The organism is Stutzerimonas zhaodongensis (genome assembly GCF_003696365.1).
GTDB classification, from domain to species: Bacteria; Pseudomonadota; Gammaproteobacteria; order Pseudomonadales; family Pseudomonadaceae; genus Stutzerimonas; species Stutzerimonas zhaodongensis.
On sequence record NZ_RFFM01000006.1, the window covers coordinates 113248 to 168815 of the forward strand.

The window sequence follows — 55568 nt, forward strand, 5'->3', positions numbered from 1 at the left end:
GGCGGACTGGCCGATCACCACCATGCAACCGCAGCAGCATCTGGGCTACGCCGTGCAGTGGTTCGCGCTGGCTGCAGCGCTGCTGGCGTTGTTCATCTACTTCGGCGTGCATCAGGCACGGGGGAGCAAGCAGTGACGGCGATGAATCCGACTTTCGAACCTACTCAACCTCAACGGCGTAAGGGCAGGCTTCAGCTCCTTCTGATCCTGGCGGTGGTCATCGCGCCGATGTTGTTGGCAGGCGCGATGTACCGCTTCGGTTTCTGGGTGCCTGAAACCCGCAGTTTCGACGGCGTACTGGTCGCCAACGGCCAGGGACGCGATGCGCTCGGCATCGCCGTACCTTCGGAGGCAGAGGCCCGCTGGGAGTTGCTGGTGACCGCGCCTCAAGGCTGCACCGAAGCCTGCCAGGAACTGGTCTACCTGGCGCGGCAGATCAACATTGGCCTGGCCCGCGAAGCAGGCCGCGCCGGGCACGCGCTGGCCAGCGGCACGACGCTCGCTCCGGTATACGAGCAGCAGCTTCAACGCGAATATCCTCAGCTCAAGCGCTATGCCCTGGAGCCGTCGGTATACGCCGAGAACCCTGACGCGCCCGCTGGCGCTCAGCTGTGGATCGTCGACCCGCACGGCAATCTTGTCCTGCGCTACGACGAGAAAATCAAAGGAAAGGCAATCCTCGACGATCTGAAATACCTGCTGAAAATCTCCCAGATCGGTTGATCCAAGGCACTCAGCCGCCTCGCTGAAGTCCCAGAGAGGTTGCCCAAGGAGTAGACGATGGCTAAACCTGGATACCGCCTCGCTGTAATCGCCACGCTACTGGCCGTGGTGGTGGTGTTGCTGGGTGCCTATACGCGACTGACCCACGCCGGTCTTGGCTGTCCGGATTGGCCGGGGTGCTACGGTTTTCTTGCAGTACCGATGAGCGAGCAGGCGCAAAGTCTGGCCGCGCTTCGCTTCCCGGATGCTCCGGTAGAGGTGCGCAAGGGCTGGAACGAAATGGTGCACCGTTATTTCGCCGGTGCGCTGGGGCTGGTGATTCTAGGGCTGGCGGTGCAAGCGGTGCGACGGCGTTCGCTACCGGGTCAGCCATTGAAACTTCCTCTTTTGCTGCTGGCGGTGGTAATCGCCCAGGCCGCGTTCGGCATGTGGACGGTGACCCTGCAGCTCTGGCCGCAGGTTGTCACCGCGCATCTGCTCGGCGGTTTTGCCACCTTGAGCCTGCTGTTTCTGTTGAGCCTGCGCTTATCCGGACGCCAACTCAGCGTGGCACCCATGCCTGGGCGGCTCAGAACGCTGGCGATGGTCAGCATGCTCGCCGTGGTCCTTCAGGTCGCACTCGGGGGCTGGGTCAGCAGTAACTATGCGGCGGTTGCTTGCACCGACTTCCCCACCTGCCACGGCGAATGGTGGCCGGACATGGATTTCGCCAATGCCTTCAACCTTACCCATCATGACATTGGCCCGAATTACCTGGGGGGCTTGCTCTACGGCGAAGCCCGCACTGCGATCCACCTGACTCATCGGCTTGGCGCATTGGCTGTGACGCTGATCCTGCTCACGCTGGCCTGGCAGTTGTGGCGCAACGGGCTGCCGCGTCTGGCTGCGCTGCTGCTGGCGGCGCTGGCCCTGCAGGTCAGCCTCGGCATCAGCAACGTCCTGCTCAACCTGCCATTGGCCGTTGCGGTCGCTCACAACGGCGGCGGCGCGCTGCTGCTGCTGGTGACCGTACTTATCAATCATCGCCTGCGTCTGACCCCGATAGTTGCCACCGCAGCGGCGCCTCAGCCGCATCTGAATTCGAACACGACGGGCAGGCTCGACCTGCCTCGCGCATAAGGAGAATCCCATGGCCACTCTCATCAGCGAACGCGGCGCCCAGGCCACCTGGCGCGACTATCTTGAGCTGACCAAACCAAAGGTGGTGCTGCTGATGCTCATCACCTCGCTGGTCGGGATGTTTCTCGCCACCCGGGCGGGTGTGCCCTGGACGGTCCTGGTATTTGGCAACCTGGGCATCGCCCTGTGTGCCGGCGGTGCGGCGGCGATCAACCATGTGGTGGATCGGCGTATCGACCTGGAAATGGCGCGCACCCACAAGCGGCCGCTGGCGCAAGGACGGGTCGCCCCGGCCGCTGCATTGTTCTTCGCCCTGGCCCTGAGCGTTGCCGGAATGGCGCTGCTACTGACCTTCACCAACGCCCTGGCCGCCTGGCTGACGCTGGCCTCGCTGATCGGTTACGCGGTCATCTACACCGGCTTTCTCAAACGTGCCACGCCGCAGAACATCGTCATCGGCGGGCTGGCGGGCGCCGCGCCACCGCTGCTCGGTTGGGTCGCGGTAACCGGTCAGATCACTGCTGAGCCCTTGCTGCTGGTGCTGATCATCTTTGCATGGACACCGCCGCACTTCTGGGCGCTGGCGATCCATCGCAAGGACGAGTACGCCAAGGTCAATGTGCCGATGCTGCCGGTCACGCATGGCGAGCACTACACCAAGGTGCATATCCTGCTCTACACCGCGATGCTTCTGGCGGTGAGCGTCATGCCCTTCGCCATCCACATGAGCGGCCCTCTGTACCTGGCCGCGGCAGTCTTGCTGGGTGCGCGGTTCCTGTTCTGGACAGTTGTGCTGTATCGCGACAGCCGTCCGCATGCCGCCATCAAGACCTTCAAATTCAGCATCTGGTATCTGTTCGCGCTGTTCATCGCCCTGCTGGTTGATCATTATCTGCCGCTGACCTTCTAAGCCGGCCGCCAAGGACCTTCATGACCCGCATCCAGAAAACCGTATTCATCCTCGTCGCCCTGGTTGCGCTGGTCATTGGCCTGACGGTCTACAAGGTGCTCAACACCGGGCAACAGCTCGATACCGCCGATCTGCTGGATGCCGGCATCGTAATTTTGCCCCAAGGGCGTGACGTGCCGGATCTGACGCTGACCAATCAGGATGGTGAGGCAGTCTCCATGGAGCAGCTGGAAGGGCGCTGGAACCTGCTGTTCTTCGGCTACACCTTCTGCCCGGACATCTGTCCCGCAACGCTCGCTGAGCTGCGTCAGCTGCGCGGCAAACTGCCGGAAGACATCAATCAGCGGCTCCAGCCGGTACTCGTCAGTGTCGACCCCGAGCGCGACACGCCAGAGCAATTGAAGAAGTATCTGGACTACTTCGGAGCCGGCTTCATCGGCCTCACCGGCCCGCTGAACGATATCCAGACCTTGGCCAACGCGGTGGGCGTGCCCTTCATCCCAGCCGACACCTCGAAAGAAAACTACACCGTCGACCACGGCGGCAACCTCGCCCTGATCGGGCCGGATGGCCGACTGCGCGGCTTCGTCCGTGGCCCGCTGCGCACAGAGAAACTTGCCGAGCAGCTGCCGGTGCTGATCAGAAGCGAGGGCTGAGCGCCAGGACAAATGATCCGGCGGGTTGGAATCAGATCGGACTCGTTACGCTAGCCGTGTGCGCTAGCTGGCGCGTTTCCATGATCCTGGCCAGCGCGTTCATTTCCTGGCGGGCATGGGCCGCCCATATCGCCTCGGTGAAAAACAGGCGGGCCAGCAGGTGCCGCAAGTGATTGGCAAAGACGATGCGGATGGTCAGGCCCAGTGTCGTTGCCTCGGGGGCGTGATCGTCAAAGCGGAACTCCACCTCCGAACGTGAGTGCCCCCTGAACAGCCCCAGCACGCGCACTTCGCTGTGCTCGGAGAGCAGGCGCATGCGTTGGTTGGGTATCAGCTCAACCACCCTGTAACGATGTTTGACGTACTGGAAACCGGCCGTTTCCCATATCTCGATCACCGTATCCCTGGTCAGGTGCGTGCCGTTCATTACGTATCGGCGATGCCCATCGCTGAGCTGCAGGTAGTACTCACGCACCTTCATATACGTCTGGAAGGCGAAAGGTCTGGGGCAGCGGGTCACCACCTGCGCCCCAACTTCCACCGCATTGCGTGGCTCCGTCAGGACCCGATACAGGTTGTAGGCCAACCAGCCCAGACCGGCGCACCCCAGAATGATCTCTAGGCCGAACATACATATTCCTTTACGGTGCGCGACGGCCTGGATGGCGAGTCGACCAGCCGCGGGCACGCTCGCGCCGCAGCTATGCCCAGCATAGCCTTGTTCGGGCGCGACGGCTAAGCGTCACGCCCGGGGCCAGCCTATCAGATCGACCAGACGATGTTCACCGAGGCATTGCGGCCCGGCTGGGTCAGGCGGTCGAGATTGGCTGGGGCGAGGAAGCCCGCTTCGCCGGTGCTGTCATAACCGCGCACGTCATCCCATAGCCAGTAGGTCTTATCGGCCAGGTTGTAGAGGCCGGCATTCAGCGTGACGTCTGGCGTGATGCGGTAGTAGCCGGTCAGGTCGACTACGCCGAAACCGGGCGTGCCGAACTGGGTGCTGCCATCGGCGGCGTTGTAGGTGTCGTCATCGACACGGGTCTTACGGCGTACCAGCGTCCAGTTGAGCAGGGCACCGTAATTCCCGCCGGCCTCATCGTAACCAAGCCCGAACACACCGGTCAGCGGGTTGACGCTGTTGAGCGGTTTGCCGGTGTCCTGATTCTCGCCCCAGGCATAGGCAATCGAGCCCTGGGTGTAGAGACCAGAGGGTAAGCCGTAGCCGCCCAGCTCCAGGCGTCCCTGGGCTTCGATACCACGGATCACTGCCTTGTCGATGTTAGTGGACTGGAAAGTGGTGTAGTTGCCACCGCCGCCGAGTGCGTCCTCCTCGATGAAGTCGCGGTAGCGGTTGTAGAAGGCTGCCAGGCCGAAACGGCCGCGTTCGAACTGGCCGCGCAGACCTGCTTCGATGCCTTTGCTGGTTTCCGGGTCGAGCTTCGAATTGCCGATCACCTGATAGCCGCCCGACTCATTGGTGAAGTTACCGTACAGGGCCTTGGCGGTTGGGGTGCGGAAGCCTTCGGCGTACTGACCGTAAGCGGTGTACTGGTCGCTCAGCTCATAGGTGACGCCAAACTTGGGCGAGACGCGGTGCCAGGTCTTTTCGTCGAGGTCGATCGCATCGGCGCGGACCGTGGACAGGTAGGCCGCGGTGCCTTTCGGGTCGAGCGTTTCATGGTCGTAGCGCAGCCCGGGCAGGAAGGCCCAACGGCGATACTCGATGCTGTCCTGCACGTACAGGCCCCAGGTCTGTACGGTTGGGTCAGGGAAGTCGCTGGCATACAGGGGGTTCGCACTGCCGGTGCGCAGGCCGGTCACGTCGCTGTGCCCGTAGCTCAGGCCGTAGGTGAGGTGGTGGGCGGTCTGGCCGAGGGCGACGTGCTTGTCGAGTTGGTTGTCCAGCGTCCAGTTCTGCTCCTGATACGTCGTTTTGCGGTATTTACTTGTGGCGCTGTTGGGCTGGTAGGTGCGCTCATCAGTGCCTGCGTTCTGATAGCTCAGCCGAGCGGTCCAGCTGTCTGCGAAACGTGTGTCCAACGCCAGCCGGTTCTCCAGGCTGTAGCGCTCGCGTTCGATTTCGTTGACCACGTTGCGGCCGAGGTAGGCTTGGGTTGGCCGGCCGAACAAGGCGGCCGGGGCGCTCAGGATGTCGCCGTCCATGCGCGAGCGATAGTGCTCGTAGGTGAGCTTCAGCTGGTTGGCCTCTCCGTAGTGATAACCGAGCTTCGCCAGCACGTTGTAGGCCTCGTTTTCTTCCGGGTTGGCTTTGCTGCGATTGGTGCCAATGCCGCCGACGTTGCCCTGGGTTTCGGTCTCGTCGCCGCTGCGTTTGCTGTAGTGCACCATGCCCTCGAGCGAGTCTCGGCGTGCGGCGAGGGTAGCTGAGCCCAGCCAGCTTCGGTCCGCCGAGCTGTATCCGGTCTTCAAGCGCGCACCAACGTCCTCGCCCGGTTTGATGATGTCGTCGGGGTTCAGTGTGTAGTAGCTGACGGCGCCACCTATGGCATTACTGCTGTAGAGCGCCGAGGCCGGGCCATGAAGTATCTCGACCGCGCGGATGATCTCCGGGTCGACGTAGTTGCGCCGCGTATTGGCATAAGGGCCGAAGACATAGGCGTCCGGCACTTCGACCCCATCGATCCGGGTTAGAACGCGGTTGCCGTCGATACCGCGGATGTTGTAGCCGCCGATGCCCGATGCATGTCCGGTACCGCCGACCGAGATTCCAGGCTGATTACGGACCAGGTCCTGGATGTCGTTGACGTTCTGCTGATCCAGCGCCTCGCGTTCGATCACCGTCACGCTGGCAGGCACTTCGTTTACGGGCGTCTGCGAGCGGGTGGCACTGACGGTGGTGCTTGGCAGCTGCATGGGCTGCGCAGCAAGCGCAAAGGTCGGCGCTAAAGCCAGCAGCGCAAGGCCGGAACCAAGGGATGAGAGGCAAGGCTTGTGCTTCATGGGATGCATTCCTGTGCAGTTTTGGCGGGGCAGATCCTAGGCCTCAATCATCATGATGTAAATCATTCGCATTTGATAATTAGTTTGATTTGACTGTAAGCTCGGTCGCCTCGGGCCCGTCAGCGGGCCGTCCTTCTCTCTTTTCAAGGAAGCTTTGGAGATGCCGCTTACCGCTACTTCTTCCACGCTGTACCAGAACTGGCAGGCATTGCGTCAGACCCAGCCGATGCTGCGCGCACGCGATGCCGCAGCGGCACTGGACGTCAGCGAGGCCGAGCTGGTGGCCAGCAGGCTGGGCCTTGACGCCATCCGCCTGCAGCCGGACTGGCGCGAGTTGCTGCCTGCTCTCGAGTCACTTGGCCGGATCATGGCGCTGACGCGAAACGAGCATTGCGTTCATGAGCGCAAGGGTATCTACCGAGAGACGACCATTGGTGGCAGCGGTCAGGTGGGACTGGTGGTCTCGCCGGACATCGACCTGCGCCTGTTTCTCGCTGGCTGGGCCAGCGCATTTGCGATCAATGAGCAGACCCCAGAGGGCATGCAGCGCAGCCTGCAGATCTTCGATCACCAGGGTGTGGCGGTGCACAAGGTCTACCTGACTGAGAACAGCGATCTGGACGCCTGGGCAACGCTGATCGAGCGTTTCGCCACGCCGCTACAGAACGCGGCATTGGCCCTGCGACCACGCGTGCCTGCACCGGTGGTTCTGGCCGATACGGAGATCGATGGCGTGTCTCTGCGCCAGGGCTGGGCCGAGCTGAAAGACACGCACCATTTCTTAGCCCTGCTGAAGAAGCACGGCGCGCAGCGCACCCAGGCGCTGCGGCTGGCAGGGCGCGAGTGGGCCGAGCGGTTGCCGCTGAACGAACTGTCGGTACTGTTCGAGGGCGCAGCCGCTGCGCAGATGCCGATCATGGTGTTCGTTGGCAACCGTCACTGCATCCAGATCCACACCGGGCTGGTCAACAACCTGCGCTGGATGCACCACTGGTTCAACGTGCTGGATCCGGATTTCAATCTGCATCTCGACACACGCGGCATCACCGAGCTGTGGCGGGTGCGCAAGCCGAGCAGCGATGGCGTGATCACCAGCCTGGAGGCGATCGATGCCGACGGCGAGCTGGTGGTCCAGCTGTTCGGTGCCCGCAAGCCTGGCATCCCCGAGCGTGACGACTGGCGAGCGCTGGCCGAGGCGCCGGCAGCCTTGGAGGCGTGAGCATGCACAAGCTATTGGCGTCACTGTTGGTGCTGGTCAGCGCTGCGGCTCAGGGCGAATCGGTGCCGCAACGCTGGGTCAGCGCCGGCGGCTCGTTGACCGAATGGGTGGTTGCTCTGGGCGGCGAGTCCCGGCTGGTCGGGGTCGATACCACCAGCCAGCATCCAGACTCGGTGCAAGCGCTGCCAAGCATCGGCTATCAGCGTCAGCTGGCGGCCGAAGGCATCCTCGCATTGGCTCCCGAGATACTGATCGGTACGGAAGAGATGGGCCCGCCGACCGTGCTGGAGCAATTGCGCGGCGCCGGCGTCGAGGTCACGACACTCTCTGCCGCGCCAGACCCTCAGGCGTTGTCCAGCAACCTCAAGACGCTGGGCCGCCTGCTGGGTGAGCCCGCGCGCGCGGCACAGCTGCTGGATGACTATCGAAAACGTCTGAAGGACCAGCGTGAATGGATCACCAAGGCCCAGACCGCACAGGCGGCGCCCGGTGTGCTGCTGTTGCTGGGGCAGGGCGGCGGGAACCTGCTAGTGGGCGGTCGGGACACCAGTGCCGACTGGCTGATCGATCAGGCCGGCGGCCGTAACCTGGCCAGCCACAGCGGTTTCAAGCCGCTCTCCAGCGAGGCCCTGACCGCGCTCGATCCGGATGTGCTGATCATCACTGACCGCAGCCTCCAAGGCGACGCGATGCGTGAGGCTTTGCTCGCTCGGCACCCGGCGCTGGCTTCGTTGCGTGCGGTGCGCGAGTCGCGGATCTACAGCCTCGACCCGACTCTGCTGGTCGGCGGGCTCGGGCCGCGTTTGCCTGCGGAGCTGGCGGCGCTGTCCGCAGCCTTTTATCCTCACGCGCAGGCCCTTACCGACATATCCCGATGACCCGCGTCTTACCTCCGCGACCGCTGTTCGCCTTGCTGGCGGTCCTGTTGCTGCTGTCCATCTGGTTATCGCTGGCATTGGGACCGGTCAGCCTTGCGCCGGGCGACACCTGGCGCGCAGTTCTAAACCTCGCGGGGATGGGCGAAGCCGATCCGCAGCTAGCCCAGGCCAAACTCATCCTCGGGCAGATTCGTTTGCCGCGCACGCTGCTGGGGCTGGCTGTCGGGGCGGTGCTGGCATTGACGGGCGTGGCGATGCAGGGACTCTTTCGCAATCCCCTTGCTGACCCTGGGCTGATCGGCGTGTCCAGCGGCGCAGCGCTGGGTGCTGCGGTGGCCATAGTCTTTGGCTCTGCATTTGGCGGTCTGCCCGCTGCCTTGGAACCCTATCTGCTGTCGGTGAGCGCCTTCGCCGGCGGGCTGGCGGTCACCGCCACGGTCTATCGGCTGGGCCGCCGGGACGGCCAGACCAGCGTCGCCACCATGCTGCTGGCGGGTATCGCGCTGACCGCATTAGCCGCTGCCACCATTGGCCTGTTCACCTACCTCGCCGACGATGCCACCCTGCGCACCCTGACATTCTGGAATCTGGGCAGCCTCAACGGTGCGAGCTATGCGCGCCTCTGGCCGTTGCTGCTGATCACCGCCGGGGTGGCGCTCTGGTTGCCGCGCCGGGCGGCTGCACTCAACGCGCTTCTGTTGGGCGAATCCGAAGCGCGGCACCTCGGCTTCTCGGTCGAGAGACTCAAACGCGAGCTGGTGTTTCTCACTGCCCTTGGCGTTGGCGCTGCAGTGACAGCGGCGGGGCTGATCGGCTTTATCGGCCTTGTCGTGCCGCACCTGATTCGCCTGGTAAGCGGGCCGGACCATCGCGTGCTGTTGCCCGCTTCGGCCCTTGCGGGCGCCAGCCTGCTGCTGGTTGCCGACCTGCTGGCGCGACTGCTGCTGGCGCCGGCCGAACTGCCGATCGGCATCGTTACGGCGCTGCTCGGTGCACCCTTTTTCCTGTTCCTGTTGGTCAGGGGGCGCAACTGATGCTTCGCGCGCAAAACCTCGATGTGCGCCGTGCAGCCCGTTGCGTCCTGCATGGCGTCGACTTGCACTTGCGGGCTGGAGAGATCTTTGGCGTGCTGGGTCCGAATGGCGCAGGCAAGAGCACCCTCCTTGGTGCTCTCAGCGGTGAACTCGTAGCCACAACCGGGGGGGTGTTACTAGCGGATCGTCCGCTGCATGACTGGCCGTCACGCGAACGCGCCCATCGCCTGGCCGTGTTGCCGCAGCAGTCCAGCCTGAGTTTTGGCTTTCGCGTGGAAGAAGTGGTCGCCATGGGTCGCTTGCCCCATGCCGAAGGTCGCGCAGCGGATTCGCTGATCGTCGAGCAGGCGTTGGCCGCGGCCGATGCCTGCCATCTCGAGGGTCGCAGTTACCTGTCGCTTTCCGGTGGTGAGCGTCAGCGGGTGCACCTAGCCCGAGTGTTGGCGCAACTTTGGCCTGGCGCGGAAGGTCGTGTGTTGCTGCTGGATGAACCCACCGCCGCACTCGACCCGCTGCATCAGCACAGCACCTTGCAAGCCGTACGTGGCTTTGCCGAGCGCGGCGCGGCCGTGTTGGTGATCCTTCATGACCTCAATCTGGCGGCACGCTACTGCGATCGGTTGCTGCTCCTGCACGAAGGACGCGCATATTTACAGGGTTCAGTCGATGCCGTACTGCAGGCAGAACCTCTACATGACGTGTTCGGTCTGGACGTGCTGGTGCAGCGCCATCCTGAACGGGGACACCCGCTGGTGGTGGTGCGATGAGTGGATCGTGTTCGGCCCAACGGTGATTGCACCCCTACCTGAGTTGAGCGCCTAGGAGTGGACCCTTCGAAAGGTTTCAGGATAGTCCAGCACAAGGCCGTGCCGGTCTAGGTCGAGATCCGCAGCAAACTTCCGGAAAATCCCCTCATATCTGTATCGCTGATTGAGAGTGATGCAGGTATAGCGTTGTTGAGCAATCCGAGGCAAAAAAACGCCTGTAATCTGAGTAGGTAGTGGGACGTAAGCTACGATTATCTCTTGGCTTTCCTGCTCCGCTAGTTTGAGGCGTTTGATGGGAAGGGTATTCGTGGCGGGCGTTACGCCAATATCGACATCCAAGCAGCCAGTTAAAGATTCAATTGGCTCGTTGCCAATCAAATCGTGCCAGCGCCCCTTGCCATCTGTGCATATGTGCATGCGTGGCCCGCCGACGTATTCGACCTTCACTTCACGTGTGCGGAAACAAGTGTCGGTAAGCACGAAGTAGCGCGCACCGTAATTACCTTCGCGGGTGCCGATGACTACTCCATCGAGAATTGACGAGTCGCTATTGGTACCAAAGGAGCAATAATCGAGGCCTTTCCCACTCCAGTCGCACCATTTAACCGTTGTCTGCATTGAAATCTCCGTGCTTCCCGGGCCGCTATTCCTAACCTGAGACCGTTTTAAATGTTCGACTGCGCAATGCCGAGCAAAGCGAATGGCCGCTGACGACAGTGCTCCCGTTATCGTGCAAGTCGTATAGCAGCCCACAAAAAACCCCGCACAAGGCGGGGTTCGCTGGGCTAGCTCACAGGCGATCAGAACGCCGGAACCACGGCACCTTTGTACTTCTCGTTGATGAACTGCTTGACCTCTTCGCTGTGCAGCGCCTCGATCAGCTTCTGCATGGCGGCGCTGTCCTTGTTGTCCGGGCGAGCGACCAGAATGTTCACGTAGGGCGAATCGCTGCCTTCGATGTAGAGGGCATCTTCGGTGGGGTTCAGCTTGGCTTCCAGCGCGTAGTTGGTGTTGATCAGCGCCATGTCGACCTGGGTCAGCACGCGCGGCAGGGTCGCGGCTTCCAGCTCGCGAAGCTTGATGTTCTTGGGGTTCTCGGCGATGTCCTTTGGCGTAGCGGTGATGCCGGCGCCGTCCTTCAGAGTGATCACGCCGGCTTTCTGCAGCAGCAGCAGGGCACGGCCGCCATTGGTGGCGTCGTTGGGAATGACGACTGTCGCGCCGTTAGGCAGCTCGTCCAGAGACTTCAGCTTGCTCGCATAGGCACCGAAGGGCTCGATGTGCACACCTGCAACGCTGACCAGTTCGGTGCCCTTGCCTTTGTTGAACTCATCCAGGTACGGCTGATGCTGGAAAAAGTTGGCGTCCAGGCGCTTCTCGGACACCTGAATGTTCGGTTGCACATAGTCGGTGAAGACCTTCACCTTAAGGTCAACGCCTTGTTCGGCCAGCTGAGGTTTGACGAACTCAAGGATCTCGGCATGCGGTACAGCAGTCGCTGCGACGTTCAGAACATCGGCGGCCTGAGCGGAGAACGCCGCGGCAGCGGCAAAGGCGGCAAGCAGTTTTTTCATGGAAAGCTCCTGTCTGACTCGACGAACCGGTCGCCGATCATCTGTGGTTGTAAGACCTGAATATGGGCAGTTATTTACGGGAAAAATGCGTAACCAGCTTGTCGCCAACGCTTTGCAGTACCTGCACCAGCATCAGCAGCAGGACAACCGTGACCACCATGACGTCGGTCTGGAAACGCTGATAGCCGAAGCGGATGGCCAGGTCGCCAAGACCGCCTGCCCCCACTACGCCGGCCATGGCGGTATAGGAGACCAGCGTGATGGCGGTAACGGTAACAGCGGCGATGATGCCCGGGCGCGCCTCGGGCAGCAATGCGTTGAAGATGATCTGGCGGGTGGTGGCGCCCATGGCCTGGGTTGCTTCGATGATGCCACGGTCCACTTCCCGCAGGGCGGTTTCCACCAGCCGGGCAAAGAAGGGCGCGGCGCCCACCACCAGCGGTGGAATGGCGCCCGCGACGCCCAGCGAGGTGCCGGTGATCAGCACCGTGAAAGGGATCATCACGATCAGCAGAATGATGAACGGCAGCGAGCGCAGCACGTTGACCACAAAGGAGAGAAAGGCATACAGCGGGCCGTTCTCGAACAACTGGCGCGGGCCGGTGAGAAACAGCAGCACGCCCAGCGGCAGGCCCAGCAGGATGGTGAACAGCAGCGAGCCGCCGAGCATCAGCAGGGTGTCCAGCGTAGCCAGCCAGATCTCGTACCAGTCGACGTTTGCCAATAGGGCTTCCATCAGCGCAGCACCTCCACGTGTACGTCAGCGGCATCCAGATGGGCCAGCGCCGCAGCCATGTCACCACCGACCAGGGCGAGGGTCAGCTGGCCATAAGGCGTGTCCTTGATGCGATCGATGCGGCCGGAGAGGATGCTGAAATCCACCCCGGTTTCCCGCGCCACGGTGCCTAGCAGCGGCTTGTACGTGGCCTCGCCCTGAAAGGTCAGGCGCAGGATGCGGCCTGGCACATGGGCAAAATCATCACGCTGTTCGCCATCATCGACCGCTTCGTCTTCAAGGACGAAGCGTTGGGTGGTGGGGTGTTTCGGGTGCAGGAATACGTCCGTCACCGGGCCCTGCTCGACAATGGCGCCGCCGTCCATCACCGCGACGCGGTCACAGACGCGGCGAATCACGTCCATCTCGTGAGTGATCAGCACGATGGTCAGTTTCAGCTCGGCATTGATCTCCGCCAGCAGCTGCAGCACCGAAGCGGTGGTCTGCGGGTCGAGCGCGCTGGTGGCTTCGTCGCAAAGCAGGATGTCCGGCTCGGTGGCCAGCGCGCGGGCGATGCCGACCCGCTGCTTCTGACCGCCCGAGAGCTGAGCCGGGTACTTGCGTGCATGGTCCTGCAACCCTACGCGCGCCAGCAGGGCGGCGACGCGGCTGTCGATCTCAGCGCGGGAATGGTTGCCGGCCAGGCGCAGTGGCATGGCCACATTGTCGGCGACCGTCTTGGACATCAGCAGGTTGAAGTGCTGGAAGATCATCCCGACGCGCTGGCGGAAGCGCCGCAGGCCATCGGCATCCAGCGCCGTGACGTCTTCGCCATTGACCAGAATGCGCCCGCCGGAAGGCTCCTCCAGGCGGTTGATCAGGCGCAGCAGCGTGCTCTTGCCAGCCCCGGAGTGGCCGATCAGGCCGAACACTTCGCCAGCACCAATCACCAAGTCGGTCGGTTGGAGCGCGGGCACTTCGCGGCCTGCGCCCCGGCGATCGGCGACCCGATAGGTTTTGTGGACTTGCTGAAATTCGATCACGGGCGAACCTTGTGGGTGCGGTCGTAAGCGCCGGGATGGTCGGCGAGGGGCGTGCATTCTACGCGTTTGCAGGCGTTCGGCGTAGCGCAGTGAAATCATTGAGGCAGGCCATTGGCCTGATAGACCGTGCAAATCGTCGCATGACGCAACCTTGAGCGGATTCGAGAGGTCACTAACCGGTACACCGTGAATTGATCGTGTAATCGGCCGCCATCACTGCGGCCAGGTTCCTTCGCGGTTCAGCAAACCTGCTCAACCGAGGCCCAAGATGACGCACAAGAAAGATCCGAAGCACAGCGAGCTCGCCGGTACCAACACCGTCGATAGGCAGAACCACAACGCCAAGCTCGATGACCTCGAAGTGTCCCGCAGCGATGCCACAGGCGAAGCGCTGACCACCAATCAAGGCGTGAAGATCGCCGACAACCAGAACAGCCTGCGAGCTGGCGAGCGGGGTCCCTCGCTGCTCGAAGACTTCATCATGCGCGAAAAACTGACCCACTTCGACCATGAGCGCATCCCCGAGCGCATCGTCCACGCGCGGGGTTCGGCGGCCCATGGCGTATTTGTCAGCTATGACGACCACAGCTCGTTGACCAAGGCGTCCTTCCTCGCCGGAAAGGGCAAGGAAACGCCGGTATTCGTGCGCTTCTCCACCGTGCAGGGCTCTCGTGGCTCGGCCGACACCGTTCGCGACGTGCGCGGTTTCGCCACCAAGTTCTATACCGACGAAGGCATCTTCGACCTGGTCGGCAACAACATGCCGGTGTTCTTCATTCAGGATGCGATCAAGTTTCCCGACTTCGTCCACGCTGTGAAGCCCGAGCCACACAACGAAATCCCGCAGGGCCAGTCGGCCCACGACAGTTTCTGGGACTTCGTATCGCTGACGCCGGAGTCGGCACACATGGTCATCTGGGCCATGTCCGACCGCGGTATCCCGCGCAGCCTGCGGGCGATGGAAGGCTTCGGCGTGCACACCTTCCGCCTGATCAACGCCGAGGGCGTGAGCCGTTTCGTCAAATTCCATTGGAAGCCGGTCGCTGGGGCCTTCTCGCTGGTCTGGGACGAAACCCTCAAGCTGGCCGGCAAGGACCCGGACTTCAACCGCCGCGACCTGTGGGAGTCCATCGAGATGGGCGACTACTTCGAATGGGAACTGGGCGTGCAGGTGGTGGAAGAAGCCGACGAGCACAAGTTCGACTTCGACCTGCTGGACCCAACCAAGATCATCCCCGAAGAGCTTGTGCCGGTGCAGAAGCTCGGCAAGATGACCCTTAATCGCAATCCGGACAATTTCTTCGCCGAGACCGAGCAGGCCGCATTTCATATCGGCCATATCGTGCCCGGCATCGATTTCACCAACGATCCACTGCTGCAGGGCCGTCTGTTTTCCTACACCGACACCCAATTGCTGCGCCTCGGCGGGCCGAACTTCCACGAGATCCCGATCAACCGCTCCATTGCGCCGGTGCACAACAACCAGCGCGACGCGTTTCATCGGCAGACGATCAACAAGGGCCGCGCCAACTACGAGCCCAACTCCATCGACAGCGGTTGGCCGAAAGAAACCCCGCCAGCAGCCAGCGGTGGCGGATTCGAGAGCTATCCGGAACGCATGGAAGGGCACAAGGTACGGGCCCGGAGCCCATCGTTCGGCGATCACTTCTCCCAGGCGACCTTGTTCTGGAACAGCATGAGCGCCCCGGAGAAGGAGCACATCATCGGCGCCTACAGCTTCGAATTGGGCAAAGTCGAGCGCGTCTACATCCGGGAACGTCAGGTTAATGAGATCCTCGCCAATATCGATCTGGAGCTGGCGCGCCGCGTTGCTGAAAACATCGGTGTTACGCCGCCGAACGCACCGACCATCAGCCTCAAGCAGCCGACACCGTCGAGTTCACCGGCCCTGAGCCTGATGAATCACCTGCCCGGCAACATCAAGTCGCGCAAGGTCGCCATCCTCATCGCCAACGGCGTGGACGGCGCTGCAATCGATGCATTCAAGAAGAAACTGGCAGAGGAGGGCGCGCTGGCCAAGCTGATTGGTCCATCGCCGGCGCCGGTCAAGGCTGCGGACGGCACGATGCTGACGCCGGATGCAGCAATGGACGGCATGCCTTCGATCGCCTTCGACGCGGTTTTCGTACCGGGCGGTGCGCAAAGCGTGCAGGCCATGGCCAAGTCGGGCGTAGCGAAGCATTACCTGCTCGAAGCCTACAAGCACCTCAAGCCGATTGCCGTGCTGGGCGACGCCCGGCAACTGCTCACGGCCCTCAATCTTCCAGAGGATGCTGGTCTGGTGACCGGTGAGGATAGTGATGTGGGGACAGTGTTCACGGCGTTCGCCCAGGCGTTGGCACAGCACCGCATCTGGGCGCGCGAGCCCGCAGCGGAGCAGGTTCCGGCGTAACTGCAGCCGCGTAATCAAAGGCGGCCCGGTTGATTCCGGGCCGCCTTTTTTGTGTCTGCAGAATCCTGTGGTTAAGCGAGTTCGCGCCAGTGCAGATAACAGCGCAGGTCGAATTCGGTCTGCGCGTAGCCGGGCATCATGTGTTCGCAGAGCTTGTAGAACGCGCGGTTGTGATCGCTCTCGCGCAGGTGCGCCAGTTCGTGCACCACGATCATCTGCAGAAACTCCGGCGCCGCTTCCTTGAATAGGGCAGCGACGCGAATCTCCTTCTTGGCTTTCAGCTTGCCGCCCTGAACGCGCGATACTGCGGTGTGCAGGCCGAGCGCGCGGTGGGTGAGGTCGAGGCGGTTGTCGTAAAGAACCTTGTCGATGCTCGGTGCGCTCTTGAGGTGGCTTTGGCGTAGCTGCTGTACATAGCCATATAGCGCCTTGTCGCTTTGCACCTGATGCCGTTGCGGATAGCGGCGCTCGAGATAGTCACCGAGCCGCTGCTCCTCGATCATTCGGCGAACCTGTTGCTGCAATGATTCCGGATAGCCCTGCAGGTACTTCAGCGTGGTCATCAGCCTAGTTCCGACGTGGCCAGGCGAAGCTGAGCAGGAACATCGCTGCGGCTGAAACGACAATAGACGGGCCTGCAGGCGTGTCCTGATACCAGGAGAGCGTCAGGCCGCAGCACACGGCGAGCAACCCGAGCAGGCTTGCCCCCAGCGCCATCTGTTCTGGCGTGCGGGCGTGGCGTTGTGCCGCCGCAGCCGGGATGATCAACAGTGAGGTGATCAGGAGTACGCCGACGATCTTCATCGCGACGGCAATCACGATGGCGATCAGCAGCATCAGCGCCAGGCGGATACCGGCGACGGGCAGGCCTTCGACCTTGGCCAGTTCCTCATGCACCGTTACCGCTAGCAGCGGTCGCCAGAGAAAAGCTAATGCGATCAGCACCAGAGCCGAGCCGCCGACGATCCAGGCCAGGTCGGTTGGGCTGACCGCCAGCAAGTCGCCGAACAGATAGCCCATCAGGTCGATGCGCACGTCCTTCATGAAACTCAGCGACACCAGGCCGAGGGACAGGCTGCTGTGGGCCAGGATGCCGAGCAGGGTGTCGGATGCCAGCGGCTGGCGCTGTTGCAGGGTCACCAGCAGCACCGCGAGCAGGACGCAGCAGAAAGTCACCGCCAGGGTCAGGTTGACGTCCAGCATCAGGCCCAGCGCTACGCCGAGCAGCGCCGAGTGAGAAAGGGTATCGCCGAAATAGGCCATCCGCCGCCAGACCACGAAGGAGCCAAGCGGACCGGCTACCAGCGCCAGCGCAAGGCCGGCGAGCAGGGCGTTGAGTAGAAAATCTGGCATAAACGGAGCCTATCGGTACCTCTGTGCAAGCCGCGTTGCCACGGCCAGGGACGCCTGGATCGGCGCGGGAAGCATGACGCTGTCGTAAAGGGAGAGCACCGGGGTGGCGATCGCTGCTTGCCGCACAACCCTTTGAGACAGGCCAGTTTTGCACCCGCGCGGTGTTCCTCGTCGTTCTATTGGACCCACCGAAGTTCCCTCCTCATGCCTTGCTCTGCAGCAAAATCCGCTCCGTCGCAAGATGCTCAGAAGCATCGAACGCCCCTCAATGCTTGCAATTCGGGCCGTGGACGTGGGGTTTGCCGGTGACCACGCCGCCGTGCAGGTCATGGCTGTGGTCGTGCTGGTGGTGATAAACCGCGAGGCTGCGGGCGTCCTGCCCGAACAGCTCGACGAAGGCCGGATCGGTACTCACCTGTTCCGGATGGCCGGAGCAGCAAACGTGGCGGTTCAGGCAGACCACCTGATCGGTGGAACTCATCACCAGATGCAGGTCGTGGGAGACCATCAGCACGCCGCAGCCGTAACGGTCGCGCAATCGGCCGATCAGCCGATAAAGCTCGGCCTGACCTGATACGTCCACGCCCTGAACTGGCTCGTCGAGTACCAGCAGCTCCGGTTCGCGAAGCAGGGCGCGGGCCAGCAATACCCGTTGCATCTCGCCGCCGGAGACGGATTGCAGCGGGCTGTCGATGACATCTTCTGCACCGACCTCCGCCAGCGCGGCCAATGCACCAGCGCGGTCTACACCTGGCACCAGACGAAGAAAGCGCAGCACCGACAAGGGCAGCGTAGGGTCGACGTGCAGCTTTTGCGGCATGTAGCCGACGCGCAGCCGCGGCTTGCGCCAGACCGAGCCGCTGTCCGGCTTGAGCAATCCGAGCACGGCGCGTACCAGCGTCGTCTTGCCGGCGCCGTTGGGGCCGATCAGGGTGACGATCTCGCCGCGGTGTACCTGCAGCTGCGCACCCTCAAGCACTGCCTGCTTGGCGAAGCGCACGTGGATGTCATCCAGACGGATCAGCGCTTCGCTCATGCGGCTTTGCGGCATTGGTCGCACAGGCCGACCACTTCGACTGTCTGCCCTTCGACCTGAAACCCTACGCCCCGTGCAGCCTGATCGATAGCGCTGCTGATGGCGGCCTGCTCGAGCTCGATGGCTGTGTGGCAGTTGCGGCAGATCAGGAACTGCCCCTGGTGAGGGTGCTCTGGGTGATTACAACCGACGAATGCGTTGAGCGATGCGATGCGATGCACCAGCCCGTTCTCCAGCAGGAAATCCAGCGCCCGGTAAACGGTGGGCGGCGCCGCCCGGCGACCGTCCTGGGCTGTCAGTTCGGCGAGAATGTCATAGGCGCCCAGCGGCTTGTGGCTTTGCCAGACCAGTTCCAGCACCCGTTTGCGCAGCGCAGTCAGACGCACACCGGAGCGCGCGCAGAGGTGATCGGCTTCTGCCAGTGCATTACTGACGCAGTGGTCATGGTCGTGGGGCGTGCAGGCCAGCGGGGAGTTGGGCATGAGCGGAGACGAGGTGGCTTAGAGACGTTATTATGTTACCCATTCAGTTCAATCGAGTGTTGTCCGTGTTCCGTCTTTTTTCGCGTCCGCTGCTTCTGACCGCCAGCCTCTTCTGCACTGTCTCGGCTCATGCCGATGTCGAGGTGCTGACCAGTATCAAGCCGTTGCAGCTGATTGCAGCGGCGGTCCAGGACGGCGCAGGCAAGCCTGCCGTTCTGCTGCCACCCGGCGCCTCGCCTCACCACTATGCCATGCGCCCATCCGACGTACGGCAGATCCGTAGCGCCGATCTGTTCTACTGGATTGGCCCGGACATGGAGACTTTCCTGGTGCCGGTACTGCAGGGCCGCGATAAACCCAGCGCTGCCGTCCAGTCCTTGCCCAACATGACCTTGCGGCATTTCGGTGAAGGCGCGCACGACGAGCATGCTCATCACGATCACGATCACGATCACGATCACGATCACGACGAACATGCCCATGAAGCGCATGCCGAGCATGACCACGCCGAACCTGATCATAAGACGGTCGCCGCGCAGGCGGCCGGTCATGATGAGCATGACCACGACCATCGTCCCGGCAGTCTGGACGCACACCTCTGGTTGTTGCCGGCCAATGCCGTGGTGATTGCCGAGGCCATGGCCCGAGACATGGCGAAGGCAGATCCGGACAACGCAACGCGTTACGAATCCAACCTCGCTGCATTCAAGCAGCGCCTGACTGCCCTCGACGATCGCTTGAGCAAGCGCCTGAGCGAGACCCGCTCCAAGCCCTTCTTCGTCTTCCATGAGGCCTACGAATACTTCGAGGCGGCCTATGGCATCAAACACACCGGCGTGTTCAGTGCCGGGGGCGAAGCCCAGCCAGGGGCGCGTCACGTCGCCGCGATGCGCGAGCGCCTGGAGCAGGCCGGCCCCAGCTGCGTGTTCTACGAACCGCCTGTTAGGCCACGTCTGGCGGACAGCCTGACCCGCGGCCTCCCGGCGAAGGTCGCCGAACTGGACGCCCTGGGGTATGGCATTGACGCCTCCGCTGGCGGCTACGAGCAGCTGATCGATAACCTTGGAACCTCGTTGGCCGGTTGTCTGGAGTCGCTCTGATCCCGCCCCGCCCGGCGGCACCTTTGCCGTTGGGCGCCTCCAGGGTCGCCCGTCGGCCGACTTGATTCACGTCATAGTGCTTCTGGCGTCCGTGACTATGCTTCGTGCTTTGGTTTCCACTCCATCGACACGAGGATGCGCAGCGCATGGCGAAGACGGACGGGCCCATCGCGGCAGAGACGAAAACCACCCCTGACATTGCTCTGCAGGTCGCCTCAGAAGACATCTGGGCGCAGAAGTACCGCCTGACCCGCAAGGACGGCAGCGCTGTCGATGACAGCGTCGACGGGACCTGGCAACGAGTGGCCCGAGCGTTGGCAGATGTCGAACCCGCCGAACAGCGCGAGCACTGGTATGAGCGATTTCTCTGGGCCCTGCGCAACGGCGCGATTCCAGCCGGGCGGATCATCTCCAATGCCGGTGCGCAGGACTACAAGCCGGCCACCTCGACGATCAATTGCACGGTTTCCGGCACCATCGACGACTCGATGGACGACATCCTCGGCAAGGTTCACGAAGCCGGATTGACGCTCAAGGCCGGTTGCGGCATCGGCTACGAATTCAGCACCCTGCGGCCGCGTGGCTCCTTCGTCTCGGGGGCCGGCGCACACACCAGCGGCCCGCTGTCGTTCATGGATATCTTCGACAAGATGTGCTTCACCGTGAGTTCGGCGGGCGGCCGTCGTGGGGCGCAGATGGGCACCTTCGACGTCGGCCACCCGGACGTGCGCGAATTCATCCGCGCCAAGCGCGAGGACGGCCGTCTTCGCCAGTTCAACCTCAGCCTGCTGATCACCGACGAGTTCATGCAGGCGGTGGAGAATGACGCCGACTGGCCACTGATCTTTCCCCTGCATCTGAAGGAAAAAGCCGAGTTCGATCTTGACGATCCGGAACAGGTTCTCTGGCGCGAGTGGCCGAGCCACGGCGGCTATATCGTTCGCAAAGACGGTCTCGTCGCCTGCAAGATCTATGGCCGTGTCAAGGCTCGACACCTGTGGGACATGATCATGGTGTCCACCTACGATTACGCCGAGCCGGGCTTCATCCTCATCGACCGGGTCAATCAGCTGAACAACAACTGGTGGTGCGAATCGATCCGCGCCACCAACCCCTGTGGTGAACAGCCGCTGCCGCCCTACGGCTCCTGCCTGCTGGGCTCGATCAATCTGACCAGCTTCGTCATCGATCCTTTTGGCGCGGACGCACGTTTCGACTGGGACAAGTACCGCGAAGTGGTGCGCCTGTTCACCCGCATGCTCGACAACGTGGTCGAGATCAACGGCCTGCCACTGGCTCAGCAGCGCCACGAGATCGAGAGCAAGCGCCGTCATGGCATGGGCTTTCTCGGTTTAGGGTCCGCTCTGACGCTCCTCAAACTACGTTACGGCAGCCCTGAGGCCTGCGTATTCACCGAAGAAGTCGCGCGCGAAATGGCGCTGGTTGGCTGGGAGCAGGCGCTGGAGCTGTCGAAGGAAAAGGGCCCGGCGCCGCTTCTGACCGAAACCTTCGAAGTCACCGCCGAGATGCTGCGCAAGCGTCCGGAGATGAAAAAGGATGGCTACACCCTTGGCGATCAGGTGCCGGGCCGCGTGCTGCACGCTAAGTATTCGCGCTATATGCAAAAGATCGCCGAATACGCTCCCGAGCTGATCGATCAGCTGGCCGAGCAGGGCGCGCGTTTCACCCACCACAGCTCCATCGCACCCACCGGCACCATCAGCCTGAGCCTGGCCAACAACGCTTCCAATGGCATCGAACCGAGCTTTGCCCATCACTACTCGCGCAACCTGATCCGTGCAGGTCGCAAAGCCAAGGAAAAAATCGAGGTGTTCAGCTACGAGCTGCTGGCCTATCGCACGTTGATCAACCCGCGCGCCAAGCCGGGCTCGAACGAGTCGGGCGAGCAGCTGCCGGGCTACTTCATCACCGCAGACGACATTACCCCGACCCAGCACGTCGACATCCAGGCCGCTGCGCAAAAGTGGGTCGACTCGTCGATCTCCAAAACCGCCAACGTGCCCACCGACTACCCATTCGAGGCCTTCAAGGACATCTACCGCTACGCCTGGCGGCAGGGGCTGAAAGGGTGCACCACGTTCCGCTTCAATCCGGCGGCCTTCCAGGGCGTGCTGGTCAAGGAGGCCGACCTGGAGAAAACCCTGTACCGCTTCATTCTCGAAGACGGCAGCGTGGTCGAGCTCAAAGGCAATGAAGAGGTGGAGTACGACGGCGAAGTCAATTCAGCGGCCAACCTTTTCGATGCCTTGAAAGAAGGCTACTACGGCAAATATTGAACCCGACCGAGAGCCGGGCGGCGCGGGTCGCCCGGACGGAGAAATCTGTAATGACCGTCAAGATCACTCAACGCATCACCGGCTTCAAGGTCGTCGACGAGACCCTGGAGCGCCCAGCCGTCACTGCGGATAACACCACGGGCAAGACCACAGTGGTGGAAATGGATGAAAGTCTGCAGCGCCCGGAAACACTCGTCGGCATGACCTACAAGATCAAGTCACCGCTGTTCGAGCATGCGCTCTACGTTACGGTCAACGACGTGGTACTCAACGCCGGAACGCCCCACGAGCAGCGGCGGCCGTTCGAGATCTTCATCAACTCGAAGAACATGGACCATTTCCAGTGGATCGTCGCGCTCACCCGGATCATGTCCGCCGTGTTCCGCAAGGGCGGCGACTGCACCTTTCTCGTCGAGGAACTCAAAGCGGTGTTCGACCCTCGCGGCGGTTACCTCAAGAAGGGCGGCGTCTACATGCCGTCCATCGTCGCAGAGATTGGCGGCGTGCTGGAACGACATCTGATCCACATCGGCATGCTCGAAGGCCATACGCTGGATGAAACCCAGCTTCAATACCTGGCCGAAAAGCGCGCCGCTTACGAAGCCAGCCAGGGCGCCGTAACGGTCGAGCCCGGCGAAGGCTTCCCTGCCGGCGCGCAGCTGTGCAGCAAGTGCAACACCCAGGCGGTGGTGCAGATGGATGGCTGCGCGACGTGCCTGAATTGCGGGAATTCGAAGTGTGGGTGAGGCAGATGACTCCGAGATGCCATCCTCGGGTCATCACGAATACAACAGGCGCGTCAGTCTGCAGCGAGAATTTTCAAATCGGGCCAAGTCGCAAGCCAGTTCTTCAGTCGCAGACGATTCAGATACTCCTGCCGCTTTTCAAACTGGAATCGTGCGGTCGGCCGGACTATCAGGTCGAATAGGTCGTCCAACCCGAAGGGAGCGGCGACCTCGATGCCAGACTCTGTAAGTCTTACGGCGATCGCAGTGGCTGTCTCTGGCCAATAAGTCATGGCATCTGTTGCCGAAGTGTAAGGCAGGTCAGCGTTGCGCAGATGCATACGCGCTTGATTTTTAACGGACCATTTGACCGTACTGTCCATGCTCCGTAGGGCGGCTTCATAGTGTGCATCTACCACTGCCGTAGCTTGCGCGCGATCGAACCAAATGACGTCGACGTCCTCAGGCAGCGTTGAGGTGTGACGCTGGTGGAACTCATCCCATATCGCGCTGCGCACAAACCCAGCCGCCACCCAGCAATCCGGAAGTTGTTGCTCCTTTACCATGCGGAGAATACGCATGCGCACCGGGTCATTAGCAATGATCGAACATAGTTGGGTTAGCTTTTGCAGGGCCAGGGGAGCATTGCCTAGAGTGCGGTACACGCTACAACCTTGCCATGGATATGTCCGTGTTTCGCCTAAACCACCCATGCTTGGATGCTTGCGAATCCCAAGCGCCTGATCGGACTGAGTCCAGTCATCGCAGATCTCATACCACGGAGCGTGGGACGCCACCTCGACATGCTTCTGCTTACCGGACGTGAATTTTGTGTCCAGTGTGCCCAGCGCTATGGAGATCCAATCGGAATATTTACCTTGGGTATTTGACCAAAATAGAGATGCTCCGCACGTCTGGCAGAACTGGCGAAGGACGGAATCTGAAGATTGGTACGATTCAAGACAAGCCCTACCCTGACTAACGTGCAGATCGATGCGCAACACACTGCCATAGCTGGCAAATGCAGCTCCATGGCTTTTGCGGCACTGGTTGCAGTGGCAATGAGAAACAGCTTTTGGCCGTGACCGGGTCTGGTATTTGATGGTGCCGCAAAGGCAGCTTCCCTCGAACACTTCAGTCATTTTTTGAGAGTACAGACCGAGTTCATGATCTTGTAGATGAAAGGCGCTACGCGGGCGGGGTACTCCCTATGCTTCCGGCGTTGCGTCTGGCCCATGTCTGCCTTTTCCATCACACGCGAAAATCGGGACTCTCTACCGAGAGCTATCTGCTCGAAGCAGCAATGCCCTGACGTCTGCGAAGGCGGTTTTGGCGCCTTTGCAGACCAGGAACAACACGCTCTGTTTCTCAGGTCACCACGCGATAGCACGGCTCGTACGGGCGGCCGCCGGGGAGTTTCATCCGGTGCTGTTCGACGAAGGCCTGCAGCAGTTTGTCCAGCGGCTTCATGATGGCCGGGTCGCCGTGGATCTCGTAGCGACCGAACTCTTCGATTCGGCGGATGCCCTTGTCCTTGACGTTGCCGGCCACGATCCCGGAGAAGGCGCGGCGCAGGTTTGCCGCCAACAGGTGGGGTGGCACGTCGCGGGTCAGTTGCAGACTGGCCATGTTTTCGTGCGTTGGGTCGAACGGATGCTGAAAGCCTTCCTCAATTTTCAGCAGCCAGTTGAAATGGAAGGCGTCGTTACGCTCGCGGCGGAACCGTTTGACCTCCTTAAGCCCCTCGACCATCTGGCGCGCCACTTCGGACGGTTCGTCGATGATGATCTGGTAGTGGCGCTGAGCTTCTTCGCCAAGCGTAGCGCCGACGAAGTCGCGGATCTGCTGCAGGTAAGGCGCCGCGCTCTCCGGCCCGGTCAGGATCACGGGGAAGGGCACGTCGCGATTGTCGGGGTGCAGCAGGATGCCGAGCAGGTAGAGAAACTCTTCGGCTGTGCCGACGCCGCCAGGGAAGATGATGATGCCGTGACCGACGCGGACGAAGGCTTCTAGACGCTTTTCGATATCCGGCAGGATGACCAGCTCGTTGACGATCGGGTTTGGTGCCTCGGCGGCGATGATGCCCGGCTCGGTCAGGCCAAGGTAGCGACCGCCAACGATGCGTTGCTTGGCGTGGGCAATGGTCGCGCCCTTCATCGGCCCCTTCATTACTCCCGGCCCGCAGCCGGTGCAGATGTTCAGGTTGCGCAGGCCCAGCTCATGGCCGACGCGCTTGCTGTATTTGTATTCCTCGGTGCTGATGGAGTGTCCGCCCCAGCAGACCACCATGTTTGGCTCGGCGCCCGGACGCAAGGTGCGGGCATTTCGCAGCAGGTGGAATACATAGTCGGTGATGCCCTGGGAATTGGTCAGGTCAATGCGCGGGCTGCCCAGTTCGCTTTCGGTGTAGACGATGTCGCGCAATGCGCTGAAAAGCATTTCGCGGGTACTGGCGATCATCTCTCCATCGACGAAGGCATCGGCGGGCGCATTCAGCAGTTCGAGCCGAACGCCGCGATCCTGTTGATGGATGCGCACTTCGAAGTCGTCATAGGCCTCGAGTACTGTCTTGGCATTGTCGATGCGAGCGCCGGTGTTGAGGATGGCCAGGGCGCACTGGCGGAACAGCGTATAGGTGCTGCCGGAGCCCGCCTCGCTCAGCTGCTGGACTTCCCGTTGGGACAGAGTTTCGAGGCTGCCTTTGGGGCTTACCGAAGCGTTGATTACATAGCGTGAAGTCATTCGTATGTTCCATGAAAACAATGCCACCGGGCCAGGCAGGTCAGGTGCATCGGACGGTGGATGCCCGGCGGGCATGCACAGCAGTGGTTCAGGCAGCCTAACCGACCGGTGCGGGTGGCTGCGCTCGGATGCATTCGAACGCAACGGGTCGATGGCTGGGATCCGTCATGTTGCCCCGGCCTGGCTGCACCATGACCGGGCATCACTTGACGTTAAGGGTACGGGAAAGGTTCCGTGCTATCACCCCTCGAACGCTGGCCTGCCGCGAAAGCGACTGCCTATGCCGCTATGCGTTAACCCCACCAATACCGCACCAGATGAAAGAAGATCGGCGCCGCGAAACACACCGAGTCCAGGCGATCAAGCATGCCGCCGTGTCCTTCGATCATGTGCCCCCAGTCTTTCACGCCACGGTCGCGCTTGATTGCCGACATTACCAACCCGCCGAAAAAGCCGAGAAGGTTGACCGTCAGAGCAATCAGCGCTGCCTGCCAGAAACTGAAAGGAGTGATCCAGAACAGTGCCGCGCCAATGAGGGTCGCCAGCGCGATGCCACCAACGAAACCTTCGACAGTTTTCGATGGAGACAGGTTGGGCGCGATCTTGCGTTTGCCGGCGAGCTTTCCGCATACGTACTGGAGAACGTCCGAGAGCTGAACCACCATCACCAACCAGGCGATCAGCAGAAGGTTACGACCTTCGAATCCGGGTATCTGCAGCGTCAGCAGCGCAGGGACGTGGGAGACACAGAACACCGCGATCATCAGCCCCCACTGTACTTTCGAGGCGCGTTCGAGAAACCGTGTCGTGTCTCCTCCCAGTGAGGCCAGGATCGGCAGCAGAAGGAAGATATACACGGGGATGAAGATCGCGAACATGCCGTACCAGCCGATGCCAACCAGCAGGTATTGCAGAGGCAGCACGAAGTAAAAGGCAGCGGCCAGCGCTGGATAATCACTGCTGCGGGTGGGGGTAAGCGTCATGAATTCGCGCAGGGCGAAAAACGAGACGAGGTAGAAGAGCACGACGACCGCGGCATGGCCGAGCCAGAACGCGAAGCCGATCACCGCTACCATCACCCACCAGGCATTGATGCGGGCGTTGAGGTTATCGATCACCGGATTGTCAGCGTCACCGCTGCGCCGCTTCAGGACGAAACCGATCAACGAGGCAAGGGCCAGCAGGGCGCCGATCCCGGCGAAGAGCATTATCGTATTTCGGTCCATGTCAGGCTTCCTCTGGTGCCAGTTCCAGCAGCGCGTCGCGTGCGCGTGCCAGGAAGGCGTCCTTGTCTTCGTTTTCGGCAATGCTCAGCGGCGCGCCAAAGCTGATGGTGCACAACAGTGGCAGCGGCAGTGTTCTGCCCTTGGGCATTACCCGGTTGAGATTGGCGATCCATACCGGAACCAGCTCGACATCTGGCCGTTCGATACCCAGGCGGAACAGGCCTCCTTTGAACGGCAGCAGGCCTTCGGCAAGGTTGCGTGTACCTTCTGGAAACAGAATCAGCGAATTGCCGCCATCGAGCGCGTCAAGCATGGGCTGAAGCGGATTCGTCGAAGGATCGCGGCGCTCACGATCGACCAGGACGCCGTGGAACACCTGGTTGATGATGAAGCGGCGAAGGGCGCTGCTTTGCCAGTAGTCCGCACCGGCTACCGGTCTGGTGAGGCGACGTAGCTCGGGAGGCAACGAGGCCCACAGCAATACGAAGTCTCCATGGCTGCTGTGATTGGCGAAGTAGATGCGTTTGGTTTTGACTGGCGCACAGCCGAGCCAAAGGCTCCGGGCACCGGTGATCATTCGCGCCCCACCGGTTATGGCAATGGCTAACAGGGTTCCAAGCATGGGTGTTCCTCGGGCGGTGCGGCCGTCAGCGTCGCTTTGTGCGGCAGACAAGGTTGATTGCGTTTCATGGATGGGGTTGTGCGCCGGCAGGCTGGTCTATGCCGAGCCCGATGCCGGCTCCTGAAGGCCGCGCCGAACGCGATTTATCAGCGTCAGGGCTGAAAGCGCAGCAATAAGCAGCAAGGCACCGTTGATCCAGATGGGCGCCAACAGTCCGCTGGCGAGGCCAACCGCGATTACGCCGAAGGCGAAGGCACGGTCACTTTTGCCCATCGGTCCGTCATAGCGGCGGGACGCGCCTACCATGGGGCCGAGGACGCCGGCGTATTCGCTGATCAGCGCGAGTATCACGACCAGCACGACGGCGGCCGGCCAGACGCCTGTCACCAGCGCGAAGGGAAGATAGAGCGCGCCGTCGGCTGCGACATCGCACAGTTCATTGAGATAGGCACCGAGCCTGGACTGCTGTCCGAACTCGCGAGCCAGCATTCCGTCGATCGCATTGAGCGCCATGCGAAGCGTCATCCACAGCGGGATCAACAGAAATATCCAGACCACGTGCGCCATTGAGGCGACGGTCGCCGCGACGAGCAATGAGATCAGCAGGGCCAGCACAGTGACCTGATTGGCTGTGACATTGAGCCTGAATAGGCGATGCACCAATGGACGCAACAGGTCCTGAAAGCGAGGTTTGAGCTGGTAGATGGACGGCATGCATCGATTCCTTTCGATGGTGGGGGCGGAGCAGCGACGCTGAGCGATAGTGAGTGTGCGGGCGGACTCTGAGCCAAACCCGCAGCGGTATCAAGGCTCCTCCGCTAGCGACAGCGGTTTTTGCGAGCCGATAAGCGAAACTGCCGCCGAGTCAGGCTTGCGGCCAGTATTTACGGGCTGCGACTAGAACGCGAAGGGTAATGCGCTGCGGCAATGCTGGCGGCCCCCGAGTAGCCGACGGAACTCTTCAGGGTCCTTGACCAGCACCGGTTGCCCGGCGAATTTTTGTGCCGCTATCAACCGCGACAGCCAGAAACGAACGCATGCGACCCGCAGCATGGGACGCCACAGTTCGGCCTCGGCCGGTGTGAAGTGGCGCAGGCTCGAGTAGCCAGCCAGCAAGGCCTCGCTGCGATCTTCATCAAGCTCGCCGTTAGGGTGCGAGCACCAGTCGTTCACTGTGATGGCGATGTCATAGAGCATGGGGCCGGAGCACGCATTGTAGAAGTCGATCACGCCTGTCAGGTGGCTACCCTCGAACAGCACGTTGTCGCGGAAGAGGTCGGCGTGCAGGTTGGCGCGCGGCAGGGCGAGGATCTTGGGTTTCAACTCTGCGATTTCCGCCAGGCCGTCGCGCAGCAGCGGCAGCTGGTCTTCGGGCAGTGTCATGGCCAGGCTTGGGCCTTCTTCCTGCATCCAGTCCAGGCCTCGATCGCTGCGACGCTCGATGACTTGCTCGCGGGTTGCCAAATGCAACCGTGCGAGCAATCGGCCGACTTCAGCGCAATGATGTGCGTTGGGCGATGCGACATGCTTGCCCGGCAGGCGTGGTTGCAGCATTGCCGGTTTTTCCGCGAGCGTGCGCAGGGCTTCGCCGCGATCGGTGCGCAGTGCGTAGGGCACCGGCAGACCGTGGCGGTGAAGCAGCTCGAGCAATTCGATGAAGAACGGCAGATCCTCACTCGGGCCGCGTTCGATCAACGTCAGGACGTACTCGCCCTGCTCCAGACTGACGAAGAAATTGCTGTTCTCGCTGCCCGCCGCGATGCCCTCGAAACTGCGCAGGCGGCCCAATCCATAAGGCGCCAGAAAATCTTCGAGTTCGTCGCGTTGCAGGGGGGTGAAAACCGACATGAGCTGCCTTCCGTTACGTGTCCTGTCAGGTTACCAGCTGAATATTTCCCAGGCTGGGATCAACATATCCGGCTTGTCGGCGCGGATGAAATTACTGTCGCCGTCGGCACGTACCAGAAAATAGGGCTTGCCGGTCTTGGGGATGACCTTTACGGCATACAGAAAGCCATTGACCCGATACTCCTCGACGGTGCGCTCACCCTCCTGGCGGATGGTGACGTCGGGATCGCCCTCGACCGATTCCTGAGCAAAACCGCTCAGCGGTGCCAGTGCCAGTAGGCCGGCCAGCATCAGAGGTTTGATTGCGCGCATGATAACCTTGTCCCTTTGTCGTCAAGTGGTCCGATGCATTCTAGCCGCGGGCCCGCCGAAAAGGTTGATCCTGCTCATGAGCCAAGCGCCCCTCGTTCTGGTGGACGGTTCGTCCTACCTCTACCGCGCCTTCCACGCCCTGCCTCCGTTGACTACCTCTACCGGAAAACCAACCGGCGCGGTCAAGGGCGTGCTGAACATGCTGCTGTCGCTACGCCGACAGTACCCGGACAGCCCCTTCGCTGTGGTCTTCGATGCCAAGGGTCCGACCTTCCGCGACACGCTGTTTGCGGAGTACAAATCCCATCGCCCGCCGATGCCCGATGACCTCCGCGGTCAGGTCGAGCCGCTGCACGCCAGCGTCCGCGCGCTGGGTATGCCGCTGCTCTGCGTGGAGGGTGTCGAGGCCGACGACGTGATTGGAACATTGGCGCGCCAATGTGCAGCACTCAAGCGCGACGTAATCATCTCCACTGGCGACAAGGACATGGCGCAGCTGGTCTGCCCGCACGTCACCCTGGTCAACACCATGACCGGCAGCGTCTATGACATCGAGGGCGTAAAGACAAAGTTCGGCGTCGGCCCGGAGCTGATCATCGACTTCCTCGCCCTGATGGGTGACAAGGTCGACAACATTCCCGGCGTGCCGGGCGTCGGCGAGAAGACCGCCTGTGGCCTGCTCAACGGCATTCCCGGCGGCATCAAGGGGCTCTACGAGAACCTGGACAAGGTCTGCGACCTGCCGATTCGCGGTGCCAAGTCACTGGCCGTCAAGCTCCAAGAGCACCGCGACGCCGCGTTCATGTCCTACGAGCTGGCAACCATCAAGATCGACGTGCCGCTGGACGTGGAGGTGGGCGACCTGATGCCCGGCGAGCCGCACCGCGAAGCTTTGATCGCGCTCTATCGCGAGCTTGAATTCAAGAATTGGCTCGATGAGCTATTGCGCGAGGCAAAAGCCGCCGGGGAAGACTGCGAAGTTCAGCCTGAAGGCTGCTCGATACAGGCCGAGGCCGAGTACACGACGATCTTCGAGCAAGCCGAGTTCGATGCCTGGCTCGAGCGCTTGAGAAGCGCCGAGTGCTTCGCTTTCGATACCGAGACCACCAGCCTTGACGCGCAGAAGGCGCAGTTGGTTGGCGTGTCTTTCGCCATCGAAGCTGGCAAGGCGGCCTATGTGCCGCTGGCCCACAGCTACATGGGCGTGCCGCAGCAGCTCGATCGCGACGCCGTGCTCGCCGCGCTCAAGCCGCTGCTGGAGGACGCCGGCAAGCGCAAGATCTGCCAGCACGGCAAGTACGACATGAACGTGCTGATGCACTACGGCATCGAGATGCGCGGCATGACCTTCGATACCATGCTCGAATCCTACGTGCTTGACGCTACGGCTACCCGCCATGACATGGACAGCCTGGCGCTCAAGTACCTGGGTCGCGGCACCATCCGCTTCGAGGACATCGCCGGCAAGGGCGCCAAGCAACTGACCTTCGACCAGATCGCCGTCGAGCAGGCCGGACCCTACGCCGCCGAGGACGCTGACGTGACCCTGCGTCTGCACCAGACCTTGATGAGCAAGCTCGAAGCTACGCCGTCGCTGCTCAAGGTGCTCAACGAGATCGAGATGCCGCTGGTGCCGGTGTTGGCGCGCATCGAGCGCAATGGTGCGCTGGTCGACGCCAATCTGCTGGGCCTGCAGAGCGTCGAGATTGGCAACAAGCTCGTCGAGCTGGAGCGCGAGGCCTATGACATCGCCGGCGAAGAGTTCAACCTCGGCTCGCCCAAGCAGCTCTGCGCGATCCTCTATGACAAGCTCGGCTGTCCGGTGCTGTCGAAGACCGCTGGCGGCCAGCCGTCCACCGCCGAAAGCGTGCTCGCGGAGCTGGCCGAAAAGGATTACCCGCTGCCCAAGGTGATCATGCAGCACCGCAGCTTGAGCAAGCTCAAAGGCACCTACACCGACAAGCTGCCGCTGCAGATCAACCCGCGCACCGGACGTATCCACACCAGCTACCACCAGGCCGTGACTGCGACCGGGCGTCTGTCATCGTCGGATCCGAACCTGCAGAACATCCCGATCCGTACCGCCGAAGGCCGGCGGATACGCCAGGCATTCGTCGCCGCGCCGGGCTACAAGCTATTGGCCGCCGACTATTCGCAGATCGAGCTGCGCATCATGGCGCACCTGGCGCAGGACGCCGGTCTGCTGCATGCCTTCCAGAACGATCTGGACGTGCACCGCGCCACCGCTGCCGAAGTCTTCGGGGTCGAACTGGATCAGGTGAGCAACGATCAGCGGCGCAGCGCCAAGGCGATCAACTTCGGTTTGATCTACGGCATGAGCGCCTTCGGTCTGGCCAAGCAGATCGACGTCGGCCGCGGCGAAGCGCAGGCTTATATCGATCGCTACTTCGCCCGCTATCCCGGCGTGCTCGCCTATATGGAGCGCACTCGCACCCAAGCGGCCGAGCAGGGCTACGTCGAAACGCTGTTCGGGCGTCGGCTGTACCTGCCGGAAATCAATTCGAAGAACGGCGCGCTGCGCAAGGGTGCCGAGCGCACCGCGATCAACGCGCCGATGCAGGGCACTGCGGCAGACATCATCAAGCGCGCCATGATCGGCGTGGACAACTGGCTGCAAGAAAGCGGGCTGGATGCGCGGGTCATTTTGCAGGTGCACGACGAACTGGTGGTTGAGGTCCGTGAAGATCTGGTCGAGCAGGTTCGCGAGCGGATCATTCCGTTGATGAGCGAAGCTGCGCAGCTGGACGTGCCCCTGCTGGTCGAGGCTGGAGTCGGCAACAATTGGGACGAGGCGCATTGACCCGCGAAGCGTTTGGAAGCGCTGCAGCGTGGCTGCTGCTGGGTTTCCATGACGGTCAGGAAAGCGTGATGAAAATATTTTTCGTTTCGCATTGAACCGACGGATACAAACCCCGGTCATAGGCTGCGAAGGGTGTAAAAACCCTTCGATGCTCCTTGTTGTGTTAAGTGTTGGCAGATCTCTGGATACGCCATTGGCGTACCGGACTTAAACCTCGAACTTCCCCCTCCCCCAACGAAGTTCGAGGTTTTTTTTCGTCTCGAAAAAAGCGTTGGTACGGCGCGCGCTGTTGCGCACCGTTCAGCTTCGTATGCTCCCCGACCCCGTTCCGATCCGCCTCGTACGTGCGAGCGCGGGCCGGATTGTTCATACGGCGTGGATCGCCAATAAGCTGGCTACTACGAGAGCATCGTCAACCGGGAGCGGCCTGTGGGTCAGGGCAGCTGCAGCCCGCCACCAGCCTTGTGCAAGGCTCGAAGATGTTGACCGATCTGAGCCAGGTTGGCCTCTACCGCCTCCAGTTCCTGTTGCCGTTCCTCGCTCAGCAACTGACGCACCTCTTCGTTCAGCGCTTCGGTTAGCTGGCTAAGTCGCGCCTGACGCTGGCTGCTTTCCGACTCCAGCCGTTGCCATTCGCTGGCCTGTGGCAGTCCGTAGCCGCCGCTGTCGAGCAACTCTGCGGGGCGGCTCAGGTAACCGCTGTTGGCCAGAATGCCCTGCAAGGTCTCGTCGGCCTTGGCCAAGCTTTGGTCGCCCCGCTGGCGGCCGCTCAAGTAACGATTCTTGAGCTCCTCCTGTGCCAGCAGCAAGTGGCGGCGAAGCGCGGCCTGTTCCACCAACAAAAGGGCGGCGCTGGCGCGCAGATCAGCCTTTTCGATCCACGGGCGCCGCTCATCGGCACCTAGTGCCAGCCATTGCTCGACATCGGCGTGTGGCAGGCCGAGCCGCTCACGCAGCACGGTGAACATGGCTTCATAGCGATCACGATAGGAGTCGAAGCGATAGCCCAGACGCAGCGCCTCGCGCGGATCGTCCAACACGCTGTTGTCAGCCACGCCCCGGTTGATCAGCATTTCCAGCAGACCACTGGGCAGGATGCTGTCCAGTGCCGTCAGCTCGAGACGTGCGGTGCCGCTGCGCAGTAATTTGAGTGTCTCGACCGCGCAGTTATTGGAGAGGAAGAAATAATCGCCGTCGTAGCTCCAGTGCATCTCGGCACTGCGCTCGACCAGCGCGTCGATCTCATTGCGCTGCAGCTTGAGGGGAATCGATGCAAGGCTCCGCAGTTCGACCTTGGTGTATTCGTCGATCACCTGGCCAAGCGGCAGGACGAACAGGCGCGAGGGGTAAACGCCGGTCAGGCCGTCCCAGCTGGACAGCTGCACGTCGCCGACAAATGCCCGGAAGGACAGCACCAGATGATGGTCCAGGTCCAGCCGACAATCCGGCCCGCGTGGTCGGCCCGGTGCGCAGATCACCAGACGCAGCATACTGTGGCCCCAGCGGCTGACCCACGCATCGTTGGCTTCTGCAAAAAGGTAATCGACTTCGTAGACGCGCCCAGGATCGAGTTCGACCAGTGGGGTGCGAGCGAAATCATGACCGGCGTTGAGGATTGGCAAACCGCCTTCACAGCGCTCCACGTGCGCAGGCTGCCAGCCAAAATGCTCTTGGAAGTAACGGTGCAGCGAAGGCCTCCGGCAGGCGTAGCTGGGATCGAGGAGGAAGTACTCCAGGTTCACCGCGACGAATTCCAGCGGGTTGGTCAACTCATAGGCATCGGGGCTGCGCGCCTGTTGGGCGTTATCGCGCTCCCGCTCGCCGCGCTGGCCAACCCGCTGAGGCCAGCCGGCAAGGTCGAGCAGGCGTGGGTCATCGCTGAGGGTGAAGCGGCGTTCGGTCTGGCCGCGGCAACTGTCCGGCAGGCCAACCAGGCCTAAGCTACCGGCGCGCTGGCTGCAGAAGGCGAGCTGTTTGTGATTCTCCGGCGACCAGAGCCGGGCGCGGTCATACAGATGCGAGACCTCATGGATCAGGGTCGCCAGCATTTCCTGGCGCACGGTGCCATGGGGGCGCTCGGTGCGCTGATCCGCGGCGCTGCCATCGGTCAACGCCGGTAGCAAGCGTCGGTTGAGCAGCAGCAGATTGCCGCCGGCGCTGCCGTACACATCGTGGGTCAGCCCCTCATGCCAGCGTACGCGGATGTCACGGTCGAGCCGCTCGACCATCCGTGGCGGCAGAACGGCCATTGCCTCATCCAGCAACTGCTGGCTGGCGGCCCGCTCCGCCGGTGTCAGGTGGCGGTCATCCAGCGTCAGGCGAAGATCGGCCTGACAGAGCGTGGTGAACGAACTGAGCGCGGCGAACGCAACGGCCAGCCACCGGCCACGGAATGATTTCACTGGGCGAGTATGGCTTCTGCGAGCGCGAGATCACTGGCCTGCTGCGCCTCCGGGAAGGCAGTGCGCAGGCTGCCGAGCGCGGCCTCCAGGCGTGCGCCGCGTAGTTCGCCGCCGCTGGCGACGAAGCCGGCGGCTTCGTCACGGGCTTCACTGACTACCTTCATGTCGCTGATGCGGCTGGTGACGTCGGAGGTGAAATTGATACTGCGATCCAGCGCGTTGACGACGATATTGCTGGTGGCAACCAACGTCTGCGCCTGAGCGCCGCTGGCTAGTAGTGTAAGTGCGAAAGGCACGGCGATCAGCTTGGAGTTCATGAGTCTTCCCAGAAAACGGAGTGGGTCATTGGACGAGGATTGCCCCGGCCAGTTCAAGGTCGCTCGCCACCAATTCGGGCTGCCGTTCACGCAACCAGAACAGAGCGGCTTCCAGGCGTGCCCCGCGATGGTCGCCATAGCTGGCGATGAAGCCAGCTGCGTCTTCGCGCGAGTCGAGGATGAGCTTGTTGTCGAAGGGGGCGCTGGTCACCTTGCTGGCAACATAGCTGGAGACGACGGTTCCGCCTGTCAGGCTGTCAAACGCCTGAGCGCTGTTGCAAAGGCAGCAGCTGAGGAGTGCAAGGTAAAGCGTACGCATGTGAATCCTGGAGCCGAAAATCAGCCGCCAAGGCTAGCGAAACGCCAGCCTTGGAGCCAGCGCTGCGCTCACGGCGTGTCTTGCGTCAGATCGCCAGGATGGCACCGGCCAGTTGCAGATCGCTTGCTTCCAACTCTGGGGCTTGTGTGCGGATGTATTTCAGGGCAGCTTCCAGCTGAGCGCCGCGCGCTTCACCATTGCTGGCAACGAAGCGGGCCGCATCGTCTTTGGCATCGAGCACCAGCTTGTTGTCTCCCAGGTTCGATGTGATGTCGGATGTACCTTCCACGGTGTTAACCAGCGAGGCGCCGATGGCGTCGATGGTGCCTGTGATACTTCCGGCCGACGCGGTTCCTGCGACAAGGCAGGCAGCGGTGGCAACTGACAACAGATACTTGTTCATGGTGTTCTCCAGGCTAGACGCGATTTCCCGCCGATAGCCGCTATGACCCTCGGATCGGGCACGCCGTTCAGCTTACGGCGCGATGTCCATGCCTGGAAAGCGCCACGTCAGCGCCAGAAAGGCTTCTCCAGCTCGTGCATCCGCTCGCTTGGGCTGATGCCGATGTCGGCCAACTGGTGCTCATCGAGTGCAGCCAGCTGCCGGCGGGTGCGCGCGCGCTGCTGCCATGCACGAATCAGTGCGGGCATATGGCGCAGCGATAGGGGGCCGAAGGTCGGGTTCGTTGTCTGAGTCAGTACGCGCTCCATTTGCCGCTCCTTCCCGCCGTTAACGGGGATGGGTTATGGGCAGATAGAGTCGCGTGCCTGACTGTAGCGATACAGTCACAGGGACTTTGAATTGTGCTGGTTCAGTTCGCCCTGATGACCATCTGTACCGCTTCGCCTACGCCCAACTGTTTGCGTTCCGGATCAGGGCTTGGCAATCGATGGCGTCAGTATCCATTCGGCGCTGTCATTCCAGACGTCCATCCGCGAGATCTTGCCGTTGCGGACCTCGAAGCGATCCAGGTAGCGATTACCGGAAAAACTGCGCCCGTCTGGCCATTCGCCGTAAAGGGTGCCGTTTGAATACACCACCGTATGGTCGTTGTGTTCGGTCCAGTCGAACTGTCCCAGTTGCTTCTTTACCCAGCGATAGCGATCAGCGTTGAACGCGGTGATTTCCGTCGCGCTGGGCATGGATCGGCCGCCGGTAAAGGTGATGCGGACGTCCGCTGACATATAAGTAGCCGCCCGGACCGGATCCTGAGCCATGGAGGCTTCGAGAAAATCGCTAACAATCTGCACGGCTTCGTTTTCGAGTTTCATGAGGTTTCTCTTGAAGAATTGAGTGTGAGGGTTGCCTGTATTCAGTGCGATGCGCACGAAAAGCGTGCGTCGACCTGGCGTGGTATCAGCTAAGCCCTTGATTTCAGACACCTGATACTGGTGGCACCTACTTTGCTAGCAAACTTCGTACAAATGCTAGCTATCAGGAGTGTCGCCTCATGTTCCAGCTTTCAAGAATTCTTCGCCAGTGGCCGAAAGCGGCCGTCGCCGGTGCCCTTGGCCTGCTATTGCATGCACCGGCTCAGGCCGAGGACCCCATCAAGATTGGCTTGGTCGCGGCGTTGTCCGGACAGTCGGCCAAGTCTGGCGAGGCGCTGAGTCGCGGTTTGAACGTGGCCATTGATGAGCTAAATGCGTCCGGGGGCATTCTGGGGCGGCCGGTCGAGCTGATTCGCCGAGACGATGAAAGCAACCCCGCCAAAGGCATGTTGGCGGCGCGAGAGCTTATACAACGGGAAAAGGTTTCCGTACTTTTCGGAGGCTTGGATACGCCGGTTTCCCTGGCCATCGTGCCCCTGGCGAATCAGCTCAAGGTGCCCTTCATGGGCGTCTGGGCGGCTGGCACCGGCATCACTCGCAACGGCGCGGCAGACAACTACGTCTTCCGCGTTTCCGCAGTTGATGAATTGGTTGACGAGGCGCTGGTGGAGTACGGCGTGAAGCAGAAGGGCATGCAGAAGCCGGGCATGATCCTGGTCAACAATCCCTGGGGTGAGTCGAACGAGGCCGGGTTTCGGGTCGCGCTGGAAAAGCGCGCCATGCCTAATGCCGGTGTCGAGCGGATCGAGGACAGCGACCTTGACGTGGTGCCACAACTTACGCGGTTGAAGAGCGCTGGAGCAGATGCGCTGCTGATGGTAGGCAATGTCGGTCCGTCCGCACAGGTCGTGAAGTCCCTGGACCGCATGAACTGGGACGTTCCGGTGATTTCCCACTGGGGGCCGGCCGGCGGTCGCTTCAGCGAGTTGGCCGGCCCTAATGCGAGTCGCGTGCATTTCATCCAGACCTACGTCTTCGACGAGCAGAACAGCGCCAAGGGTGACGCCGTGCTGGCCGCCTTGAAGAAGCGCTATCCGGAGATCAAATCGCTCGCTGACGTCACTCCTGCTGTGGGCATCGCCAATGCCTATGACGGTATGCATCTGGCTGCTCTGGCAATCGAAAAGGCAGGCTCCGTGAAGGGTAGTGAGGTGCGCGATGGCTTCTACGCCATTGAGCAGTACGACGGACTGATCAAGCAATACAGCAAGCCGTTCTCGGCGGACAAGCATGACGCGCTGGGCCCGGATGACTACCTGTTCACGCACTTTGTCGATGGCCAGATCGTGCCCCTGAACCCCTGACCTAGCCAGCCGCTTCGCAACCGGAGCGGCTACAAGGAGCTTTTTCTCATGATTACTGCCGCCATCGTCACCGGTCTTGGGCTGGGCAGCATGTATGCCTTGCTGGCGCTGGGTTTTCACATCACATATGTGGTGTCACGAACCGTCAATTTTGCCCAGGGCAGCGCCATGATGGTGGGTGCGGTGCTGGGTTACAGCCTCCATATCACCTGGGGCTGGCCGCTTTGGCTGGCCATTCCGATGACGCTTGCACTGTGTGCGCTCTACGGTCTGGCGGTAGAGCGCTTTCTAGTTCGGCCCTTTCACTCGCGAGGTTCCGAGGCCTGGCTGATGGCAACGGTGGCGGCAGGGATCCTCGTCGACAACCTGGCCATGTTCACCTTCGGCAAGGAACCAAGGCAGTTCACCTCAGAGCTGGCCACCACTAGCGTTGCGCTGTTTGGTTCGAACATTTCTCTGCTGCAGATGCTGATTCCGCTGGTTGGCGCCAGTATCGCCCTGGCGTTGTTGCTGGTGCGGCGCTACACGCGCCTGGGCAAGGTGCTGGAAGCCTGCGTGCAGAATCCCGCCGCTGCCAGACTGATGGGCATCAGGGTCAATCGCGTGGTGGCGATCTCCTTTGCCGTCTCGGCGGTATTCGCCGCGGTGGCCGGCCTGCTTATCGCCCCGCTGTTCAACGTGAGCGCTGAGATGGGCACGCTGTTCGGCCTCAAGGCCTTTGCAGTGGCCATCCTCGGTGGCATCGCCAGCGCCAGTGGGGTGTTTGCCGCCGGCCTGTTGTTTGGTTTGGTGGAGGCGGTGGTAACGCTCTACTTCGGCTCGGCCTTCACCCAGCTGTTCACCTTCGCCCTGGTCATTCTGGCCCTGGCCATTCGGCCAAACGGCTTGTTCGGCAGCAAGACACTGGTGAAAGTATGAAAACTTCGATTCTCGCACCCGCTGGCATCGCCCTGCTCGCAGTTGCCGGCACGGCTATTTCGCTGATGCTCGACAGCTATTCGCTGTTGGTCTTCAGCTTCTTTGCACTCACTTTAGTAGTGGGTGTCGGGCTCAATATCCTGATCGGCCTCAGCGGACAGATCTCCTTCGGTCATATCGCCTTCTATGCCATCGGCGCGTATGCCTCGGCCCTGCTTACCATGGCCGGGTTGCCGCTGGCGCCGGCCATGGTGCTGGCGGCGCTGCTGTGCGGAGCCGTTGGCGCGCTGCTGGCGATTCCGGCACTGCGCGTCAGCGGGCCGTATCTGGCGATGATTACCATCGCCTTTGCTCTGGTAGTCCACCACGGTCTGGTCGAATGGCGCGGGCTAACGGGCGGGGCCAATGGCCTGATGGGCATCCCCATGCCCGCGGTAGGCGCGATGGATCCGAGCGTGGTGATGGCTCTGGTTGCCACGGTCATGATGATCGCTGCACTGGCTTTCTATCAGCGGTTGCGCCAGAGCGGCTGGGGCACTGCGATGCGAGCGGTCAAGGCATCCGAGATTGCCGCTCGCTCCCTGGGCTTCAACCCGGTACAAACCAAGACCCTGGCGTTTGCGCTGTCGGCTTCACTCACCGGGTTCGCCGGGGCACTGGTGGCCCCCTTGATGATGTTCATCAACCCGGCGTCCTTTCCCTTTTCCCAGTCGATCCTCTTCGTGCTGGCTGTCATCGTCGGGGGTGCCGGCACCTTGTTCGGGCCGTTGCTTGGCGCCCTGTTGATCGTATTGTTGCCGGAACTGCTGGCTGACTTCGCAGAGTATCGGCTGCTGATGTTCTCGGCATTGCTGCTGGCGGTGCTCTGGATCGCTCCTCGCGGTGTGCTTGGCAGCCTTGCCCGGCTCTGGCTACGCCCGACCACCCAGCATCCCCCGGCTGTGGCTGACCAGGCGAGGCTCGCGGCCTTCTTTGGCGAGAAGAGTCAGGATGTGGGGCTCGAGGTTGCGGACATCAGTATCGGTTTCGGCGGTGTCCAGGCCGCAGACCAGGTGAGCCTTAAGGCACTGCCGGGAAGCATCACCAGCATCATCGGGCCCAACGGAGCGGGCAAGACCACGGTGCTCAACATGATCAGCGGCTTCTACACACCGGACAGTGGCAGCATTCGGTTGGGCGAGGTGGTTTCCGGTTTGCCGTCGTGGAAAATCGCTCGCGCCGGGATTGCCCGGACCTACCAGACCACCCAGCTGTTCGGAGAGCTGACGGTGCTGGAGAACATACTCGCCGGGCTGCAAAAGGGCCGCCTCGGCGGAATTTTCCGGCGGCCGAGTGAGGATGAACGAGAACTGGCGCTGCATCTGCTGGCGCTGGTTGGCTACCGCGGCTCGGTCAACACGCCAGCTGAAGATCTTCCGCATGTGGATCGACGACTCGTGGAAATCGCCCGAGCGCTCGCGTCGCGCCCGGCGGTGCTACTGCTGGACGAACCAGCCGCCGGTCTCGGGCGCGGTGACACCGATAGCCTGGCCACTCTCTTCAAGGTGTTGGCGGGCTTCAATATCGCGGTGATCCTGGTCGAGCACGACATGGCCCTTGTGATGGCTGTTTCCGAACACATTCTGGTGCTGGACGCCGGCAAACCGATCGCTTCGGGCACGCCCGAAGAGGTTCGCGGCAATCCGCGCGTGGTGGCAGCCTACCTCGGAGGCACCAGTTATGAGGCGTCACCTCGGCAGACGCCGTGGGCGGGCTCACGAGATGCGCGTCTGTTCATCAAGGATCTGGTAGTCGATTACGGCGCGGCACCGGTGGTCGAAGGCGTCAATCTGGTGGTCAATCCCGGCGAGCTGATCGCAATCCTCGGTGCCAATGGCGCCGGCAAGTCGAGCATTCTCAAATGTCTGGCCGGCCTTCATACGGCGACCTCGGGCACGATTCTGCTGGATAACGAAAACATCGAGCACGTGGATGCCAGCGCCATTGCGGCGCGAGGTCTGGCGCTGGTACCGGAAGGGCGCCAGGTGTTCGCCCAGCTCAGCGTGCGGGACAACCTCCTGTTGGGCGGCTATTCACGCACCGAGGCGTTCGATGCCGAGGCGGAGATCGAAGCCATACTCAAGCGCTTCCCACGTCTGCGCGATCGCATCGACAGCCCGGCGGGGCTGCTCTCCGGCGGCGAGCAGCAGATGGTTGCAGTGGGCCGCGGACTGATGGCCAAACCGAAAATCCTGCTGCTCGACGAGCCGTCTCTAGGCCTTTCGCCCGCAATGATCGGTGAGCTCTATGACGCGCTTGCGGCTTTGCGGGACGAAGGTGTGACATTGCTGCTGGTCGACCAGATGGCCAACCTGGCCTTGCAGATCGCCGATCGTGCCTATGTGCTGGAGACCGGCCGGATCGTCAAATCCGGTACGGCCGAGCAGCTACGCGGTGATCGCGAGTTGGAAGCCGCCTACCTCGGCCATGGGGCCGCGGCATGAGCGCCCTGCACATCCTCAACGCCCGATTGGGCATGACTGAAGCACTTCGGGAATTGCTGATAGAGGACGGGCGTTTCGTCTCCCAGTTCACCTCGGCCAGCTCGCCAGAGGTATTGGATCTGGGAGGACGTCTGATCCTGCCCGGGTTGATTGAGACCCACATTCATTTGGACAAGGCCTGCATCCTCCAGCGCTGCCAGCTGGCCGAGGGGACGCTTGCCGAAGCCATCGCCCAGACGCGGATCGCCAAGGCTTCGTTTACCGAAGAGGACGTCTACGTCCGCGGTGCTCATGTGCTGGAGAAGGCCATCGTGCAGGGCACCACGCACATGCGCACCCATGTGGAGATCGACCCGGGTATCGGCCTGACGAGCTTTCGCGCTGTGCGGCGGCTGAAGGAAGACTATGCCTGGGCCGTCACCCTGGAGATCTGCGTATTCCCGCAGGAGGGCATGCTCAACAACCCAGGGACGGAGCAGCTGCTGTGCCAGGCACTGGAGGCGGGCGCCGAGGTGCTCGGCGGTTGCCCTTATACCGACAGCGACCCGGCCGCGCAGATACGCCGGCTGTTCGAGCTGGCGGTGCGCTATGACCGGGATCTGGACTTCCATCTGGATTTCGATCTGAACCCCGACGGCATGACTATTGATGAGGTGATTCGCTGCACCGAGCTTCACCGCTGGGGTGGACGAGTTGCCGTGGGCCATGTAACCAAGCTCTCCGCGCTCCCGCTGGCGCATTTGCAAGAGGTGGCGCAGGCCTTGGCGCGTGCCGGTGTGAGCGTGACCGCGCTGCCTTCCACGGATCTTTTCCTCGGCGCGCGCGACCGATTCCACGACAAGCCGCGTGGGGTCGCGCCGTTGTCGCAGCTGCACAGGTGTGGGGTGACCTGCTCATTGTCGACCAACAATATCGGCAATCCCTTCACCCCCTACGGCGATGCCTCGCTGGTGCGCCAGGCCAACCTCTTCGCCAACGTCGCCCAGCTGTCCACCGAGGCGGAGCTGCTGGACTGCCTCGGCTGGGTCTCGACTCAGTCGGCGCGCCTGCTGCGACTGCCAGATTACGGCCTTGAGCCCGGCTGCCGTGCCGATTTCATCGTCTTCGACGCCCCCTCGCCAGCCTCGGTCATTGCAGAGATCCGCCCACCGCTGATGGGGTTCAAGTCGGGTCGGCAGACCTTCGAGCGAGCTCTACCGCAACTGCTGGCGCCTCGCTAACGCGGATGGATGTCGCCGAGGCAGGGCTGAGCATTTTGATCGGAGTGATCACGAAGTCCTGGCTCAGATAGCTCATGCGCTGCTTGTGGAAATCCTGCATATGGGGCAGCGCGGTATGTGCAGCGAAGGCTTCGGCAGAGGTCCAGACCTCGAAAAAAATGAACAGGTTTGGATCCTGCGCGTCACGCAGCATGTGGTATTCGATGCAGCCCGGTTCGGCACGGCTGTGCTCGATATAGGCGAGGAACAGCGCTTCGAATGCCTCGGTTTTGTCTGGCTTCGTATGGGCGTGCAGGATAAATCCGTAGGGTTCTGGCATGACGTCGCTCCGTATTGGTTAGAGCAACGCTATCGCAACAACACCCGTCTAATTAATGACTTTTCGACACTAGTCATTTGCCTGACTACGGGTGTTTCGCTTTGCGTCGGGTGGTTAGGCTACCGCCATTCGTAACAGCTCAGGGTTGCTCATGAAAAAAGTACTACTGCTGAACGGCGGGAAGAATTTTGCCCATTCCGAAGGTCGCTACAACGCGACTCTGCATCAGACTGCCGTCGCGTTTCTCGATCGTGCGGGTTTCGATGTGAAGACTACCGAAATCGATCAGGGCTATGACCTGGCCGAGGAAGTGGCCAAGTTTCTCTGGGCCGACGTGATCATCTACCAGATGCCGGGCTGGTGGATGGGCGCGCCCTGGATCGTCAAACGTTACCTGGACGAAGTCTTCACCGAAGGACATGGCAGCCTCTACGCCAATGACGGGCGGACGCGCTCAGATGCTTCGCAGAAGTACGGCAGCGGTGGGCTGCTACAGGGCAAGCAGTACATGATTTCGGCCACCTGGAACGCGCCGCAGCAGGCCTTTGACGATCCGGCGGACTTTTTTGAGGGTAAGGGCGCCGATGCCGTTTACTTCCCATTCCACAAGGCCAACGAGTTTCTCGGCCTGAGCGGCTTGCCGACCTTCATCTGTGTCGACGTGATGAAGCAGCCGTCTATCGAAGCTGATGTCGCACGTTACGAGCAGCATCTGGGAGCGGTATTCGGGCTGTCAGCCTGACTCAGAGATCACCGAGTATCTGTTTCAGGTCTACCTCGGGTTCGGCCAATTCTTCCAGGGCCAGCTGGGCTTCGAGCTCGTCCAGATGCTCGAGCATTACCTTTATGGCGACCCGATGGTCGCCATGCTCGAGCGCAGTGATGATCTGCTCATGTTCATCGGAGGCACAGGCCGGATGGTCGTTACGCTGGTAGAGCGCGACGATCAGCGAGCTGCGCACCATCAGGTTGCCGAGAATTTCCGCCAGGACCGCATTGCCGCAGATTTCTCCCAGCATCAGGTGAAACTCACTCAGTTCACGCACGATGTCCCGGCGGTCGCTGGCGCTGGTGGCCTTGCGTTCGTTGCGCATGTGATTGGCAATGCGCTGCCGGTTCTGGCGCATGGCATCAGGCGTGATGCTTTCAACGATGGCCGCCTCGATGGCGCGGCGTGCGGCAAAGACGTCGCGTGCTTCTTTGGCGGTGGGTTGCGACACCAGTGCCCCGCGGTTCGGCTCGATCGTCACGATGCGCTGCAACGCCAGCCGCTGCAGCGCGCTTTGCACGTGGTTGCGATTGGCTTTCAGCGCGTCGACGATCTGCGCCTCGATCAGCCGGGTGCCTGGCCGCAAGCGATGCTGAGCGATGGCCTTGGATAGGGCATCGACGATCCGCTGCACTTCGGTCTGTTTGTTGGTAACGGTGTTGGACCCCATATCCCTGCCGACTCCACGATGGCGTTCCGCGCGCGTACGAGCGCTAGCAATGGCGCATTATCGGCACTTGTCGCGCATCTTCAACCTCGGGAGGCTTCATTGTTGCCTTTGCCCGAGGCTGTTGCCCTGACCCCGTGGGTCATGCATCGCGAAGCGTCGGCCATCGGTTTCGATTGCGATCGCACCGGCCTGCCCGGTGTAGGGGCTGAGGGAGGGGATGATCTCGACTTCATGACCCATGTCCTCAAGCGTGCGGATCACCGATGGTTCGATGTCGGCTTCCAGTTTCAGGTTGTCGGTACTGTCGAAAAAGCTGCGTCCCAGCAGGAAGCGCGGCGTGCGCAGCGCCTGATCGATTGGGCGAGCGAAATCCACCAACTGCGTAGCCAGGACCATCTGCGTCTGGGGTTGGCCGTCGCCGCCCTGGGTGCCGAAGAACAGGCGACGACCATTGTCCGCCAGGTAGCAGGACGGGTTGAGCGTATGGGCCGGGCGCTTGCCGGGTGCCCAGGCATTCGGATGACCCGGATCGGCATTGAAGCCGGCGGCGCGGTTTTGCCAGAGCACCCCGGTGTCGCCGAGGATGCAGCCGGAACCGAAGTCGTGGAATAGGCTCTGGATCAGGCAGGCGGTGCGGCCTTCAGCGTCTGTAGCCGCCATCCAGACAGTGTCGGCAGGGCGACCTGACTCTGCCCACGGCGCGGCGCGCTGCTCGTCGACGCGCTCGGCATAGCCGGCAATATTGGCTTCGGACAGGCTTGCCGCGTAGTCCCAATCGCTGCTGCGCGGGTCATGCAGCTCACGGTTACGGCGCAGCAGCCCTTGTTTGATCGATTCGATCAGATAGTGGTAGTAACGAGCGCTGCCATTTTCGGGGACCGGCATGTGCTGCAGTGCCGCCATGGCCTGCAGGGTGTAGAGACCCTGACACGGCGGTGCGACGTTGAACAGCCGGCCCTGACGGTAGCGTACTGATATGGGCTCGACTTCTTCGGCACGTGTCGCGGCCAGATCTTGCCGTGTCAGGCCGCAATCCAGCCTGGCGAACGCCTCGGCAAATGCCTGAGCCAGCTCGCCCTTATAGAAATCGTCCACGCCATGACGCGCCAGCTGACTGAGGGTATCGGCCAGTTGCGGTTGCCGTAGCCGGTCGCCGGATTGAAGCCAGTTACCATCGCTCTTGCACAGTCGATGCAGATCCGGCAGGTCTTCGATCAGCCCTTTGCGCTGCTGCTGCCAGAAAAGCTGCGATGCGGAGATCTCCACGCCGTGCTGCGCCGTCTCGGTTGCATCGCCGAGCAGGTCGGCCCAGCCCAGTCGGGAGCCCCATTCGTTGCGGCTGATGGTTTGGGCGACCTTCCAGCTGGCCAGTGCCCCGGCGGTGGTAGCCACCGCGCTCGGGCCGCGCAAGCCGATTTTGCCGCCCGAGGGAAGACGTTGCCCCGCTTGCCCGATTCCCACAATGGTGCGCACGCGACGGTCATGGATCATCCAGAGTGCATCGCCGCCGAGACCGGTCATGTGCGGGTAGACCGCAGCGAGCATGGCGCTGGCCGCGAGCATCGCATCGATAGCGTTACCGCCTGCTTCGAGCATGCGCATGCCGGTGGCAGTAGCGGTGGGGTGGGGGGTGCAAATGACGCCACGTCGGGATTCAGCCAACATGTCTCAAATCTCCTTGATTGCTAGCGATCTGTTTTCAATTTGCTAACGACAAGGCAATAAACGTTCCGGATTGCATACGTGAGCGATCGGCGTCGGGTGGTCGGAGCACGCGCTCCTGAAAAACAAAACCCCTCGCGGCGGGGCCGGGAGGGGCTCTGGTATAGCGGGTGTCAGTTACTCAACGGCTTTAACCATGTCCTCGACGACCTTCTTGGCATCGCCGAAGACCATCATGGTCTTGTCCATGTAGAACAGCTCGTTATCCAGGCCCGCATAACCGCTGGCCATGGAACGCTTGTTGACGATGACCGTTTTGGCTTTGTACGCCTCGAGGATCGGCATGCCGGCGATGGGCGACTTCGGATCGTTCTTGGCCGCTGGGTTGACCACGTCGTTGGCGCCGAGCACCAGCACCACGTCGGCCTGACCGAACTCGGAGTTGATGTCGTCCATCTCGAAGACCATCTCGTAAGGCACTTCGGCCTCGGCCAGCAACACGTTCATGTGGCCGGGCATGCGACCAGCGACGGGGTGGATCGCGTACTTCACGGTCACGCCCATGTGGGTCAGCTTCTCCGCCAGTTCCATCAGTGCGTGTTGCGCGCGGGCCACCGCCAGGCCGTAGCCGGGCACGATGATCACGGTATCGGCATTCGACAGCAGGAACGCGGCGTCATCGCTGGAGCCGGATTTGACCGGGCGCTGTTCCTGGCTGCCGGTCGCTGGGCCGGCATCGGCGTCACCACCGAAGCCACCGAGGATGACGTTGAAGAACGAACGGTTCATCGCTTTGCACATGATGTACGAAAGGATCGCCCCGCTCGAACCCACCAGGGAACCGGCGATGATCAGCATCGAGTTGTTCAGCGAGAAGCCGATACCGGCGGCCGCCCAGCCCGAGTAGCTGTTGAGCATCGAGACCACCACCGGCATGTCGGCGCCACCGATGGGGATGATGATCAGCACGCCGATGACGAAGGCCAGCGCCACCAGAATCATGAACGCAGTGAAGTTGCCGGTGAAGGTGTAGAACAGGCCCAGCACCAGAATCGCCACGCCGACGGCGAGGTTGATCTTGTGCTGGTTGGGGAACGACACCGGCGCGCCCTGGAACAGACGGAACTTGTACTTGCCCGAGAGCTTGCCGAAGGCGATCACCGAACCGGAGAAGGTGATGGCGCCGATGGCTGCACCGAGGAACAGCTCCAGGCGGTTACCGGCCGGGATCGGGTAGCCGATGGCCTGGACGATACCCAGCGACTGCGGTTCGAGCACTGCGGCGATAGCGATGAACACCGCCGCCAGGCCGATCATGCTGTGCATGAAGGCGACCAGCTCGGGCATCTTGGTCATCTCGACGCGCTTGGCCATCAGCGTGCCGATGGTGCCGCCGATCAGCAGACCCAGCACGATGAAGCCCAGCCCGCTCCAGGGGCTGGCGCTTTCGGCCAGCTGTGAGCCGAGCTTGAACACCAGAAACACCGTGGTGACCACGGCAATGCCCATGCCGATCATGCCGAACAGGTTGCCCCGGCGCGAAGTCGTGGGGTGCGACAGGCCTTTGAGGGCCTGGATGAAGCTCACCGAAGCGATGAGATAGAGCAGGGTGATCAGGTTCATGCTCATGGCTTGGACTCCGCCTTGGCGCCAGCGCGCTCCTTCTTCTTGAACATTTCCAGCATGCGGCGGGTTACCAGGAAGCCGCCGAAGACGTTCACTGCAGCCAGGGTCACCGCCAGGGTGCCCATCAGCTTGCCCATCGGGGTGACCGTCAGTGCCGCGGCCAGCATGGCGCCGACGATGACGATCGCCGAAATGGCGTTGGTAACCGCCATCAGCGGGGTGTGCAGCGCGGGGGTGACGTTCCAGACCACGTGGTAGCCGACGTAGATCGCCAGCACGAAGATGATCAGGTTGTAGATGCCATCAGAAATCATGTCCATGTTCAGGCTCCCTTAACCATTGGTGCGTACGACTTGGCCGTCACGGCACATCAGGCACGCGGCGACGATGTCGTCTTCAAGATTGAGCTGGAACCGGGCTTCGCCATCGATCACCAGCTTGAGGAAGTCCAGCAGGTTGCGGGCGTATAGCGCCGACGCATCCGCTGGCACGAGGGTCGCCAGGTTGGTGTAGCCAACCAGGGTCACGCCGTGCTTGACCACCACCTGATCGGCTTCGGTCAATGGACAATTACCGCCCTGAGAGGCGGCAAGATCGATCACCACCGAGCCTGGCTTCATCTGCTGCACGGTCTCTTCCTGCAACAGCGTTGGCGCCTTGCGGCCCGGAATCAGCGCGGTGGTGATGATGATGTCGGCCTGCTTGGCACGCTCGTGCACGGCTTGCGCCTGACGTGTCATCCAGGACGCCGGCATGGGACGGGCATAGCCGCCGACGCCTTCGGCGCATTCACGCTCTTCGTCGGTCTCGAACGGCACGTCGACGAATTTGGCACCCAGCGATTCGATCTGCTCCTTCACCGCCGGACGCACGTCCGAGGCTTCGATGACCGCGCCCAGGCGCTTGGCCGTGGCGATGGCCTGCAGGCCGGCAACACCGGCGCCAAGGATCAGCACCCGTGCGGCTTTCACCGTGCCGGCGGCGGTCATCAGCATCGGCATGAAGCGCGGATACTGGTTGGCGGCGACCATCACCGCCTTGTAGCCGGCGATGTTGGCCTGAGAGGAGAGCACGTCGAGGCTTTGCGCACGGGAGGTACGCGGTGCAGCCTCCAGGGCGAAGGCGGTGATGCCGCGTTCGGCCATCCGTGAAATGTTTTCGTTGTCGAAGGGATTGAGCATACCGACGAGTACCGTGCCGGGCTGCATTTGTGCCAGCTCGGTTTCGCTCGGTGCGTTCACCTTCAGCAGGATCTCTGCTGCGAACGCCGCAGCGGCATCGGCGATGGTTGCGCCTGCCGCTTCATAGGCACTGTCCGGGACGCTGGCCTGTAGGCCGGCCCCGCTCTGCACCGTCACCCGATGCCCCTGGCCGATCAGCTTCTTGATGGTTTCCGGTGTCGCGGCAACGCGCGTTTCACCGGGCCTGGTTTCGAGAGGAACACCAATGTGCATTGTTCTTGTTCTCCTGCTTGATCGTAACCAGCGGTTGCTCGGTAACCCGGCTATCCCGCTGGCGTTACTTTTCGCCCGACCACTACGGTTGGCGGTCGGGTGTGGATCGGTTAACGGGCTCCTGCACTGCTGGTCGAGCACGCTATGGCGCGGCATTCTGCAAGGACTAAAAAAATCAAACAACTGTTTTAATCAGAACGGGAAAGTGGCGCTTCGTTCACGTTGTGACTATCAGATCGTTTCGCATCGCTACAGACAGCGCGGGTATTGGCTTCGACCTTCGTCTAAGGTTCCATAGCGGGTTATGCGCGGCGCAATCATGAATGACGGACCATAGACGGTGTATTCGTCGGCCGACTTGTCTGTATGCGACCTTGGTGCCGGTCGGTGCGGCGAATGCGTATAAAAAAACCGGGCGAAGGTTTGCAATGTCATGCATTCCTTGTAGTCCATAGCTGTTGGCCGCGCCGGCATCGGACCGCCGGCCAACATGAGTCGCACCCTCTGCGAGAAAATAGCTGGCATGGCCGAACTAGACTTGAACGAGATGACCCTGTTGGAGGAACCGCTACCGCGGCGGTTACCTTTCGCCTTCGCCCGCCGCCACGGCGTCATCCTGCTGGAGCGCCCGGACGGCATGCGTTTGTGCGCACGCGAGGGCGCGCCGTTGACTGCGCTGCAGGAAGCCCAGCGCGTCGCCGGCGGCCCGCTGGCAATGCAGTGGCTGGCCCAGGAGGAGTTCGAACAGGCGCTCAGCGCCGCCTACCAGCACGATTCCTCGGCGGCGATGCTGATGGTCGAAGGGCTGGGCGACGAGATGGACCTGCACAGCCTGGCCGATCAGATCCAGGAAACCGAGGACCTGCTGGAACAGGAAGACGACGCGCCGATCATTCGCCTGATCAATGCCATCCTCGGCGAAGCGATCAAGGAAAACGCGTCCGACATTCACGTCGAGACCTTCGAGAAACGGCTGGTCATCCGCTTCCGCATCGACGGCATCCTGCGTGAGGTGGTGCAGCCCAAGCGAGAGCTGGCAGCGTTGCTGGTGTCGCGGATCAAGGTCATGGCGCGCTTGGATATCGCCGAGAAGCGCATCCCCCAGGACGGCCGGATTTCTCTACGGGTCGGTGGTCGAGAGGTGGACATCCGCGTATCGACCCTGCCGTCGGCCAACGGTGAGCGCGTCGTGCTGCGTCTGCTGGACAAACAGGCAGGCCGGCTCACCCTTCGCCATCTGGGCATGAGTGACCGTGATCGCAAGGTCATGGAACAAGCGGTGCAGAAGCCCCACGGGATCATTCTCGTCACCGGCCCCACCGGCTCGGGTAAGACCACCACGCTTTACGCCAGCCTCGTCACGCTCAACGACCGCTCGCGCAACATCCTCACCGTCGAGGACCCCATCGAATACAACCTCGAAGGCATCGGCCAGACGCAGGTCAACACCAAGGTCGACATGACCTTCGCCCGCGGCCTGCGCGCAATCCTGCGTCAGGACCCGGACGTGGTGATGGTCGGCGAGATCCGCGACCAGGAAACCGCGGACATGGCAGTGCAGGCGTCGCTCACCGGCCACCTGGTGCTGTCGACGCTGCACACCAACAGCGCCATTGGCGCAGTCACGCGTCTGGTGGACATGGGTGTGGAGCCGTTCCTGATTTCATCCTCGCTGCTCGGTGTACTGGCCCAACGCCTTGTTCGCGTGCTGTGTAATGACTGCAAGCGCGCTTACGTAGCAGACGAGGCCGAGTGCGCGCTGTTCGGCGTCGACCCGAGCGAGGCGCCCACGCTGTACCACGCCGAGGGCTGCGATGTGTGTCGGCAGCTGGGCTATCGTGGACGAACGGGTATCTACGAACTGGTCATGTTCGACGACTCGCTGCGCAGCATGATTCATACCCGTGCGGCCGAGCAGGAAATGGTTCGCCATGCGCGCAAGCTCGGGCCGAGTATCCGTGACGATGGCCTGCGAAAGGTGCGTGAAGGCGTGACCACGATCGAAGAAGTGTTGCGCGTGACCCGCGAGGAATAAGCGCATGAGTTTCACTGGTACAAGGACCGCTACCCAGGCCATGACTGCGTTCGAATTCCCATTGCCGCCGTATGGCTGCGGCACCCGGTGTGATGCCGGCACGCAATTTTCGGCCGCGTTTCTGCGCCTGACATCGCTGGCAGACGGCTGATGGCGGCGTTCGAATACATCGCGCTCGATCCACGCGGTCGCGAGCAGAAGGGGCTGATCGAGGCGGACAGTCCGCGGCAGGCGCGGCAACTGTTGCGTGAGAAGCAGTGGTCACCATTGGAGGTCAAGCAAGCCAAGGCCAAAGAGGACACCGGCGGTGGTGGCTTCGCCTTTGGCCGAGGGCTCTCGGCGCGCGACCTCGCCCTGGTAACACGGCAGCTGGCGACCCTGGTTCAGGCTGCATTGCCCATCGAGGAAGCCTTGCGTGCCGCGGCGGCGCAGTCGACTTCGCAGAAAATCAAGTCGATGCTGCTGGCAGTGCGCGCGCGGGTGATGGAAGGGCACAGCCTGGCGGGCTCGCTGCGTGAATATCCATCGGCCTTTCCAGAGTTGTACCGCGCAACTGTCGCGGCCGGCGAGCACGCGGGGCATCTCGGATTGGTACTCGATCAACTGGCGGACTACACCGACCAGCGTCAGCAGTCGCGACAGAGGATCCAGCTAGCGCTGCTTTATCCGGTGATCCTGCTCGTGGCCTCGCTGGCCATCGTGGTGCTTCTGCTTGGCTATGTGGTGCCGGATGTGGTGAAGGTGTTCGTCAACACCGGCCAGGCGCTTCCTGCGTTGACCACCGGGCTGATCGCCGTGAGCGAGGTGGTGCAGCAATGGGGTTGGCTGATGTTGCTGGGAATCTTCGCCGCCGGGTTCGCCATGCGGCAGGCCCTGCGTGACGAGAAGATCAAGCGGCGCTGGCATGCTTTCATCCTGCGTATCCCGCTGGTTGGGCGGCTGGCGCGGGCGACCAATACCGCGCGTTTCGCCTCGACTCTGGCGATCCTGACTCGAAGCGGCGTGCCACTGGTGGATGCGCTGGGTATCGCGGCGGCGGTAATCGCCAACCTGCGTATCCGCGACAAGGTGATCGAGGCGGCTCAGCGTGTGCGTGAAGGTGGCAGCCTGACCCGCGCGCTGGATGCCACCAACGAATTTCCGCCGATGATGCTGCACATGATCGCCAGCGGCGAGAAATCGGGTGAACTGGACCAGATGCTGGCACGCACGGCACGCAATCAGGAAAACGACCTGGCCGCGCAGATATCCCTCTTGGTAGGACTTTTCGAACCCTTCATGCTGGTTTTCATGGGGGCTGTGGTATTGGTGATCGTTCTGGCGATCCTGCTGCCGATTCTTTCTCTCAATCAACTGGTGGGCTAGTGAGCATGACGTTGAACCAACACAAGCAGAGGGGTTTTACCCTCATCGAAATCATGGTGGTGGTGGTGATCCTCGGGATTCTCGCCGCGCTGGTGGTGCCTCAGGTGATGAACCGTCCCGATCAGGCCAAGGTCACGGTGGCCAAGGGTGATATCAAGGCCATCGGCGCCGCCCTCGACATGTACAAGCTGGACAATTACTCCTACCCCAGCACCCAGCAGGGCCTGGATGCTCTGGTGAAGAAGCCCGGCGGCAATCCGCAACCAAAGAACTGGAACCGCGACGGATACCTCAAGCGCGTGCCGAAGGATCCATGGGGCAATGAGTACCAGTACCTCTCGCCAGGTACCCAAGGCCCGTACGACCTGTACTCCTACGGTGCCGATGGCAAGCAGGGCGGGTCCGAGCTGAACGCGGACATCGGTAACTGGGACCTCTGATCGATGCACCGGGCGCGCCGGGAGGGCGGCTTTACGCTGATCGAGTTGATGGTGGTGATCGTCATTCTCGGCAGCCTGGTGGGCTTGGCAGTGCTTTCGATGGGCAGTTCCAATTCGTCTCGGGAAATCCGTGATGAAGCGCAGAGGCTTGCGACCCTGATCAGCCTGATGGCCGACGAAGCGGTGCTCGACAGCCGTGAGTACGGCCTGCTGATCAGTCAGGAAGGCTACCGGGTGATGCACTACGACGAGGCAGACTCCCGCTGGGTCGACGCTGGAGAGGGGAAGGCGCACCGGGCGCCGGACTGGATACGTCTGGAGCTGGAGCTTGAAGGCACGCCGTTGAAACTGGTGGCACCGATCAAGCGCGAGGACGATCCGATCGGCCTGTCCAAAAAGGGCGACCGTGAACGCCGCCGCGCTCCTCGCGTGCAGCCTCAGCTGCTCATCCTCTCGAGCGGTGAGCTTTCGCCTTTTACCTTGACCCTTTCCGACCAGCGCCCCGGTGGCGGTGGCTGGACCGTGTCCAGCGACGGTTTTCAAATGCCCCAAGCCGAGCCGCTGGAAACTCGCCGATGAGTGCAGGTCGGTCCCAAGCGCGGGGTTTCACGCTGCTTGAAGTGCTGGTGGCGCTGGCCATCTTCGCAATCGTCGCCGCCGTGGTGCTCACTGCCGCTGGGCGCAGTGTGAACAATGCCGGACGGTTGGAAACGCTGACGTTGGCGGGATGGATCGCAGACAACCGTCTGACCGAATTGCAGCTGTTACAGCCGGCTCCGGCAATGGGGCGCGAAGATCAGAACTTGGATTTCGGCGGCCGCAAGTGGCAGACCCTGAGCCAGGTGGAAACCAGCGGTACGCCGGGGCTGCTGCGTATCCAGGTCTGGGTCGCCGAGGTCGAGCCGCGGCGCAGGGGCAGTGATGGCTCAATCGAGCAGCGCGCCGTGACCAGCCTGACCGGCTTCGTCGGCGTCGAACCATGAGCCGAGCCATTTATCCAATCATGAACGCCCGCTCCGCGAAGCGGCGCAGGATGCAGGGCTTCACTCTGCTCGAGCTGTTGATAGCCATCGCCCTTTTCGCGCTGCTGGGCCTGGCGACCTATCGCATGCTCGAGTCGGTACTGCGCAGCGATGAAGTGATCCGTGCGCAGGAAACGCAGCTGCGGCAACTGGGCCGCGCCGTCTGGCGCCTGGAGCAGGACCTGATCCAGGCGGTACCGCGACCTGTGCGAGACGGCTACGGCGACGAGCAGGGCGCTTTTATCGGCCAGCTCGCGGGATTCGAGGGTGGCGCCACCGTTGAGCTTACCCGCAGTGGCTGGCGCAACCCCACCGGGCAGCGTCGTTCGAATCTTCAGCGAGTCAGCTGGCGACTCGCCGGCAGCAGCCTTGAACGGCAGTACTGGACGGTGCTCGACCGCGATCTGGACAGTGATGCTCAGGTGCAGCGGGTGCTTGATGATGTGACTGAACTGCGCCTGCGCTACCTCGATGCGGAGAACAGCTGGCACGAGGAATGGCCCCCCTTCAGTTTTGGTCGCAGCGATCCGGGTGAAGAGGCGCGGCGTATGCCGGTCGCGGTCGAGGTTTCCTTCGACCACCAGCGTTACGGCACCATCACCCGCTTGCTGCGACTACCCGATGGTCCGACGCCCGAGCCCGAGTTCATCCAGCCCGACTCACAGGGCGTGCCTGAGCCCGGCGGCGTGGGAGAGATGCAATGAAGCGCGAGCGCGGCGTCGCGCTGATCACCGTGCTGCTGGTCGTGGCCATCGTCACGGTGGTCTGCGCTGGCATGATCGCCCGTCAGCAACTGTCGATCCGTGGCACCGCCAATCAGGCCCAGGCGCGCCAGGCGTGGCACTATGCGCTTGGTGGGGAAGCGCTGGCACAATCGATTCTGCGCCGCGACCTGCAGGCGACCGAGGGCACCGGGCAACCCGCCGTGGATCATCTGCTCGAGCCCTGGGCGATGCCGCAGCCGGCGTACGATCTCGATGAAGGTCAGGGGCAGGTTCAGGTCCGTATCGAGGACCTGGCCGGGCGCTTCAACCTCAACAGCCTGGTGCAGGACCAACAGACGAACGCTGCGGCTCTGGCCCAGTTCCGTCGGCTACTGTTGCGCCTGCAGATCACCGAGCCCTATGCCGAGCGACTGGTCGACTGGCTGGACAGCGATCAACAGCCCACAGGCGAGTTCGGCGCCGAGGACAACGCCTATCTGCTGCTGGACCCGCCATACCGCACGGCAGGCACCCGCATGGAGGACCTGTCGGAGTTGCGCCTGCTGCTTGGCATGCGCGATGAGGACTTTCAACGCATGGCGCCCTATGTCGCCGCGCTGCCGGCAAATAT

General features: G+C 62.1%; 55 protein-coding genes and 2 pseudogenes (2 of these 57 only partly in view). 27 read left to right on the forward strand and 30 right to left on the reverse strand.

What is annotated here, in order from left to right:
- The 5 genes in view from EA797_RS18620 to EA797_RS18640 are tightly spaced (at most 57 nt apart) and all read left to right on the forward strand, a layout consistent with a single transcriptional unit that may run on beyond the window.
- Positions 1–136, forward strand: partial view of an SURF1 family protein gene (locus tag EA797_RS18620; protein WP_122168138.1) — the 3' portion only. Its footprint begins 572 nt before the window's first position; 136 of the gene's 708 nt are visible here — the last part of the coding sequence; the start codon falls outside the window, past its left edge; the stop codon is at positions 134–136.
- A gap of 5 nt (positions 137–141) precedes the next feature.
- Positions 142–723, forward strand: a complete 582-nt coding sequence (locus tag EA797_RS18625; protein WP_122167948.1) for a hypothetical protein — start codon at positions 142–144, stop codon at positions 721–723.
- 57 nt (positions 724–780) lie between these two features.
- Positions 781–1842 carry a COX15/CtaA family protein gene (locus tag EA797_RS18630; protein ID WP_122167950.1) on the forward strand — a complete coding sequence of 354 codons (1062 nt, stop codon included), beginning with the start codon at positions 781–783 and terminating at the stop codon, positions 1840–1842.
- Between the two features lie 10 nt (positions 1843–1852).
- Positions 1853–2752 (forward strand): heme o synthase, encoded by a 900-nt coding sequence (gene cyoE, locus EA797_RS18635; protein ID WP_122167952.1) that lies wholly within the window; start codon positions 1853–1855, stop codon positions 2750–2752.
- 20 nt (positions 2753–2772) lie between these two features.
- Positions 2773–3408, forward strand: coding sequence for an SCO family protein (locus tag EA797_RS18640; RefSeq protein WP_122167954.1), 636 nt, complete (start codon positions 2773–2775; stop codon positions 3406–3408).
- Positions 3409–3439: 31 nt separating this feature from the next.
- Here the strand turns inward: EA797_RS18640 and EA797_RS18645 are convergent, their stop codons facing one another.
- The gene (locus tag EA797_RS18645) at positions 3440–4039 is read right to left on the reverse strand and encodes a hypothetical protein (RefSeq protein ID WP_122167956.1); all 600 of its coding nucleotides are present in this window, start codon (positions 4037–4039) and stop codon (positions 3440–3442) included.
- A gap of 131 nt (positions 4040–4170) precedes the next feature.
- Positions 4171–6378, reverse strand: coding sequence for a TonB-dependent hemoglobin/transferrin/lactoferrin family receptor (locus EA797_RS18650; protein WP_122167958.1), 2208 nt, complete (start codon positions 6376–6378; stop codon positions 4171–4173).
- Positions 6379–6529: 151 nt separating this feature from the next.
- Between EA797_RS18650 and EA797_RS18655 the strand changes: the two genes are divergently transcribed.
- From EA797_RS18655 to EA797_RS18670, 4 genes are read left to right on the forward strand one after another with little or no spacing between them, the layout of a single operon-like run.
- Positions 6530–7588 (forward strand): hemin-degrading factor, encoded by a 1059-nt coding sequence (locus tag EA797_RS18655; RefSeq protein ID WP_122167960.1) that lies wholly within the window; start codon positions 6530–6532, stop codon positions 7586–7588.
- 2 nt (positions 7589–7590) lie between these two features.
- Positions 7591–8466 carry a heme/hemin ABC transporter substrate-binding protein gene (locus EA797_RS18660; RefSeq protein WP_122167962.1) on the forward strand — a complete coding sequence of 292 codons (876 nt, stop codon included), beginning with the start codon at positions 7591–7593 and terminating at the stop codon, positions 8464–8466.
- Complete coding sequence (locus tag EA797_RS18665; protein WP_122167964.1) at positions 8463–9500, forward strand: FecCD family ABC transporter permease; 1038 nt, start codon at positions 8463–8465, stop codon at positions 9498–9500. Before EA797_RS18660 ends, EA797_RS18665 begins: the two co-directional genes overlap by 4 nt.
- The gene (locus EA797_RS18670; RefSeq protein ID WP_122167966.1) at positions 9500–10267 is read left to right on the forward strand and encodes a heme ABC transporter ATP-binding protein; all 768 of its coding nucleotides are present in this window, start codon (positions 9500–9502) and stop codon (positions 10265–10267) included. The genes EA797_RS18665 and EA797_RS18670 overlap by 1 nt, the downstream gene beginning before the upstream one ends.
- A 51-nt stretch (positions 10268–10318) precedes the next feature.
- Here EA797_RS18670 and EA797_RS18675 read toward each other — a convergent pair whose 3' ends face one another.
- From EA797_RS18675 to EA797_RS18690, 4 genes are all read right to left on the reverse strand, one after another.
- Positions 10319–10885 carry a putative glycolipid-binding domain-containing protein gene (locus tag EA797_RS18675; protein WP_122167968.1) on the reverse strand — a complete coding sequence of 189 codons (567 nt, stop codon included), beginning with the start codon at positions 10883–10885 and terminating at the stop codon, positions 10319–10321.
- A gap of 182 nt (positions 10886–11067) precedes the next feature.
- Positions 11068–11841, reverse strand: coding sequence for a MetQ/NlpA family ABC transporter substrate-binding protein (locus tag EA797_RS18680; RefSeq protein WP_122167970.1), 774 nt, complete (start codon positions 11839–11841; stop codon positions 11068–11070).
- A gap of 70 nt (positions 11842–11911) precedes the next feature.
- Positions 11912–12577, reverse strand: coding sequence for a methionine ABC transporter permease (locus EA797_RS18685; protein WP_122167972.1), 666 nt, complete (start codon positions 12575–12577; stop codon positions 11912–11914).
- The gene (locus tag EA797_RS18690) at positions 12577–13599 is read right to left on the reverse strand and encodes a methionine ABC transporter ATP-binding protein (RefSeq protein WP_122167974.1); all 1023 of its coding nucleotides are present in this window, start codon (positions 13597–13599) and stop codon (positions 12577–12579) included. Before EA797_RS18690 ends, EA797_RS18685 begins: the two co-directional genes overlap by 1 nt.
- Positions 13600–13867: 268 nt before the next feature.
- On the opposite strand from EA797_RS18690, the gene katE reads away from it, so the two are divergent.
- Entirely contained in the window at positions 13868–16012 is a 2145-nt protein-coding gene (gene katE / locus EA797_RS18695) for a catalase HPII (RefSeq protein ID WP_122167976.1), read from the forward strand.
- A gap of 71 nt (positions 16013–16083) precedes the next feature.
- Here katE and EA797_RS18700 read toward each other — a convergent pair whose 3' ends face one another.
- The 4 genes from EA797_RS18700 to zur all read right to left on the reverse strand — a co-directional run bounded on the left by EA797_RS18700 (position 16084) and on the right by zur (position 18883).
- Positions 16084–16575, reverse strand: a complete 492-nt coding sequence (locus tag EA797_RS18700) for a M48 family metallopeptidase (protein ID WP_122167978.1) — start codon at positions 16573–16575, stop codon at positions 16084–16086.
- 4 nt (positions 16576–16579) lie between these two features.
- A complete protein-coding gene (gene znuB, locus EA797_RS18705; protein ID WP_122167980.1) occupies positions 16580–17365 on the reverse strand; it encodes a zinc ABC transporter permease subunit ZnuB in 786 nt (261 codons plus the stop codon).
- A gap of 265 nt (positions 17366–17630) precedes the next feature.
- Entirely contained in the window at positions 17631–18401 is a 771-nt protein-coding gene (gene znuC / locus EA797_RS18710; protein ID WP_122167982.1) for a zinc ABC transporter ATP-binding protein ZnuC, read from the reverse strand.
- Entirely contained in the window at positions 18398–18883 is a 486-nt protein-coding gene (gene zur, locus EA797_RS18715) for a zinc uptake transcriptional repressor Zur (RefSeq protein ID WP_122167984.1), read from the reverse strand. The genes znuC and zur overlap by 4 nt, the downstream gene beginning before the upstream one ends.
- A 32-nt stretch (positions 18884–18915) precedes the next feature.
- Here zur and EA797_RS18720 point away from each other — a divergent pair, with 32 nt between their 5' ends.
- The 3 genes from EA797_RS18720 (at position 18916) to EA797_RS18730 (ending at position 23026) form a co-directional block, all read left to right on the forward strand.
- The gene (locus EA797_RS18720) at positions 18916–19983 is read left to right on the forward strand and encodes a zinc ABC transporter substrate-binding protein (protein ID WP_244214160.1); all 1068 of its coding nucleotides are present in this window, start codon (positions 18916–18918) and stop codon (positions 19981–19983) included.
- Between the two features lie 146 nt (positions 19984–20129).
- A complete protein-coding gene (locus tag EA797_RS18725; protein WP_122167986.1) occupies positions 20130–22280 on the forward strand; it encodes an adenosylcobalamin-dependent ribonucleoside-diphosphate reductase in 2151 nt (716 codons plus the stop codon).
- Between the two features lie 50 nt (positions 22281–22330).
- Entirely contained in the window at positions 22331–23026 is a 696-nt protein-coding gene (locus EA797_RS18730; RefSeq protein ID WP_122167988.1) for a TSCPD domain-containing protein, read from the forward strand.
- 53 nt (positions 23027–23079) lie between these two features.
- Here EA797_RS18730 and EA797_RS18735 read toward each other — a convergent pair whose 3' ends face one another.
- From EA797_RS18735 to EA797_RS18770, 8 genes and pseudogenes are all read right to left on the reverse strand, one after another.
- Entirely contained in the window at positions 23080–23586 is a 507-nt protein-coding gene (locus EA797_RS18735) for a nucleotidyltransferase family protein (RefSeq protein WP_244214165.1), read from the reverse strand.
- Positions 23587–23754: 168 nt separating this feature from the next.
- Positions 23755–24147: pseudogene (locus EA797_RS18740) on the reverse strand (GFA family protein); the annotation flags it as partial.
- Positions 24148–24373: 226 nt separating this feature from the next.
- On the reverse strand, positions 24374–25747 hold the full coding sequence (gene ppnN, locus EA797_RS18745; protein WP_122167990.1) for a nucleotide 5'-monophosphate nucleosidase PpnN: 1374 nt from the start codon (positions 25745–25747) through the stop codon (positions 24374–24376).
- Between the two features lie 293 nt (positions 25748–26040).
- Positions 26041–26973, reverse strand: coding sequence for a phosphatidate cytidylyltransferase (locus EA797_RS18750; protein ID WP_122167992.1), 933 nt, complete (start codon positions 26971–26973; stop codon positions 26041–26043).
- 1 nt (position 26974) lies between these two features.
- Positions 26975–27595 (reverse strand): lysophospholipid acyltransferase family protein, encoded by a 621-nt coding sequence (locus EA797_RS18755; RefSeq protein ID WP_122167994.1) that lies wholly within the window; start codon positions 27593–27595, stop codon positions 26975–26977.
- A 96-nt stretch (positions 27596–27691) separates the two neighbouring features.
- On the reverse strand, positions 27692–28309 hold the full coding sequence (locus EA797_RS18760; protein ID WP_122167996.1) for a CDP-alcohol phosphatidyltransferase family protein: 618 nt from the start codon (positions 28307–28309) through the stop codon (positions 27692–27694).
- A gap of 183 nt (positions 28310–28492) precedes the next feature.
- Positions 28493–29443: a homoserine kinase gene (locus tag EA797_RS18765; protein WP_122167998.1), complete on the reverse strand. Its 951-nt coding sequence runs from the start codon at positions 29441–29443 to the stop codon at positions 28493–28495.
- Positions 29444–29473: 30 nt separating this feature from the next.
- Entirely contained in the window at positions 29474–29755 is a 282-nt protein-coding gene (locus tag EA797_RS18770; RefSeq protein WP_122168000.1) for a DUF2782 domain-containing protein, read from the reverse strand.
- Between the two features lie 76 nt (positions 29756–29831).
- Here EA797_RS18770 and polA point away from each other — a divergent pair, with 76 nt between their 5' ends.
- Positions 29832–32576 (forward strand): DNA polymerase I, encoded by a 2745-nt coding sequence (gene polA, locus EA797_RS18775; RefSeq protein ID WP_122168002.1) that lies wholly within the window; start codon positions 29832–29834, stop codon positions 32574–32576.
- Positions 32577–33010: 434 nt separating this feature from the next.
- Here the strand turns inward: polA and EA797_RS18780 are convergent, their stop codons facing one another.
- The 6 genes from EA797_RS18780 to EA797_RS18805 form a co-directional block, all read right to left on the reverse strand.
- Entirely contained in the window at positions 33011–34954 is a 1944-nt protein-coding gene (locus EA797_RS18780; RefSeq protein WP_122168144.1) for a DUF7844 domain-containing protein, read from the reverse strand.
- A 20-nt stretch (positions 34955–34974) separates the two neighbouring features.
- On the reverse strand, positions 34975–35295 hold the full coding sequence (locus EA797_RS18785; protein ID WP_122168004.1) for a DUF2388 domain-containing protein: 321 nt from the start codon (positions 35293–35295) through the stop codon (positions 34975–34977).
- A gap of 25 nt (positions 35296–35320) precedes the next feature.
- Positions 35321–35614: a DUF2388 domain-containing protein gene (locus EA797_RS18790; protein ID WP_122168006.1), complete on the reverse strand. Its 294-nt coding sequence runs from the start codon at positions 35612–35614 to the stop codon at positions 35321–35323.
- Between the two features lie 85 nt (positions 35615–35699).
- Positions 35700–36017: a DUF2388 domain-containing protein gene (locus EA797_RS18795; protein ID WP_122168007.1), complete on the reverse strand. Its 318-nt coding sequence runs from the start codon at positions 36015–36017 to the stop codon at positions 35700–35702.
- A gap of 107 nt (positions 36018–36124) precedes the next feature.
- Entirely contained in the window at positions 36125–36325 is a 201-nt protein-coding gene (locus tag EA797_RS18800) for a DUF1127 domain-containing protein (protein WP_122168009.1), read from the reverse strand.
- 162 nt (positions 36326–36487) lie between these two features.
- On the reverse strand, positions 36488–36886 hold the full coding sequence (locus EA797_RS18805; protein ID WP_122168011.1) for a nuclear transport factor 2 family protein: 399 nt from the start codon (positions 36884–36886) through the stop codon (positions 36488–36490).
- Between the two features lie 179 nt (positions 36887–37065).
- Between EA797_RS18805 and EA797_RS18810 the strand changes: the two genes are divergently transcribed.
- From EA797_RS18810 to EA797_RS18825, 4 genes are read left to right on the forward strand one after another with little or no spacing between them, the layout of a single operon-like run.
- Complete coding sequence (locus EA797_RS18810) at positions 37066–38250, forward strand: ABC transporter substrate-binding protein (protein ID WP_122168013.1); 1185 nt, start codon at positions 37066–37068, stop codon at positions 38248–38250.
- Positions 38251–38298: 48 nt separating this feature from the next.
- Positions 38299–39168, forward strand: a complete 870-nt coding sequence (locus EA797_RS18815) for a branched-chain amino acid ABC transporter permease (protein WP_122168015.1) — start codon at positions 38299–38301, stop codon at positions 39166–39168.
- Positions 39165–41651, forward strand: a complete 2487-nt coding sequence (locus tag EA797_RS18820) for a branched-chain amino acid ABC transporter ATP-binding protein/permease (protein ID WP_122168017.1) — start codon at positions 39165–39167, stop codon at positions 41649–41651. The genes EA797_RS18815 and EA797_RS18820 overlap by 4 nt, the downstream gene beginning before the upstream one ends.
- Entirely contained in the window at positions 41648–42871 is a 1224-nt protein-coding gene (locus EA797_RS18825; protein WP_122168019.1) for an amidohydrolase family protein, read from the forward strand. Before EA797_RS18820 ends, EA797_RS18825 begins: the two co-directional genes overlap by 4 nt.
- A 13-nt stretch (positions 42872–42884) precedes the next feature.
- Here EA797_RS18825 and EA797_RS18830 read toward each other — a convergent pair.
- A pseudogene (locus tag EA797_RS18830) lies at positions 42885–43190 on the reverse strand (putative quinol monooxygenase); the annotation flags it as partial.
- A gap of 151 nt (positions 43191–43341) precedes the next feature.
- Between EA797_RS18830 and mdaB the strand changes: the two are divergent.
- On the forward strand, positions 43342–43932 hold the full coding sequence (mdaB, locus tag EA797_RS18835; protein WP_122168023.1) for an NADPH:quinone oxidoreductase MdaB: 591 nt from the start codon (positions 43342–43344) through the stop codon (positions 43930–43932).
- A gap of 1 nt (position 43933) precedes the next feature.
- Here mdaB and EA797_RS18840 read toward each other — a convergent pair whose 3' ends face one another.
- From EA797_RS18840 to EA797_RS18860, 5 genes are all read right to left on the reverse strand, one after another.
- Positions 43934–44629 carry a GntR family transcriptional regulator gene (locus EA797_RS18840; protein ID WP_122168025.1) on the reverse strand — a complete coding sequence of 232 codons (696 nt, stop codon included), beginning with the start codon at positions 44627–44629 and terminating at the stop codon, positions 43934–43936.
- A 96-nt stretch (positions 44630–44725) separates the two neighbouring features.
- A complete protein-coding gene (locus EA797_RS18845) occupies positions 44726–46294 on the reverse strand; it encodes a gamma-glutamyltransferase family protein (RefSeq protein ID WP_122168027.1) in 1569 nt (522 codons plus the stop codon).
- 174 nt (positions 46295–46468) lie between these two features.
- Positions 46469–47920, reverse strand: a complete 1452-nt coding sequence (locus EA797_RS18850) for an NAD(P)(+) transhydrogenase (Re/Si-specific) subunit beta (RefSeq protein WP_122168029.1) — start codon at positions 47918–47920, stop codon at positions 46469–46471.
- The gene (locus EA797_RS18855) at positions 47917–48237 is read right to left on the reverse strand and encodes an NAD(P) transhydrogenase subunit alpha part 2 (protein ID WP_021209089.1); all 321 of its coding nucleotides are present in this window, start codon (positions 48235–48237) and stop codon (positions 47917–47919) included. The genes EA797_RS18850 and EA797_RS18855 overlap by 4 nt, the downstream gene beginning before the upstream one ends.
- A gap of 12 nt (positions 48238–48249) precedes the next feature.
- Positions 48250–49371: a Re/Si-specific NAD(P)(+) transhydrogenase subunit alpha gene (locus EA797_RS18860; protein WP_122168031.1), complete on the reverse strand. Its 1122-nt coding sequence runs from the start codon at positions 49369–49371 to the stop codon at positions 48250–48252.
- A 523-nt stretch (positions 49372–49894) separates the two neighbouring features.
- Between EA797_RS18860 and gspE the strand changes: the two genes are divergently transcribed.
- The 8 genes in view from gspE to gspK are tightly spaced (at most 5 nt apart) and all read left to right on the forward strand, a layout consistent with a single transcriptional unit that may run on beyond the window.
- A complete protein-coding gene (gspE, locus tag EA797_RS18865; protein WP_122168033.1) occupies positions 49895–51406 on the forward strand; it encodes a type II secretion system ATPase GspE in 1512 nt (503 codons plus the stop codon).
- A gap of 4 nt (positions 51407–51410) precedes the next feature.
- Positions 51411–51557 carry a hypothetical protein gene (locus EA797_RS21860; protein ID WP_167468832.1) on the forward strand — a complete coding sequence of 49 codons (147 nt, stop codon included), beginning with the start codon at positions 51411–51413 and terminating at the stop codon, positions 51555–51557.
- Complete coding sequence (gene xcpS, locus EA797_RS18870) at positions 51557–52771, forward strand: GspF family T2SS innner membrane protein variant XcpS (protein WP_122168034.1); 1215 nt, start codon at positions 51557–51559, stop codon at positions 52769–52771. The genes EA797_RS21860 and xcpS overlap by 1 nt, the downstream gene beginning before the upstream one ends.
- Before the next feature lie 5 nt (positions 52772–52776).
- Positions 52777–53211 carry a type II secretion system major pseudopilin GspG gene (gene gspG, locus EA797_RS18875; RefSeq protein WP_122168146.1) on the forward strand — a complete coding sequence of 145 codons (435 nt, stop codon included), beginning with the start codon at positions 52777–52779 and terminating at the stop codon, positions 53209–53211.
- 3 nt (positions 53212–53214) lie between these two features.
- A complete protein-coding gene (gene gspH, locus EA797_RS18880) occupies positions 53215–53790 on the forward strand; it encodes a type II secretion system minor pseudopilin GspH (protein WP_122168036.1) in 576 nt (191 codons plus the stop codon).
- The gene (gene gspI / locus EA797_RS18885; protein WP_122168038.1) at positions 53787–54194 is read left to right on the forward strand and encodes a type II secretion system minor pseudopilin GspI; all 408 of its coding nucleotides are present in this window, start codon (positions 53787–53789) and stop codon (positions 54192–54194) included. Before gspH ends, gspI begins: the two co-directional genes overlap by 4 nt.
- On the forward strand, positions 54191–54937 hold the full coding sequence (gene gspJ / locus EA797_RS18890; protein WP_244214161.1) for a type II secretion system minor pseudopilin GspJ: 747 nt from the start codon (positions 54191–54193) through the stop codon (positions 54935–54937). Before gspI ends, gspJ begins: the two co-directional genes overlap by 4 nt.
- Positions 54934–55568, forward strand: the 5' portion of a protein-coding gene (gene gspK / locus EA797_RS18895; protein ID WP_122168040.1) for a type II secretion system minor pseudopilin GspK. 346 nt of this gene lie beyond the right edge of the window; 635 of the gene's 981 nt are visible here — the first part of the coding sequence; its start codon is at positions 54934–54936; its stop codon lies off the right edge, out of view. The genes gspJ and gspK overlap by 4 nt, the downstream gene beginning before the upstream one ends.

Excerpts from the sequence above, each read along its gene's own strand:
- EA797_RS18770 (WP_122168000.1), bottom strand. The coding sequence starts at position 29,755 with ATGCGCGCAATCAAACCTCTGATGCTGGCCGGCCTACTGGCACTGGCA.
- EA797_RS18680 (WP_122167970.1), bottom strand. The coding sequence starts at position 11,841 with ATGAAAAAACTGCTTGCCGCCTTTGCCGCTGCCGCGGCGTTCTCCGCT.
- EA797_RS18720 (WP_244214160.1), top strand. The coding sequence starts at position 18,916 with ATGTTACCCATTCAGTTCAATCGAGTGTTGTCCGTGTTCCGTCTTTTT.
- EA797_RS18660 (WP_122167962.1), top strand. The coding sequence starts at position 7,591 with ATGCACAAGCTATTGGCGTCACTGTTGGTGCTGGTCAGCGCTGCGGCT.
- EA797_RS18730 (WP_122167988.1), top strand. The coding sequence starts at position 22,331 with ATGACCGTCAAGATCACTCAACGCATCACCGGCTTCAAGGTCGTCGAC.
- cyoE (WP_122167952.1), top strand. The coding sequence starts at position 1,853 with ATGGCCACTCTCATCAGCGAACGCGGCGCCCAGGCCACCTGGCGCGAC.
- EA797_RS18800 (WP_122168009.1), bottom strand. The coding sequence starts at position 36,325 with ATGGAGCGCGTACTGACTCAGACAACGAACCCGACCTTCGGCCCCCTA.
- EA797_RS18810 (WP_122168013.1), top strand. The coding sequence starts at position 37,066 with ATGTTCCAGCTTTCAAGAATTCTTCGCCAGTGGCCGAAAGCGGCCGTC.
- EA797_RS18855 (WP_021209089.1), bottom strand. The coding sequence starts at position 48,237 with ATGGACATGATTTCTGATGGCATCTACAACCTGATCATCTTCGTGCTG.
- EA797_RS18860 (WP_122168031.1), bottom strand. The coding sequence starts at position 49,371 with ATGCACATTGGTGTTCCTCTCGAAACCAGGCCCGGTGAAACGCGCGTT.
- EA797_RS18755 (WP_122167994.1), bottom strand. The coding sequence starts at position 27,595 with ATGCTTGGAACCCTGTTAGCCATTGCCATAACCGGTGGGGCGCGAATG.
- EA797_RS18790 (WP_122168006.1), bottom strand. The coding sequence starts at position 35,614 with ATGCGTACGCTTTACCTTGCACTCCTCAGCTGCTGCCTTTGCAACAGC.
- xcpS (WP_122168034.1), top strand. The coding sequence starts at position 51,557 with ATGGCGGCGTTCGAATACATCGCGCTCGATCCACGCGGTCGCGAGCAG.
- katE (WP_122167976.1), top strand. The coding sequence starts at position 13,868 with ATGACGCACAAGAAAGATCCGAAGCACAGCGAGCTCGCCGGTACCAAC.
- EA797_RS18675 (WP_122167968.1), bottom strand. The coding sequence starts at position 10,885 with ATGCAGACAACGGTTAAATGGTGCGACTGGAGTGGGAAAGGCCTCGAT.
- EA797_RS18735 (WP_244214165.1), bottom strand. The coding sequence starts at position 23,586 with ATGCGTATTCTCCGCATGGTAAAGGAGCAACAACTTCCGGATTGCTGG.
- EA797_RS18805 (WP_122168011.1), bottom strand. The coding sequence starts at position 36,886 with ATGAAACTCGAAAACGAAGCCGTGCAGATTGTTAGCGATTTTCTCGAA.
- znuC (WP_122167982.1), bottom strand. The coding sequence starts at position 18,401 with ATGAGCGAAGCGCTGATCCGTCTGGATGACATCCACGTGCGCTTCGCC.
- EA797_RS18850 (WP_122168029.1), bottom strand. The coding sequence starts at position 47,920 with ATGAGCATGAACCTGATCACCCTGCTCTATCTCATCGCTTCGGTGAGC.
- EA797_RS18725 (WP_122167986.1), top strand. The coding sequence starts at position 20,130 with ATGGCGAAGACGGACGGGCCCATCGCGGCAGAGACGAAAACCACCCCT.
- EA797_RS18655 (WP_122167960.1), top strand. The coding sequence starts at position 6,530 with ATGCCGCTTACCGCTACTTCTTCCACGCTGTACCAGAACTGGCAGGCA.
- EA797_RS18845 (WP_122168027.1), bottom strand. The coding sequence starts at position 46,294 with ATGTTGGCTGAATCCCGACGTGGCGTCATTTGCACCCCCCACCCCACC.
- polA (WP_122168002.1), top strand. The coding sequence starts at position 29,832 with ATGAGCCAAGCGCCCCTCGTTCTGGTGGACGGTTCGTCCTACCTCTAC.
- EA797_RS18640 (WP_122167954.1), top strand. The coding sequence starts at position 2,773 with ATGACCCGCATCCAGAAAACCGTATTCATCCTCGTCGCCCTGGTTGCG.
- EA797_RS18820 (WP_122168017.1), top strand. The coding sequence starts at position 39,165 with ATGAAAACTTCGATTCTCGCACCCGCTGGCATCGCCCTGCTCGCAGTT.
- EA797_RS18685 (WP_122167972.1), bottom strand. The coding sequence starts at position 12,577 with ATGGAAGCCCTATTGGCAAACGTCGACTGGTACGAGATCTGGCTGGCT.
- mdaB (WP_122168023.1), top strand. The coding sequence starts at position 43,342 with ATGAAAAAAGTACTACTGCTGAACGGCGGGAAGAATTTTGCCCATTCC.
- gspG (WP_122168146.1), top strand. The coding sequence starts at position 52,777 with ATGACGTTGAACCAACACAAGCAGAGGGGTTTTACCCTCATCGAAATC.
- EA797_RS18765 (WP_122167998.1), bottom strand. The coding sequence starts at position 29,443 with ATGTCGGTTTTCACCCCCCTGCAACGCGACGAACTCGAAGATTTTCTG.
- EA797_RS18670 (WP_122167966.1), top strand. The coding sequence starts at position 9,500 with ATGCTTCGCGCGCAAAACCTCGATGTGCGCCGTGCAGCCCGTTGCGTC.
- EA797_RS18815 (WP_122168015.1), top strand. The coding sequence starts at position 38,299 with ATGATTACTGCCGCCATCGTCACCGGTCTTGGGCTGGGCAGCATGTAT.
- zur (WP_122167984.1), bottom strand. The coding sequence starts at position 18,883 with ATGCCCAACTCCCCGCTGGCCTGCACGCCCCACGACCATGACCACTGC.
- EA797_RS18665 (WP_122167964.1), top strand. The coding sequence starts at position 8,463 with ATGACCCGCGTCTTACCTCCGCGACCGCTGTTCGCCTTGCTGGCGGTC.
- EA797_RS18625 (WP_122167948.1), top strand. The coding sequence starts at position 142 with ATGAATCCGACTTTCGAACCTACTCAACCTCAACGGCGTAAGGGCAGG.
- gspH (WP_122168036.1), top strand. The coding sequence starts at position 53,215 with ATGCACCGGGCGCGCCGGGAGGGCGGCTTTACGCTGATCGAGTTGATG.
- EA797_RS21860 (WP_167468832.1), top strand. The coding sequence starts at position 51,411 with ATGAGTTTCACTGGTACAAGGACCGCTACCCAGGCCATGACTGCGTTC.
- EA797_RS18825 (WP_122168019.1), top strand. The coding sequence starts at position 41,648 with ATGAGCGCCCTGCACATCCTCAACGCCCGATTGGGCATGACTGAAGCA.
- EA797_RS18650 (WP_122167958.1), bottom strand. The coding sequence starts at position 6,378 with ATGCATCCCATGAAGCACAAGCCTTGCCTCTCATCCCTTGGTTCCGGC.
- EA797_RS18630 (WP_122167950.1), top strand. The coding sequence starts at position 781 with ATGGCTAAACCTGGATACCGCCTCGCTGTAATCGCCACGCTACTGGCC.
- gspJ (WP_244214161.1), top strand. The coding sequence starts at position 54,191 with ATGAGCCGAGCCATTTATCCAATCATGAACGCCCGCTCCGCGAAGCGG.
- EA797_RS18785 (WP_122168004.1), bottom strand. The coding sequence starts at position 35,295 with ATGAACTCCAAGCTGATCGCCGTGCCTTTCGCACTTACACTACTAGCC.
- EA797_RS18645 (WP_122167956.1), bottom strand. The coding sequence starts at position 4,039 with ATGTTCGGCCTAGAGATCATTCTGGGGTGCGCCGGTCTGGGCTGGTTG.
- EA797_RS18760 (WP_122167996.1), bottom strand. The coding sequence starts at position 28,309 with ATGCCGTCCATCTACCAGCTCAAACCTCGCTTTCAGGACCTGTTGCGT.
- gspE (WP_122168033.1), top strand. The coding sequence starts at position 49,895 with ATGGCCGAACTAGACTTGAACGAGATGACCCTGTTGGAGGAACCGCTA.
- EA797_RS18795 (WP_122168007.1), bottom strand. The coding sequence starts at position 36,017 with ATGAACAAGTATCTGTTGTCAGTTGCCACCGCTGCCTGCCTTGTCGCA.
- EA797_RS18750 (WP_122167992.1), bottom strand. The coding sequence starts at position 26,973 with ATGGACCGAAATACGATAATGCTCTTCGCCGGGATCGGCGCCCTGCTG.
- EA797_RS18840 (WP_122168025.1), bottom strand. The coding sequence starts at position 44,629 with ATGGGGTCCAACACCGTTACCAACAAACAGACCGAAGTGCAGCGGATC.
- EA797_RS18700 (WP_122167978.1), bottom strand. The coding sequence starts at position 16,575 with ATGACCACGCTGAAGTACCTGCAGGGCTATCCGGAATCATTGCAGCAA.
- gspI (WP_122168038.1), top strand. The coding sequence starts at position 53,787 with ATGAGTGCAGGTCGGTCCCAAGCGCGGGGTTTCACGCTGCTTGAAGTG.
- znuB (WP_122167980.1), bottom strand. The coding sequence starts at position 17,365 with ATGCCAGATTTTCTACTCAACGCCCTGCTCGCCGGCCTTGCGCTGGCG.
- ppnN (WP_122167990.1), bottom strand. The coding sequence starts at position 25,747 with ATGACTTCACGCTATGTAATCAACGCTTCGGTAAGCCCCAAAGGCAGC.